This is a genomic window from Micromonospora acroterricola (genome assembly GCF_003172955.1).
GTDB lineage: Bacteria > Actinomycetota > Actinomycetes > Mycobacteriales > Micromonosporaceae > Micromonospora > Micromonospora acroterricola.
The window spans coordinates 1-46097 of record NZ_QGKR01000202.1 but is presented as its reverse complement, the minus strand read 5'-3'; the positions used below and the strand labels follow the sequence as shown (position 1 = coordinate 46097).

The 46097-nt window shown below is 72.1% G+C and carries 37 protein-coding genes and 1 pseudogene; 16 read left to right on the top strand and 22 right to left on the bottom strand.

From position 1 onward, the window contains the following. Together DKT68_RS16305 and tmk are read right to left on the bottom strand one after the other, a co-directional pair. Nucleotides 1–468, bottom strand: a pseudogene (locus DKT68_RS16305) (DNA polymerase III subunit delta'); the annotation flags it as partial. Beyond that, on the bottom strand, nucleotides 468–2558 hold the full coding sequence (gene tmk / locus DKT68_RS16300) for a dTMP kinase (protein ID WP_269089856.1): 2091 nt from the start codon (nucleotides 2556–2558) through the stop codon (nucleotides 468–470). The pseudogene DKT68_RS16305 and the gene tmk, both read right to left, overlap by 1 nt. Before the next feature lie 317 nt (nucleotides 2559–2875). Between tmk and DKT68_RS16295 the strand changes: the two genes are divergently transcribed. Further along, entirely contained in the window at nucleotides 2876–4084 is a 1209-nt protein-coding gene (locus tag DKT68_RS16295) for an amino acid deaminase/aldolase (protein ID WP_109818260.1), read from the top strand. Between the two features lie 33 nt (nucleotides 4085–4117). Here DKT68_RS16295 and DKT68_RS16290 read toward each other — a convergent pair whose 3' ends face one another. Then, nucleotides 4118–4723, bottom strand: a complete 606-nt coding sequence (locus DKT68_RS16290) for a TetR family transcriptional regulator (protein ID WP_109818259.1) — start codon at nucleotides 4721–4723, stop codon at nucleotides 4118–4120. A 226-nt stretch (nucleotides 4724–4949) separates the two neighbouring features. Here DKT68_RS16290 and DKT68_RS16285 point away from each other — a divergent pair, with 226 nt between their 5' ends. Continuing rightward, a complete protein-coding gene (locus DKT68_RS16285; RefSeq protein WP_109818258.1) occupies nucleotides 4950–6266 on the top strand; it encodes a D-arabinono-1,4-lactone oxidase in 1317 nt (438 codons plus the stop codon). Nucleotides 6267–6324: 58 nt separating this feature from the next. Here the strand turns inward: DKT68_RS16285 and DKT68_RS16280 are convergent, their stop codons facing one another. The 9 genes from DKT68_RS16280 to DKT68_RS16240 all read right to left on the bottom strand — a co-directional run bounded on the left by DKT68_RS16280 (nucleotide 6325) and on the right by DKT68_RS16240 (nucleotide 16673). Next, entirely contained in the window at nucleotides 6325–7425 is a 1101-nt protein-coding gene (locus DKT68_RS16280) for an SGNH/GDSL hydrolase family protein (RefSeq protein ID WP_109818257.1), read from the bottom strand. Next, entirely contained in the window at nucleotides 7422–7733 is a 312-nt protein-coding gene (locus DKT68_RS16275; protein ID WP_109818256.1) for a hypothetical protein, read from the bottom strand. The genes DKT68_RS16280 and DKT68_RS16275 overlap by 4 nt, the downstream gene beginning before the upstream one ends. Nucleotides 7734–7740: 7 nt before the next feature. After that, nucleotides 7741–8367 (bottom strand): TetR/AcrR family transcriptional regulator, encoded by a 627-nt coding sequence (locus DKT68_RS16270; protein ID WP_161556671.1) that lies wholly within the window; start codon nucleotides 8365–8367, stop codon nucleotides 7741–7743. Nucleotides 8368–8611: 244 nt separating this feature from the next. Next, nucleotides 8612–11446, bottom strand: coding sequence for a type I DNA topoisomerase (gene topA / locus DKT68_RS16265; protein WP_109818254.1), 2835 nt, complete (start codon nucleotides 11444–11446; stop codon nucleotides 8612–8614). A gap of 372 nt (nucleotides 11447–11818) precedes the next feature. Then, on the bottom strand, nucleotides 11819–12568 hold the full coding sequence (locus DKT68_RS16260; protein WP_201749065.1) for a hypothetical protein: 750 nt from the start codon (nucleotides 12566–12568) through the stop codon (nucleotides 11819–11821). After that, nucleotides 12559–13101 (bottom strand): hypothetical protein, encoded by a 543-nt coding sequence (locus tag DKT68_RS16255; protein ID WP_109818253.1) that lies wholly within the window; start codon nucleotides 13099–13101, stop codon nucleotides 12559–12561. Before DKT68_RS16255 ends, DKT68_RS16260 begins: the two co-directional genes overlap by 10 nt. 114 nt (nucleotides 13102–13215) lie before the next feature. Beyond that, nucleotides 13216–15564 carry a sodium-translocating pyrophosphatase gene (locus DKT68_RS16250; RefSeq protein WP_109818252.1) on the bottom strand — a complete coding sequence of 783 codons (2349 nt, stop codon included), beginning with the start codon at nucleotides 15562–15564 and terminating at the stop codon, nucleotides 13216–13218. Nucleotides 15565–15882: 318 nt separating this feature from the next. Then, a complete protein-coding gene (locus DKT68_RS16245; protein ID WP_109818251.1) occupies nucleotides 15883–16320 on the bottom strand; it encodes an ATP-binding protein in 438 nt (145 codons plus the stop codon). Then, nucleotides 16317–16673, bottom strand: coding sequence for an STAS domain-containing protein (locus DKT68_RS16240; protein ID WP_074316127.1), 357 nt, complete (start codon nucleotides 16671–16673; stop codon nucleotides 16317–16319). Before DKT68_RS16240 ends, DKT68_RS16245 begins: the two co-directional genes overlap by 4 nt. Nucleotides 16674–16860: 187 nt before the next feature. On the opposite strand from DKT68_RS16240, the gene DKT68_RS16235 reads away from it, so the two are divergent. The 3 genes from DKT68_RS16235 to DKT68_RS16225 all read left to right on the top strand — a co-directional run bounded on the left by DKT68_RS16235 (nucleotide 16861) and on the right by DKT68_RS16225 (nucleotide 20245). Further along, nucleotides 16861–19245, top strand: coding sequence for a DEAD/DEAH box helicase (locus DKT68_RS16235; RefSeq protein WP_109818265.1), 2385 nt, complete (start codon nucleotides 16861–16863; stop codon nucleotides 19243–19245). 96 nt (nucleotides 19246–19341) lie between these two features. After that, a complete protein-coding gene (locus DKT68_RS16230) occupies nucleotides 19342–19545 on the top strand; it encodes a hypothetical protein (RefSeq protein WP_109818250.1) in 204 nt (67 codons plus the stop codon). Nucleotides 19546–19666: 121 nt separating this feature from the next. After that, nucleotides 19667–20245, top strand: a complete 579-nt coding sequence (locus DKT68_RS16225) for an LURP-one-related/scramblase family protein (RefSeq protein WP_109818249.1) — start codon at nucleotides 19667–19669, stop codon at nucleotides 20243–20245. A 419-nt stretch (nucleotides 20246–20664) separates the two neighbouring features. Here DKT68_RS16225 and DKT68_RS16220 read toward each other — a convergent pair whose 3' ends face one another. From DKT68_RS16220 to ssd, 7 genes are all read right to left on the bottom strand, one after another. After that, nucleotides 20665–21147 carry an Rv3654c family TadE-like protein gene (locus DKT68_RS16220; protein ID WP_109818248.1) on the bottom strand — a complete coding sequence of 161 codons (483 nt, stop codon included), beginning with the start codon at nucleotides 21145–21147 and terminating at the stop codon, nucleotides 20665–20667. Further along, entirely contained in the window at nucleotides 21144–21497 is a 354-nt protein-coding gene (locus DKT68_RS16215; protein ID WP_109818264.1) for a TadE family type IV pilus minor pilin, read from the bottom strand. Before DKT68_RS16215 ends, DKT68_RS16220 begins: the two co-directional genes overlap by 4 nt. Nucleotides 21498–21586: 89 nt before the next feature. Continuing rightward, a complete protein-coding gene (locus DKT68_RS16210; RefSeq protein ID WP_109818247.1) occupies nucleotides 21587–21754 on the bottom strand; it encodes a DUF4244 domain-containing protein in 168 nt (55 codons plus the stop codon). 21 nt (nucleotides 21755–21775) lie between these two features. Further along, a complete protein-coding gene (locus DKT68_RS16205; RefSeq protein WP_109818246.1) occupies nucleotides 21776–22339 on the bottom strand; it encodes a type II secretion system F family protein in 564 nt (187 codons plus the stop codon). A gap of 116 nt (nucleotides 22340–22455) precedes the next feature. Further along, nucleotides 22456–23508, bottom strand: a complete 1053-nt coding sequence (locus DKT68_RS16200) for a hypothetical protein (RefSeq protein WP_407940750.1) — start codon at nucleotides 23506–23508, stop codon at nucleotides 22456–22458. Nucleotides 23509–23684: 176 nt separating this feature from the next. Next, complete coding sequence (locus tag DKT68_RS16195; RefSeq protein WP_109818245.1) at nucleotides 23685–24896, bottom strand: TadA family conjugal transfer-associated ATPase; 1212 nt, start codon at nucleotides 24894–24896, stop codon at nucleotides 23685–23687. After that, nucleotides 24893–25996 carry a septum site-determining protein Ssd gene (ssd, locus tag DKT68_RS16190; RefSeq protein ID WP_109818244.1) on the bottom strand — a complete coding sequence of 368 codons (1104 nt, stop codon included), beginning with the start codon at nucleotides 25994–25996 and terminating at the stop codon, nucleotides 24893–24895. The genes DKT68_RS16195 and ssd overlap by 4 nt, the downstream gene beginning before the upstream one ends. Before the next feature lie 926 nt (nucleotides 25997–26922). Between ssd and DKT68_RS16180 the strand changes: the two genes are divergently transcribed. From DKT68_RS16180 to DKT68_RS16165, 4 genes are all read left to right on the top strand, one after another. Beyond that, nucleotides 26923–27726, top strand: a complete 804-nt coding sequence (locus DKT68_RS16180; RefSeq protein ID WP_109818242.1) for an HAD family hydrolase — start codon at nucleotides 26923–26925, stop codon at nucleotides 27724–27726. A gap of 172 nt (nucleotides 27727–27898) precedes the next feature. Beyond that, nucleotides 27899–28795, top strand: a complete 897-nt coding sequence (locus tag DKT68_RS16175; protein WP_109818241.1) for a hypothetical protein — start codon at nucleotides 27899–27901, stop codon at nucleotides 28793–28795. Continuing rightward, on the top strand, nucleotides 28792–30156 hold the full coding sequence (locus DKT68_RS16170; protein ID WP_109818240.1) for a methyltransferase family protein: 1365 nt from the start codon (nucleotides 28792–28794) through the stop codon (nucleotides 30154–30156). The genes DKT68_RS16175 and DKT68_RS16170 overlap by 4 nt, the downstream gene beginning before the upstream one ends. Further along, a complete protein-coding gene (locus DKT68_RS16165) occupies nucleotides 30051–30683 on the top strand; it encodes a TetR/AcrR family transcriptional regulator (protein WP_109818239.1) in 633 nt (210 codons plus the stop codon). The genes DKT68_RS16170 and DKT68_RS16165 overlap by 106 nt, the downstream gene beginning before the upstream one ends. A 7-nt stretch (nucleotides 30684–30690) precedes the next feature. Here the strand turns inward: DKT68_RS16165 and DKT68_RS16160 are convergent, their stop codons facing one another. Next, a complete protein-coding gene (locus DKT68_RS16160) occupies nucleotides 30691–31437 on the bottom strand; it encodes a Fic family protein (RefSeq protein WP_109818238.1) in 747 nt (248 codons plus the stop codon). A 341-nt stretch (nucleotides 31438–31778) separates the two neighbouring features. Here DKT68_RS16160 and acs point away from each other — a divergent pair, with 341 nt between their 5' ends. The 7 genes from acs to DKT68_RS16125 all read left to right on the top strand — a co-directional run bounded on the left by acs (nucleotide 31779) and on the right by DKT68_RS16125 (nucleotide 43777). Beyond that, nucleotides 31779–33743: an acetate--CoA ligase gene (gene acs / locus DKT68_RS16155; protein ID WP_109818237.1), complete on the top strand. Its 1965-nt coding sequence runs from the start codon at nucleotides 31779–31781 to the stop codon at nucleotides 33741–33743. 269 nt (nucleotides 33744–34012) lie between these two features. After that, on the top strand, nucleotides 34013–36808 hold the full coding sequence (locus DKT68_RS16150; protein WP_109818236.1) for an immune inhibitor A domain-containing protein: 2796 nt from the start codon (nucleotides 34013–34015) through the stop codon (nucleotides 36806–36808). Nucleotides 36809–37163: 355 nt separating this feature from the next. After that, nucleotides 37164–39590, top strand: a complete 2427-nt coding sequence (locus DKT68_RS16145; RefSeq protein WP_109818235.1) for an immune inhibitor A domain-containing protein — start codon at nucleotides 37164–37166, stop codon at nucleotides 39588–39590. Nucleotides 39591–39693: 103 nt separating this feature from the next. Continuing rightward, nucleotides 39694–40212 (top strand): hypothetical protein, encoded by a 519-nt coding sequence (locus DKT68_RS32005; RefSeq protein ID WP_236646922.1) that lies wholly within the window; start codon nucleotides 39694–39696, stop codon nucleotides 40210–40212. 212 nt (nucleotides 40213–40424) lie between these two features. Beyond that, entirely contained in the window at nucleotides 40425–41255 is an 831-nt protein-coding gene (locus DKT68_RS16135) for a helix-turn-helix transcriptional regulator (RefSeq protein WP_146218382.1), read from the top strand. 114 nt (nucleotides 41256–41369) lie between these two features. Further along, a complete protein-coding gene (locus tag DKT68_RS16130; RefSeq protein WP_201749063.1) occupies nucleotides 41370–42707 on the top strand; it encodes a vanadium-dependent haloperoxidase in 1338 nt (445 codons plus the stop codon). A 137-nt stretch (nucleotides 42708–42844) separates the two neighbouring features. Then, nucleotides 42845–43777 (top strand): alpha/beta fold hydrolase, encoded by a 933-nt coding sequence (locus tag DKT68_RS16125; protein WP_109818233.1) that lies wholly within the window; start codon nucleotides 42845–42847, stop codon nucleotides 43775–43777. 4 nt (nucleotides 43778–43781) lie between these two features. Here DKT68_RS16125 and DKT68_RS16120 read toward each other — a convergent pair whose 3' ends face one another. Then, a complete protein-coding gene (locus DKT68_RS16120; RefSeq protein WP_109818232.1) occupies nucleotides 43782–44147 on the bottom strand; it encodes a hypothetical protein in 366 nt (121 codons plus the stop codon). Next, nucleotides 44144–46097, bottom strand: a 1954-nt coding sequence (locus DKT68_RS16115; RefSeq protein ID WP_201749062.1) for an SseB family protein, incomplete at its 5' end; no start/stop codon positions are given. The genes DKT68_RS16120 and DKT68_RS16115, both read right to left, overlap by 4 nt.

The following is a 46097-nucleotide window of genomic DNA, read 5'->3' as shown; positions in this document are numbered from 1 at the left end:
GAGCCGGTCGGCGTCCTCGATGACCACCACCTGCCAGCGCCCGCCGGAGGGGGTGCTGGCCGCGCGGAGCACCAGCGCACGCATCTCGCCGACGCCGATGGAGAGCCCCTCCGGCACCACCATCCGGACGTCCGCGTGGGTCCCACCCAGCGTGGTGTGGCAGCCGGGGCACTCGCCGCAGCCGGTGCCGTGGACGCACTGCAGGGCGGCGGCGAAGGCCCGCGCCGCGACCGAGCGGCCGGAGCCGGGCGGGCCGGTGAAGATCCAGGCGTGGGTCATCCCGGCACTGGAATCGGTTCCGGTCAGCGGGGCGTCGCCGTCGTCCCCGCCGGTCGGGCCGGCGGCGATCAGCGCGGGCTCCCGGTCTGTCGCGCCCACGCGCAGCACGGCCGCCGCCGCCGCGGCGGCCCGGCGCAGCTCGACGACCGCCTCGTCCTGGCCGACCAGGTCGGCGAAGACGTCCGACATCAGGTCTTGTGCTCCATCGTCACCAGCTCCGCGTCGGATAACTCGGGCTGCACCGAGGTGTCCGGGCCCTGCGCCGGGCGGGGGTGCACGATGCCGCCCGGGTGGCCGAGCATCTCCTCGATCCGCCGGGCCACCTGCGCGGTGATCTCCTCGGCGGGCCGGGACGCGTCGAGCACCAGGTAGCGCTTCGGGTCGGCGGCGGCCAGATCGAGGAAGGCGTACCGGACGCGCTCGTGGAACGCGATCGACTCGGCCTCCAGTCGGTCCGCGCCCTCGTTGCGCGAGGCCACCCGGGACAGGCCGGTGCGCGGCTCGACGTCCAGCAGCACCACCAGGTCGGGCTTGAGCCCGCCGGTGGCCCAGGAGGAGAGCCAGGAGACCTCGTCGACGGGGAGCGTCCGGCCGGCGCCCTGGTAGGCCAGGGACGAGTCGACGTACCGGTCGCTGATCACCACGCCACCCCGGACCAGCGCGGGCCGGACGACGGTGGCCACGTGATGTGCCCGGTCGGCGGCGTAGAGCAGCGCCTCGGCGCGCGGTGACGGCGCATCGTCGCCGGAGGTGTCCAGCACCAGCGACCGGATCCGCCGGCCGACGCCGGTGGCCCCTGGCTCGCGGGTGACCACGACGTCGCGACCCTGGCCGCGCAGCCGCTCGGCGAGCGCGGTGAGCTGGGTGGACTTCCCCGCACCCTCGCCGCCCTCGAAGACCACGAAGAGCCCGGCGGAGACGAACGGCTCGGAGGGCATCAGCGGACGACCTCGGATGGAGCCCCAGAGGTCGGCGAGGACCGGTACGCCCTTCTTGTCGTCCATCTGGCCGAACGCGCTGATCCCGGCGAAGATGCCGGCGGCACCGGCGGCCAGCAGCAGCAGTCGGGTGGAGGAGACGGAGATGCCGAGGTCGGCGATCTCCAGCTTGCGCGAGCCACCAACACCGACCAACACGCTGCTCAGCCCGATGGCCAGGATCAGCACCAGCCGGGTGCCGATCTGCACCACCGCGAAGACCCGGCCGCGCACCTCGTCGGCCACCTCCCCACCAAGCAGGGTGGTGCCGGCCAGGAAGGCCATCCCGGCGCCGGCGCCGACCAGCACCGCGCCGACGATCGCCATGGACAGGTGGATGGCGAAGGCGAGGGTCATCACGGCGGCGCTGGCCAGCACGATGCTCATGCCGAACCAGCGACGCCGGGACATCTCCTTGACGACCATCGGGCCGAGCCCGATGCCGAGCGCCAGACCGACGAAGATCGCGCCGAAGAGCAGCGAGAACGCGGCGTCACCGGCGCCCAGCGAGTTGGCGAAGAACTTGGCCGTGCCGACCACGATGCCGCCGCCAGCGAACGCGCCGAAGATGCCCAGCACCAGGCCACGGACGAGCGGGGTCTGGCCGATGTACTTCCAGCCCTCGGAGAACTGCCGGAACATGCTCTGCTCGGCACGCTCCGTCTCGCCGCGCTGCGCCTCGCTGATCTCCTTGATCCCGAACGCCACCACCAACGCGGTGGCGAGCCGGGAGAAGGAGTTGAACCAGAGTGCGAGCTGGGCCGGCTCGGCCCAGGAGGGTAGGTCGCCGCCCACAGCGCCTCTGACACCACGGTCGAGCACGGCAAGGCCGATGGCCGCGGCCACCGGGGTGAGGCCGTACGTGGTGATCAGGGTGAGCTGGTTGGCGGCCTCCAGCCGGGCCCGCGGGATCAGGTTGGGGACCGCGGCCTCCTTGGCCGGGATCCAGAGCAGGGTGAGCGACTCGATCAGGAAGGTGGCGATCAGCGCCCAGCCGACCACCAGGCCGCCTGGGGCGCCGCTGAGGGCGTAGAGCGGAATGGAGGCGAAGAGCACGAAGCGCAGCAGGTCGCAGATGACCATCGTCCAGCGTCGGTCGAACCGGTCGGCGAAGACACCGGCCACCGGGCCGAGCACCAGCGCGGGCAGCAGCCGGATCGCGGTGACCCCGCCGAACGCGGCGCCCTGGGCGGTGCTGCCCTGCACCTGCGAGGCGGCGAAGAGGGCGGTGGCCAGCAGGCCGAGCCAGTCACCGAAGGAGGCCGCGCCGAGCACGATCCAGAGCCTCCGGAACGGCCGGATGCGCAGGACCGAGCGGATCGCGGCATAACCGGACGGATCAGCCTGGCCGCCATTGGGCTGCGTGGCGGCGTTGCCCGACTGGTCGCCCGAGCGCGACACGCCGGGCGACTCGCCGCTGTTCTGGCTTTCGATGGCCGTACCTCCACGTGCCGGCCCATCGCTGGGCACCTCCGGTGGAACACTCTAGACCCGGTGGGGAGCCACCCCACCGGCGACATTCTCCTGCTCGCTGAGCCTAGGCCGCCGGAGCCGCCGACCGCAGCCCGGACGTACGCGAGGGTATTTCGCATTCATCGTCGGACAGTTAGCGTGCACACGTGGCCATCGAAAGCGACAAACTTCGCGAGCGCCTGGACCGGGCGACCGCCCACCTCGACCCGCCGTACGCGGTGGTCGACCTCACGGCCTTCGACGGCAACTCGGCCGCCCTGGCCGAGCGCGCCGCCGGCAAACCGGTCCGACTGGCCAGCAAGTCGGTCCGCAGCCGGGAGCTGATCAGCCGGGCGCTCGCCCGGCCCGGCTGGCGGGGCGTGATGGCGTTCACGCTGCCCGAGGCGATCTGGCTGGTCCGTGCCGGGGTGAGCGACGACGTGCTGGTCGCGTACCCCAGCGCGGACCGGGCCGCCCTCGCCGAGCTGGCCGCCGATCCGACGCTGGCCTCCGCGATCACCCTGATGATCGACGGCACCGGGCAGCTCGACCTCATCGACGCCGTACGGGCCCCCGGGCAGCGCGCCGAGCTGCGGCTCTGCCTGGACCTGGACGCCTCCTGGCGACCGCTGCGCGGCCGGGTGCACGTCGGCGTCCGGCGCTCGCCCGTGCACAGCGCCCGAGCGGCGGGAGCGCTCGCCGCCACCGTCGCCGGGCGCGCCGGCTTCCGGCTGGTCGGCCTCATGTCGTACGAGGCACAGATCGCCGGCCTGGGCGACGCGCCGCCGGGGCAGACGCTGCTGGCCGGCGCGATCCGGCTGGCCCAGCGCGGGTCGTACCGCGAGTTGCTGGCCCGCCGGGGCGCGGCGGTGGCCGCGGTCCGCGAGCACGCCGACCTGGAGTTCGTCAACGGCGGCGGCACCGGCAGCGTGGCCGCGACCAGCGCCGATCCCGCGGTCACCGAGGTCACCGCGGGATCCGGCCTGTACGGGCCGACGCTGTTCGACGCCTACCGGGCCTGGCGGCCCACCCCGGCGGCGTTCTTCGCCTGCGCGGTGGTCCGTCGGCCGACGCCGGAGCTGGCGACCGTGCTCGGCGGAGGCTGGATCGCCTCCGGTCCGGCCGCCGACAGCCGGCTGCCCCGACCGTGGCTGCCGGCCGGCCTGAAGCTGGTCGGCACCGAGGGCGCCGGCGAGGTGCAGACCCCGCTGTCCGGCGCGGCGGCGGCCACCCTGCGCATCGGCGACCGGGTGTGGTTCCGGCACGCCAAGGCCGGTGAGCTGTGCGAGCGGGTCAACGAGCTGCACCTCGTCGACGGGGACGGAATCGTGGCGACCGTGCCCACGTACCGGGGCGAGGGGCAGGCGTTCCTCTGAGGCCACCCCTGCCCGCCGCCCCGGCGAACCGGGTCAGGCGGGCTGTACGGCCGCGGCCTGCTGCTCCGCGGTCGACCGGTCGCTCTCGCTGCCGTCGACCTGGCGGTGCAGGTACTCCCGGATCAGCGCCTTGGCCTCGAGCAGCACCCGGTCGTCGCCGTCGGACTTCCGCCGGAACGCGAGCTTGATCAGCGCGTCGGCCGCCTCCACCGCGATCTCCAGCACGAAGCGGAGCTTCGGCACGTCGGTCAGCCCGAAGCGCTCGGTGAGCACCCGGGCCAACTGGTCGGCGATCACGCCGTTGTTGTCCCGCTGCTCATCGAGCAGGTGCAGGTCGACCACGTCGCCGAAGTGCAGGGTACGGAAGCCGGGAACGGTGCGGTGCATCGTGATGTACTCATCGATCCCCGCGTCGACGCCGTCCCACCAGTGGGTCATCTCGTCGGAGGCGAACCGCTCGTCGAGCCGCTGGAGGTAGGACTCCATCGTGCGCAGCGTCAGCGCCTGCACGATCGCCCGCTTGTCCGGGAAGAACTGGTAGACCGACCCGATCGCCACCTCGGCGCGCTCGGCGAGCAGGGTGGTGGTCAGCCCCTCGTACCCCACCTCGTCGACGAGTTCGGCGCAGGCGTCCAACATGCGCTGTACCCGCGCGACACTTCGACCCTGCACCGGTACGCGGCGCAGCGGACCGGTCGTGGCGGCTGGTGTGGACACTCGGCGCCACCCCCCTTCGACGGATGAACATATCTCCACGTCACGAGTCCGTGACTACCGGTACAACGAGCGGACTGCAATTGCGGTATTTACCAGGAACAACGTTCCTGATATGAAGTCAGTTCATATTCATCTCCGAGGAGCGCGCATGGTCGGCACCGCACCGCTCACCGCCCGCTGGTCCAACTGGGCCGGCAACCAGCGTGGCAGCGCCACCGCCATCCTGCGCCCCGGCTCGCCGACCGACGTCGCCGAGGCTGTCCGAACCGCCGCCGCGACCGGCAGCCGGATCCGGGTGGCCGGCAGCGGCCACTCCTTCACCGGCATCGCGCTCGCCGACGACCAACGGATGGAACTGTCCGAGCTGGACAGCACCGTCAGCGTCGACGTCACGCGCCGGCTCGTCACCGTACCGGCGGGGATGACCCTGCACACCCTCAACGGCCTGCTCGCCCGACACTGCCTCGCCCTGCCCAACCTGGGCGACATCGACGCCCAGACGGTCGCCGGGGCGATCTCCACGGGCACCCACGGCACCGGCGCGGGCTACGGCTGCCTGTCCACCTTCGTCGAGGCGATCACCCTGGTCACCGGCACCGGTGAGGTGCTGCGCTGCTCGGCGGACGAGCACCCCGACGTCTTCGCCGCCGCCCGGGTGTCGCTCGGCGCGCTCGGCGTGCTGGTCGAGGTGACCCTGCGCTGCGTGGACGCCTTCGTGCTGCACGCCCACGAACGTCCGGCCGCGCTGGCCGACGTGCTCGACGACCTGCCCTCGCTCATCGCCAGCCACGACCACGTCGACTTCTACTGGTTCCCCTACACCAGCCGGGTCCAGGTCAAGACCAACGACCGGGCACCCGCCAACGACCGCCCGCTGCCCCGGTGGCGCGGCTGGCTGGACGACGACTTCCTGGCCAACACCGTCTTCGCCGGCGCCTGCCGGCTCGGCCGGGCCGTGCCGGCGCTGGCCCCGGGGATCAGCGCGGTGTCCGCCCGTGCGCTCACCGAACGCCGGTACACCGGCCGTTCCGACCGGGTCTTCTGCACCCCGCGCCGGGTCCGCTTCGTGGAGATGGAGTACGGCCTGCCCCGCGAGGCGCTGCCCGAGGCGCTGGGCGCGCTCCAGCGCATCGTGGAAGGGCTGCCGTTCAAGGTGCTCTTCCCGGTGGAGGTGCGGTTCACCGCCGCCGACGACATCTGGCTGTCGCACGGCTACGGCCGGGACTCCGCGTACATCGCCGTGCACCAGTACGTCGGCATGCCGTACGAGCCGTACTTCCGGGCCTTCGAGGAGGTGGCCGCCGGGCTGGGCGGCCGCCCGCACTGGGGCAAGCTGCACTACCGCGACGCCGCGTCGCTGGCCACCGCCTACCCGCGCTTCGCCGACTTCCTGGCCCTCCGCGACCGCCTGGACCCGGACCGGGTCTTCACCAACCCCCACCTCACCCACATCCTCGGCGCCTGACGGCGGGTGCGCCTGGCAGCCGCACCTTCGACGCCGACGCTCGGCCCTGACACCGGCCCTAAAGCGCGAGGTCGTCCAGGTTGACGGCGTCGGCCATTGCCTCGGCGCCCTTGTCATTCAGGTGCATGCCGTCGCCGCTGTCCAGCGCGGGGTGGATGTGGTCGAGGGCGCGTGGGTTCGCGACCGCACGCGCCACGTCAAAGACGGAGTCGAAGGCGTCGGTCGTGCGGATCCAGTCGTTCACCTCGCGTCGGGTGGCGAGGCCTTCCGGCGTGCTGATTCCGGAGCCAGCGCCCCCGAAGGGACCGATGGTGGCGGCGAGGATCTTCAGACCGGCGCTGTGGGCGCGGTCAGCCAGAGCTCCGAAGCCTTCGATGAGGGCGTCGGCGGTGGTGGGAGGTTCGCCCAGCATGCCGGGAAGACCGAGGTCGTTGATGCCGAAGTGGACCAGGACGTGGGTCAGGGCCGGTATCGAGAGGACGTCACGGTCGAAGCGCGCCAGCGCGTGTTCGCCGACCCCGTCGCGCAGGAGGCGGTTTCCGGCGATGCCCTGGTTGACGACCCACCCTCTCCTGAGGCGCCGGTTGAGAAAGTCGACGGAGCGATGGTTCGCGCTGGTCGTGGTGCCGACTCCTTCGAACCAGGAGTCGCCGAAGGCCACAGCGATCGCGGTGTCCTGCGGGGCGAGCACGTCGACACCCGAGATGTAGAACCTGGCTTCGACCTGTTCGGTCCACGGAAGCGCAGGAGACGTGACGTGGTTCCCGCCAGCTATTAGAGCGACTTCCGCCGGTTTGTGCGAATGGGTGGCCAGACCGGTCTTCTCGGGGAGATAGAGGCTCACGACCAGATCCGCACCGGCGGCAACCGGAAGATCGACCGGGTCGGCGACGGCCTCTTCGCCCGCCGGGATGACACACCTCTCGACGCCGTCGAAGGTGAGGACAGCCTGCCGGTGACCGACAGCGACGGTCGCGGCTGCGATGGTCAACGGAGTGCGGCCGTAACGGTTCGTCAGGCGCACACGGAGCGCCTCCCCGCCGCCCGCCATGTGCAGCACCTGACGAATGGTCTGGTCGACGAAGCCACGGGGCTCGCTGAACTGGAGCTGCTCGTAGGGACTGATCACTGCGGTACGGAAACCGGCTGTCCAGATCATGGTCGTGCCGAGCCCTCCGCCGGTTCGGTCGTGGTGCCCTCCTCGACGCTGATCACCTCGTCGATCAGCGAGAAGAACGTCTGGATGCCGGGCCGATCGCCGCCCCGGCGCCGGGATTCGGCGAAGTCCTCGGACGATCCCCAGAAGACGATGTCCAGCCATTCGCCGTTCGTCAGCCGAATCAGTCGCGCGTTGAGGAAGCCGGCACGATCGGTCTGGAAGTCCCGCAGCATCGCTGGTCGCGCGGCCAGCAGAGCGTCGGCGCGCTCCGCGGGCGCCCGGAAGCGGGTGATCTCGACGGTGGTCATCGTTTCCTCAATCCGTTCGGGTACTGGGCTCTGAGTCCTGGACGCCCAGCATCAGCCTGAGCTGGGTCAGCAAAACGTCACGAAAGTCCGCGGGTGACGGCGTGGGATGGCGCTGGACGCGAGAGATGATCAGACCGGCCAGAGCCGAGAGCAGAAGATCCGTCATCGCCTCGGCGTCGTGGGCCAGCGTGAACGCACCCCGCTCAGCGCCCTCCCGTACGGCGGCCAGGAAGGGGGCCCGGTAGCGCGTCTGCACTTCGGCGCTGTAGGCGCGGAGTTCGTCGTCGCGCATCGCGGATCGCCAGAATTCGACCAGGACCTGCCGGGTGCTCTCCGAGTTGTGCAGACTGCGGTCCATCAACGCGACCAGTCGTCGCCACGGATCGGCTTCGGCGGCGGACACCGCTTGCAGGGCATCCACTTCCCGGTCGGTGAACACCTGCATGGCCTCGATGACCATGTCCTCGCGCGAACCGAAGTAGGTCTGCAGGGTGCTGATCGCGACGCCGCCGGCCGCCGACACGTCCGCGAACCGCGTGTTCTCGTATCCACGGGCAGCGAGCACGCCTGCCACGGCGTCGAGAACGGCATTCCGCTTCTCCCCGCCCGCACGTCTCTTCCGCATCGCCGGCATGGTCATACGGTACGGCGGTACCGGTGAATTCTGAAAGGCTTCACCTGTGACGCGAGGCACCCGAATGTGGTCCGTTTACCCAGCACGGCGATGCCAAGGCATTGGATCTTGGACAGTTTCCGTTCCGCGTGAACGGAAACTGTCCAAGATCTGCGGGACCGGACACGCCGCTGGCCGGCGCGCCCCGTTACGGGGGTGCCGGCCAGCGGGTTGAGTGGTGCTGAAGGTCAGCTGTGGAGCAGGATCACTCCGTGCTGGTGGCGGCCTTGCGGGGGGCCGCCTTCTTCGCCGGGGTCTTCTTGGCCGCGGTGGTCGTCTTGGCCGTGGTGGTCTTCTTCGCGGCGGTGGACTTGCTGGCGGCGGCCGTCTTCTTGGTCGCCGTGGCCTTCTTCGCCGGAGCCTTCTTCGCCGCCGCCTTCTTCTTCGGCGCCGGCCCCTTCGCCCGCTTCTCGGCCAGCATCTCGGAGGCTTCCTCGATGCTCAGCGCCTCCGGCGTCTGCCCACGCCGCAGCGACGCGTTGAACTCCCCGTCGGTGACGTACGGGCCGAACCGGCCGTCCTTGATCACCAGTGGCTTCTCGGTCAGCGGGTCGACGCCCATCTCCCGCAGCGGCGGCGCCGCGGCCCGCCGTCCGCGCGTCTTCGGGGCGGCCAGCAGCGCCAGCGCCTCGTCGAGGCCGACCGTGAACATCTGGTCCTCGGACTCGAGCGACCGGAACTCCTCGCCCCGCTTGACGTACGGGCCGTAGCGACCGTTGTTGGCGAACACCTCGACCCCGTCCGGCGCGACGCCGACCAGCCGGGGCAGGCTGAGCAGCTTGAGCGCCTCCTCCAGGGTCAGCGAGTCCGGTGTCTGCGAACGCAGCAGCGAGGACTTCCGCTCGCCGCTGGACACGTACGGGCCGAACCGGCCGGACTTGAGCACGATCGGCTCGCCGGTCGCCGGGTCGTCGCCGAGCTTGCGCTCGCCGCTGCCGCCGAGGAACAGCTCGTGCACCTTCTCCGGGGTCAGCTCGTCCGGGGCCAGGCCCTCGGGGATCGGCGCCCGGTCGCCCTGGGCGCCGCCCTCCTCGCCCTCGGCGGGCGCAGCCGGCTGCTCTCCGCCGGGCAGCTCCCGCTGGAGGTACGGCCCGTACCGGCCGACCCGGACCACGACCTCCCGGCCGTCGTCGTCGGTGAAGAGCGGGATGGAGTTGACGCTGCGGGCGTCGATGTCGCTGAGGTTCTCGGTGACCAGCTTCTTGAGCCCACCCGAGCGGGCGATGCCCTGGTCGCCGGCGCCGTTGGAGCTGCCGAAGTAGAAGGCGGTGAGGAAGTCGACCGCGGCGTGGTCACCGCCGGCGATCTCGTCCAGCTCGTTCTCCATCGTGGCGGTGAAGTCGTAGTCGATGAGGCGCGGGTAGTGCCGCTCCATCAGCCCGATCACCGCGAAGGCCAGGAAGGTCGGGATCATCGCCTGGCCGCGCTTGGTGACGTACCCCCGGTCCTGGATCGTCTGCATGATCGACGCGTACGTCGACGGGCGGCCGATGCCCAGCTCCTCCAGTGCCTTGACCAGCGACGCTTCCGTGTAGCGCGACGGCGGCTGGGTGTGGTGCCCCTGGGCGGCCAGCTCGTCGGCGGTCAGCGGCTGGTCCTTGACCAGGGTGGGCAGCCGGCGCTCGGCGTCCTCGGCCTCGGCGTTCTCGTCGTCGCTGGACTCGACGTACGCCCGCAGGAAGCCCGGGTCGGTGATGGTCTTGCCGGTGGCGCCGAAGTCGGCTTCCTCCTGGGAGGTGGAGACCGCGCGGATGCGCACCGAGACGCTGGAGCCGACCGCGTCGGTCATCTGCGAGGCGATGGTGCGGCGCCAGATCAGCTCGTAGAGCTTGAACTCCTCGGCGGACAGCTCCTTGGCCACCTCGCCCGGGGTGCGGAAGTTGTCCCCCGCCGGGCGGATCGCCTCGTGCGCCTCCTGCGCGTTCTTCACCTTGCCGGTGTAGCGACGCGGCTCCGGCGGCACGCTGCGCTCGCCGTACAACTCGACGATCTGCCGGCGGGCCGCCGAGATGGCGGTCTCCGACAGGTTGACCGAGTCGGTACGCATATAGGTGATGTAGCCGTTCTCGTACAGCCGCTGCGCGGTGCGCATCGTCTGCTGCGACGACAGGCGCAGCTTGCGGGCCGCCTCCTGCTGGAGCGTCGAGGTGATGAACGGCGCGTACGGGCGGCGGCGGTAGGGCTTCTCCTCGACCCGGGTGACCGTGAACGGCCGTCCCTCGAGCCGGGCCGCCAGCCCACGGGCGCCGCCCTCGTCCAGGTGCACGACGCCGGCTCCGGGCCTCACCCGGCCGGTGGTCGGCTCGAAGTCCTTGCCGGTGGCGATCCGGTCGCCGTTCAGCGCGATCAGGGTGGCGTTGAAGGCACGCGGCCCCTCGCCGGCGTTCGCCACGGCGAGAGTGGCCAGGATGTCCCAGTACTCGGCGGTGCGGAAGGCCATCCGCTGCCGCTCCCGCTCGACCACGATGCGGGTCGCCACGGACTGCACCCGGCCGGCCGACAGCTTCGGCATGACCTTCTTCCACAGCACCGGGGAGACCTCGTAGCCGTAGAGCCGGTCGAGGATGCGCCGGGCCTCCTGCGCGTCGACCAGGTCGCGGTCGATCTCGCGGGGGTTGGCCACCGCCGCCTGGATCGCCGGCTTGGTGATCTCGTGGAAGACCATCCGCTTGACCGGCACCTTGGGCTTGAGCGTCTCCACCAGGTGCCAGGCGATCGCCTCGCCCTCGCGGTCCTCATCCGTCGCCAGGAAGATCTCGTCGACCTCCTTGGCCAGCTTCACCAGCTTGCTGATCTGCTGCTTGCGGTCGGCGGAGACGACGTAGAGCGCGTGGAAGCCGTTGTCCACGTCCACCCCGAGCCGGGCCCACGCCTCGCCCTTGTACTTGGCCGGCACGTCGGCGGCGTTGCGCGGCAGGTCGCGGACGTGACCGAAGCTGGCCTCCACGACGTACCCCGGGCCGAGGTAGCCCGAGATCGTCTTGGCCTTCGCCGGTGACTCGACGATGACCAGACGGGTGGTTCCAGCGTTGCTCGGCACGTCTCTCCCCGACCTCACTCCTGCTCGTGGTCTGCCGGCGCCCGGACAGCGACCGCTCTCGACCCCGCCGTCGCACCGGCGGTCCGGATGTCCAACGTAACGCGCCGTCCGCGTTTCGGGTTTCGCGGGCGGCAATCCGCTCCGGCGCGGCGGTCTGCTCCCGCCCCGTCGCGCTCGGCACTGCCGGACGGCGCCACCGTACACCGTGGGTAGGGCTCGAAGCGGGTCACTGTGACGATGGCGGGCCCTCGGCCGAGGTCCGACCCGCCCGTTTTCTGCCCGGATCGGCCCCGGGGCTGTCCGGGACCGGACAGCCGGCGGCCGGCCCGACTCCACGTCCGGACTGGGCGGATTGACCGGTTCGTCTCCCGGTCAGGGTCGCGTCGGCCAGGCCTCGGCCGGTGCCGCTCGCGGCGGCCCGCCGACCAGCTCGGCGAGCCGGGCCAACCGGCGTCGACCGGTGATCCGGTACCCCGGGCCGCCCTCGTCCGGGCCGAGCAGCGTGCCGGCCAGCCCGGCGGCGGCGAGCGCCCGGCCGACCGGTTCCCACGACTCCTGGTCGCCCTCGCCGAGCCGCAGCAGGAAGCCGGCGGGCGGCTCCGGCGTCCCGGCGGCGGCGAGCCAGAGCCGCAACCGACGGCCGGTCAGGTGGAACGTGGCCGGCGGGCGTTTCGCCGTGCCGTGCAGCCAGGCGACCGCGAGCGGTTTCAGAACCCGGGTGTACGACGTACGCACGGCGTGTCGCGCGTCACCGGTCGGCTCCCAGCTCGCCGCCAGCCCGCGCAGTGCCAGCTCCGCGACCAGCACGTGCACCCGCCAGGCGGCGTCCACCTGCACCGAGAGGCGGGCGGTGCCGCCCATCCGCACCACCTCGCCCGGCCCGGCGAGCAGCCCGGCCAGGTCGGCGACCGTCGGTTCGGCCGCCTCCGCGCCGAAGAAGACCAGCTGCCGCCCCGCCTCGTCGGTTGGGGACGGCCCGGACGACGGGACACCCGACCCGGGGCGGGTCACCCCGCTCCGCCGCCGCGCGGGCTCGGGCGCCGACGCGTCGGGCTCGGGTGCCGGGAACAGCGCCGGCAGCGGCTGCGCCGCTCCGGTGTCGCCGAGCCCGCTCAGCGACACTCCGGCACCTCGTCGAAGGCCTGTTTCAGCTCCTCGGAGTTGAGCTGGCTGGTGTCCAGCGCGCTGGCGTCGTACTCCTTGTTGAGCGTCTCGACCGCGGCCCGCACGCCGTCGTAGAAGACGGTCGGCTCGCCGGTGCCCAACCCGTCGATGGTGTCCCGGGCCCGGCCGTACGCGTCCCGCATCTTCTCCAGCGAGCCGCGGAAACCGGCGGAGATCGCGGCGCCGTTGTCGGTCTCCGGGACGCCGGCCTGCTCCACCTTGTGGCGCGCGGTCTCGCTGGCCTGCTCCGCCCCGGCGAAGAGCCGCACCAGATTCTCCTTGGCCTGTGCCGGCGTGGTCTGCGCGGTCATCTGCTCATCGGTGCTGCTGGTCAACTTGCTGATCTCGGAACGCCACGGGGTGAGGGCTCCGCAGACCGTGGCGGCCCAGGCACGCGGGCTGGGACCGCCGCCGCAGCCGGAAAGGAGGACGACGAACGTGGCCAGAACCACCGTGAGCTTTCCGGCGGCAGACGCCTGGCACGTACGCATGCGTTGCAGCGTACGACCTCCGGCCAGGTGTGGCACCGGTCAGACGGTCCGGACCGGACCCGACGGTCCCCGGCCGGCGCGGTACGCCGACCGGGGACCCGGTGCCGAGGGAGGTCAGGCGCTGACCGTCTCCGGCCGTTGGTCCGTGCTGCCCGCACCGGTGTCGGAGTCGTCCATCGCGATGCCCTTGCGCTTGCTGAACACCACCGACGCCACGATGATCAGCGTGGCCACCACCGCGATGGCCACCCGGACGGGGGTGTTCCGGTCGTCGCCGATGCTGAACGCCACCACGGCCGGCGCGATCAGCAGCGAGACCAGGTTCATCACCTTGAGCAGCGGGTTGATGGCCGGGCCGGCGGTGTCCTTGAACGGGTCACCGACGGTGTCACCGATGACCGTCGCGGCGTGCGCCTCGGAGCCCTTGCCCCCGTACGCGCCGTCCTCCACCAGCTTCTTGGCGTTGTCCCAGGCGCCACCGGAGTTGGCCAGGAAGACCGCCATCAGCGTGCCGGCCCCGATCGCCCCGGCCAGGTACGCGGCGAGCGCGCCGGGCCCCAGACCGAAGCCGACCGCGATCGGCGCCAGGATGGCGAGCAGGCCGGGGGTCATCAGCTCGCGCTGCGCGTCCCGGGTGCAGATGTCGACGACCTTGCCGTACTCCGGGCGCTGGGTGCGGTCCATGATGCCGGGCAGCTCACGGAACTGACGGCGGACCTCCATCACCACGGCGCCGGCCGAGCGGGACACCGCGTTGATGGCCAGCCCGGAGAAGAGGAAGACGACCGCCGCGCCGATGATCAGGCCGACCAGGTTGCGCGGGTTGGCCACGTTCAGCGAGTTGAGGATCTCGTTCCCGACGTCGCCCACACCCGCGTCCGCGTACGCGGTGCGCAGCGAGTCGGTGTACGAGCCGAACAGCGCGGTCGCGGCGAGCACCGCGGTGGCGATCGCGATGCCCTTGGTGATCGCCTTGGTGGTGTTGCCGACCGCGTCCAGCTCGGTGAGCGTCCGGGCGCCGTGCTCGTCGATGTCACCGGACATCTCGGCGATGCCCTGCGCGTTGTCGGAGATCGGCCCGAAGGTGTCCATGGCGACGATCACGCCGACGGTGGTGAGCAGGCCGGTGCCGGCCAGCGCCACCGCGAACAGCGACAGCGTGATGGAGGTGCCGCCGAGCAGGAACGCCCCGAAGACGCCGGCGCCGATCAGCAGTGCCGAGTAGACCGCCGACTCCAGCCCGATGCTGATGCCGGCCAGGATGACGGTGGCCGCACCGGTCTGCGAGCTCTTGCCGATGTCCTGCACCGGGCGCCGGTTGGTCTCGGTGAAGTAGCCGGTCAGCGCCTGGATCGCGGCGGCCAGCACGATGCCGATCACCACCGCTCCGATGGCCACCAGCCGCGGGTTGCGGTCGACGTCGGTGAGACCGCCCTCGAACTCGGCGAAGGTCGCCGGCAGGTAGGCGTAGGCGGCGATCGCCACCAGCACCGCGGAGAGCACCGCCGAGACGTAGAAGGCCCGGTTGATCGCGGTCAGGGCGTTGCGGTCGGAGGCGCGCAGCCGGGTGATGAAGACGCCGAAGATCGCGACCAGCACACCGATGGTGGAGATGATCAGCGGGAAGACCAGGCCGTCCTCGCCGAACGCGGCGCGACCCAGGATCAGTGCGGCGACCAGCGTGACCGCGTACGACTCGAACAGGTCCGCGGCCATGCCGGCGCAGTCGCCGACGTTGTCGCCCACGTTGTCGGCGATGGTCGCGGCGTTGCGCGGGTCGTCCTCGGGAATGCCCTGCTCGACCTTGCCGACCAGGTCGGCGCCGACGTCGGCGGCCTTGGTGAAGATGCCGCCGCCGACCCGCATGAACATCGCGAGCAGCGCGGCGCCGAAGCCGAAGCCCTCCAGCACGGTCGGCGCGTCGCCCCGGTACACCAGGACGACCAGCGCGGCGCCGAAGAGGCCGAGGCCCACGGTGAGGAAGCCGACCACGCCGCCGGTGCGGAAGGCGATCTTCATGGCCGCCTCGCGGCCACCCTGTCGCTCCCGGGCGGCGGCGGCCACGCGCAGGTTGGCGCGGGTGGCCAGCCACATGCCGGCGCCACCGATGGACGCGCTGAACAGGGCGCCCACCACGAAGAAGAGCGAGCGGCCGAACTTCACCGCGTTCTCGCTGCCGTCGGTGTCGTGCACCGGCAGCAGGAAGAGCAGCACGACGGCGATGACGACGAAGATCGCCAGGGTACGGAACTGGCGGAGCAGGTAGGCCGAGGCGCCCTCCTGGACCGCCCCCGAGATCTCCTGCATGTTGGTGGTGCCCTTGCCGGCTGCCAGCACCGCCTTCGTCAGGGCGGCGGCGAAGACGAGCGCCACCAGCGCGATGACCGCGGCGATGACGACGTACGTGACATTGCTACCGGTAAGGGAAAGCCCGCCGCCGTCGGCGGCCAAGGTCTCGGACATCTGTGTCCTCCTGTTACCGAACACTCGCACCGGTGAGTGGAGACGCACCGACCGGCGCCTGAACGCGGACTCGCAAGCGCGCGCCAACCCACCCCAGCGGACCAGCGATGACCACCCATACCCGCTGGCTGCGGGATGGATCACTTGCTGACAACCCGGGTACTGTAGCCCTCCACCGTGTCGGAGGTCACACCGAGGTGGCACCGTGTCTCGATGATCTTCGTCGCTGTGTTATGAAACGAAATCTGATATAGGACGCCGTCCATGACAGTGAGGCCGCACCCCCAGGTGGGGATGCGGCCTGCGGAACAGAACGGGTCAGCGGCCGACCGGCCACACCATCCGCACCTCGGTGCCGATGCCCTCGTCGACGGGACGCACCTGAAGGTCCTCGACGAACCCGGCGAGCAGCGCGAAGCCGACGCCCGTGGTCAGCGCCTCGTCGGTGAGCGACTCGTTGGCCAGCTCGTCCGGCGGCAGCGCGGCCAGCCCGATGCCGGCCTCGATCGGTGCCCGGTCCACCACCCGCACCGCGTACGAGCCGGCGTCGGACATCTCCACCAGCACCGGGTCGGCCAGGCCGTACTGACGGTGCAGGGCGACCGCACGGGTACACGCCTCGCCGATGGCCAGGCGCACCTCGTCCAGCAGGTCCTCGCGGACCCCTGCGCGCCGGGCGACGGCGACGCCGACCAGGCGGGCGGTGCGCACGTGCACCGGCGCCGGGGAGAAGGAGAGCCGGACTGTCGCCATCACGCGCTGGCGCCGGTTGGTTCCGCGCCGACCGCCGCGTCGACCGTGGGGTGCAGCGGGAACACCTGGTCCAGTGCCGTGATCCGGAAGATCTTGAGCAGCGGCTCCTTGTCGCAGACCAGGGCGAACGAGCCGCCCGCCGTGCGCAGCCGCTTGAGGGCGCCCACCAGCACGCCCAGCCCGGTGGAGTCGAGGAAGTCCACCCGACCGAGGTCGACGACCACGTGACGAGCGCCACCGTCGATCAGTTCGAGGAGTCGTTCGCGGAGCCGGGGCGCGGTGTAGACGTCCACCTCACCGCCGACCTCGAGCACCGTGTGCTCGCCCACGGTGCGGGTCGCCAGTGACAGCTCCATCGGTCCTCCTCGCCAGAGCCGTAAACTCTCCTGGGCATCTAACCATCACCGCCGGGACACCCTGCGGTCGCCGGCGGAGGCTATCCCTTACCCCCCGGCCCGACTTTTCATCTCCGAACACCAGTGCGAGAGTGCAGGCGTGACTGACGACAGCTTCGGCTCGGCGCGCCTCTCGGCGCGCGACGACCTGGAGCCGTCGTCCGCAGCCACCGTATCCGCAGGCAGCGGTCCCGGGCCATCGCCGGTCGACCTGCTGGGCCGGCTGCGCGGCCGGGGCGCCGGTGACCCGGTCACCCACGTCGAGCGGGTGCCGGCCCGCACCGGGGTGCCCGCGCCGTGGCCGCCGTGGGCGCCCGCGGAGCTGCGCGCGGCGTTCGCCCGCCGCGGCGTGGTCGCGCCCTGGCAGCACCAGGCCGAGGCCGCCAACCTGGCGTACGACGGCGGCCACGTCGTCGTCGCCACCGGCACCGCGTCCGGCAAGTCGCTGGCGTACCAGCTCCCGTCGCTGGCCACGCTGCTCGCCGACCCCCGGGCCACCGTGCTCTACCTGGCGCCGACCAAGGCGCTCGCCGCCGACCAGCTGCGGGCGGTCGCCGGGCTGGAGCTGGAGGGGGTACGCCCCGCCTGCTACGACGGCGACACGCCGCGCGCCGAACGGGAGTGGATCCGCCGGCACTCCCGGTTCGTGCTGACCAACCCCGACATGCTGCACCACGGCATCCTGCCCGGGCACGCCCAGTGGTCCGGCTTCCTGCGCCGGCTCGCGTACGTGGTGATCGACGAGTGCCACACCTACCGTGGGGTGTTCGGCTCGCACGTGGCGCACGTGCTGCGCCGGCTGCGCCGGCAGTGCGCGCGCTTCGGTGCCACCCCGGTGTTCGTGCTCGCCTCGGCGACCTCCGGCGACCCGGCGACCGCGGCCGGGCGGCTGACCGGCCTGCCGGTGACGGCGGTCACCGAGGACTCCTCACCGCGCGGCGGGGTGACCTTCGCGCTCTGGGAGCCGCCGCTGCTGCCACCCGACTCGTCGGCGTCCTCGGCCGTGGCGCCCGCCCAGCCGGCGGGCGGGCACGACGACATGCCGGACCTCGTCCAGGTCCGCCGGTCGGCGCTGCGGGAGACCGCGGACCTGCTCGCCGACACGGTCGCCGAGGGGGTACGCACGCTCGCGTTCGTCCGGTCCCGCAAGGGCGCCGAGGTGGTGGCCGCCAGCGCACGCCGGGCGTTGGACGACGCGGTGCCGGGGCTCGGCAAGCGGGTGGCCGCCTACCGGGGCGGCTACCTGCGCGAGGAGCGCCGTGAGTTGGAGCGGGCGTTGCTGCACGGCGACCTGCTCGGCCTGGCCTCCACCAACGCGCTGGAGCTGGGCGTGGACCTGATCGGGCTGGACGCGGTGCTGATCTGCGGATACCCGGGCACCCGCGCCTCCCTCTGGCAGCAGGCGGGTCGTGCCGGGCGCTCCGGGCAGGAGGCCCTCGCCGTGCTGGTGGCCCGGGACGACCCGCTGGACACCTATCTGGTGCACCACCCGGAGGCGATCTTCGGGGCACCGGTGGAGGCGACCGTCCTCGACCCGGCCAACCCGTACGTGCTGGCCCCGCAACTCGCCTGCGCCGCGGCCGAGGCCCCGCTCACCCCGGCCGACCTGGCGCTCTTCGGCGACGGCGCCAAGGAGGCGATCGACGAGCTGGTCGCCGCCGGGGCGCTGCGGCAGCGGCCCACCGGCTGGTACTGGCGGCACCGGGAGCGGCCCGAGGTCGATCTGCGCGGTGAGGGCGGCGCCCCGGTCTGCGTGGTGGAGTCGGCCACCGGCCGGCTGCTCGGCACGGTCGACGGCGGCTCCTCACACTTCCTGCTCCACCCCGGCGCGGTCTACCTGCACCAGGGCGTGTCGTACGTGGTGGACGAGCTCGATCTCGCCGACGGCTGCGCGCTGGTGCACGTGGAGGAGCCGGACTGGTCCACCCACGCCCGGGACGTCACCGACCTGTCCGTGGTGTCGGTGCGCTCGTACGTGGACGCCGGGCCGGTCGGCATGTTCCTCGGCGAGGTGGACGTGACCAGCCAGGTGGTGTCGTACCAGCGCCGCCGCATCGCCACCGGCGAGGTGATCGACACCCGTCCGCTGGACCTGCCCACCCGCGAGCTGCGCACGGTGGCGGTCTGGTTCACCCTGTCGCCGCGGTCGCTGACTCTTGCGGGGGTCCAGCCGGCCGACGTGCCGGGCGCGCTGCACGCCGCCGAACACGCCGCGATCGGTCTGCTGCCGCTGATGGCCACCTGCGACCGGTGGGACATCGGCGGGCTCTCCACCGCGCTGCACCCGGACACGGAGGCGCCGACCGTCTTCGTCTACGACGGGCACCCGGGCGGCGCCGGCTTCGCCGAGCGGGCGTACGGCACGGCGTCGGCGTGGCTGCGAGCCACCCGGGACGCGATCGCGGAGTGCGGCTGCGAGACGGGCTGCCCGTCCTGCGTGCAGTCACCGAAGTGCGGCAATGGCAACAACCCGCTCTCCAAGCCGGACGCGATCCGGGTGCTCGACGTGGTGCTGGCGAACCTGCCCGCCTGAGCCGCCTTGCATGATTCCGCGCCGCGCGGGGCACAATGATGGGAGCGCTTCCATCGATGTCTGCCTTTCGTTCACCCCCGTGCCCAAGGAGGAGCCGTGGCCGACACCATCGCCGAGACCGTCGACCTGCTCTACACCATCGACCAGGAAAGACTCACCCTCGATCAGCAGATCGCGCTCGGATCGGCGCTGGCCGCCCTGGCCCAGGCCGAACGGCTGGAGCAGATCAACGAACGGCTGCGGGACATCCACCAGGTCCTCAACGGCTGGGCGCTGCGCGTCACCGTCGACGGCCGCTGACCTCCGCCGCGATCGACCGCACCGGGTGGACCGAGCACAGGTGGGAGCGCCCGGGGCGCGGGCCGACGGTGGTTGCCGGGCTGTGCGAGACTCCGGCGCACCAACCCCCTGAGGAGATTCCATGCAGCTCGACAACTTGCAGACCCTGCGGCAGTTCCACATCCGGCAGCGGTTGCGAATGATGGTCAACCAGTACGAGGTGCGGGCGGTCGCGGCGGACGGCACGGAGGGTGAGCTGCTGGCCTTCGCACAGCAGAAGCGGCTCGCCTTCAAGGAGCAGGTGACGATCTACACCGACGACTCCAAGCAGCAGCCCCTGCTCGGCTTCAAGGCCCGCCAGCGCATCGACCTGGGCGCCACGTACGACGTGACCGACGCGGCCGGCAACCCGATCGGCCTGTTCCGCAAGGACTTCGCCCAGTCGCTGCTCCGCTCCACCTGGCACGTCGAGCAGGCCGGCCTGCCGCAGGTCACGGGCCAGGAGCGCAGCATGCCGGTGGCGCTGCTACGCCGGTTCGTCGACTCGCTGTCCTGGCTGCCGTACCACTTCGACTTCACCGCCGGCGGTCAGCCGGTCTTCTCGGTGGTGAAGAAGTGGGGCCTGCGCGACAAGTACGTCGTCGAGGTGCACAACCCGCAGATCGACCGGCGCCTGGTCATCGCGATGGCCGTCGCCCTCGACGCGCTCCAGGCCCGCTGACGCACCCGGCCGCCCCGGCCACCCACGCCGTCGGCCGCTGGCCGGGACACGGGCCCGTCGGCCCACGTCCCGGCCAGCAGGCTCCCGGCAGCCTGGATCCGGCCGCACGCCGGATTTCCTCCGGACCGGCTCCCGCTGGTGGCTGGATCCACTGCGGGCCCGCCCCGCTGCCGACTCGGTCAGTGCGGCTGCTCCGCCGAGGACCCAGTCGGCGGACCCTTTGGAGCTGATGTCGCAAACGCATCGGGACTGATGTCGTCAGCGATTCAGCTCCACAGCTCCCGTCGGACCGCACCCGGCCCGACCCTCGCCCGGTGCGGAACCTGACCTACGCGTCCAATACCACCAGGTCATGACGATGACCGATCGGCAGCGCGGCTCCCGATGTCCCCGCCTAGGTGTTGCGGGCCGAGCGGCGTTCAGCCGCGCACCGGGCCGGCGCGGGCCGTCGACGACGTGACCCGGGTCAGGCCGGGCAGAGGAGTGATCACCACCTCCACGGTCACCAGCACGTCCAGCCCGTCGAGACGGCAGTCGACCAGACGGCCACCGTTGCGACCGGCGATGTCGGCAGCGGACGCGCAGGCCACCCCGTCGCCGTCGAACGCCCTGGCCGCCCCGGCCAGCGCACCCAGGTCGGCCGCCACCGCCGCCCGTTGAGCCGCCATTCCGGCTGCGGCGACGGCGGCACCGAACGTCCCCGCCAACACAAAGACCAACCCCAGCGCGAGCAGCAGGACAGTCGCTCCACCACGCTCAGGATCCGGTGGCTCAGCACCGAGTCGCTTGGCGCCACATCGCTCGGTGCCGAGTCGCTCGGCGCCACATCGCTCGGTGCCGAGTCGCTCGGCGCCCGGTCGTTCAGCGTGGGGCCGTGCGGCAGCGGGCCGCTCTCCGTTCACCGGTTCTCCTCCGTGGCCCCCGGTTCCATGGCCGCGACGGCGGTGGCGACCACGGTGAGCCGCGGGAGCCGACCGCCCAGCGCGCGCACGGGTGCCCGTACCGTCGCCTGCGCCCGGTCGCCCTCGATCGTCACCGACATCTCCGCCCCCGGTGGCGGGGTGGGCCGACCGTCGGCGTTGCCGTCCGAGCCCCGGGCGGCGGCCAGCGCCGCCTCCCGGGCCGCATGCAGGCAACTCGCCCGCGTGCTGACGGCGTTGACCGCGGTCAGGCCGGCGAGCAGGAGCAGGAGAAGCGCCGGCAGGCCGGCCGCCAGTTCGGCGGTGAAGGAACCCCGGTCCCCACCGGTCACCCAGGCGACGAGGCGGGATCTCCGTCCGCCGCCGGCTGCCCACCCTGCGGCGCCGAACCGCCGACCACGGCCGGCCTGCCGGCGCCCGATCACTTGAGCGCCCGGTCGATGACGGCGGTCAGCGCCGACTGGACGTTGCCGGAGGTCAACACCTTCAGCAGGATCCCCGCGAAGGCAACGGCGGCGAGAGTGCCGACGGCGTACTCGGCGGTGTTCATCCCGTCGTCGCCGTGCAGGCGGGCGATGAGTTTGCGCATTTCTGGTCCCTTCTCGATGGGTCAGAGCACGTCGCCGAGGACGGCGACGATCACCGGCACCAGGCCGGCGAGAATGAACGCCGGCAGGAAGCAGAGCCCCAGCGGCAGGACGATGAGCACGCCAGCCCGGCGGGCCGACGCTTCGGCGGCGGTGGCCCGGTCGGCGCGCAGGTCGTCGGCGAGCCGGGTCAGCGCCCCAGCGAGGGCGGCGCCGCTGTTGGCCGAGCGGAACGCGGCGGCGGTCAACCGTTCCGCGCCCGGCACCCCGTCCAGCGCGGACCACGCCTCGGTCGGGTCACCGCCGAGCAGGAGGGTGCGGCCGACCCGGGCGAGCCGGTCAGCGAGCGGGCCGTCCAACGCGTCGGCCACAGCCAGCACCGAGCGGTCCACCGGCGCGCCGGCCCGCATGGCCGCGGCCAGCAGGTCGGCGGCGAGCGGCAGGTCCGCGGCCTCCCGAAGCCGGCGCCTGCGCACGGCCGGCGACTCGATCCGCCTCAGCAGCAGGTCCAGCAGGAACGCGGTCGGCACCGCGCCAAGCAGCCCGAACCAGCCTCCGACGACCACGGCCACGGCGAGCCCGCCCATACCGGCGGCAAGCCGGATCGCGTCGGGCCGTCGCCGGCCGCCCGCTGCGCTCGCTCGCGCGCTGATCGACGAGCCGGTCCGCGCCCTCCCTCGGGAGTCCGCCACCGTCCCGGACATCAGGCGGTCCGCCCCGGCGTCGCGCCCAGCCGCTCAGCCCACAACAGGCCGATGACCTGCAGGACGACCGCGAGAACCGCGCAGACCCCGCCGACCGTGCTGTGCAGGAGCACCGCCACGGGATCCACGCCGATCCCGTAACCGAGCCCGATACCGCCGATCGGCAGGGCCGCCAACAGCCAGGCCGTGGCCCGAGCGCCGGCCGCCTGCGCCTCGGCGGCGGCCAGGCCCCGGTCGGTCGCCCGGGCGTCCGCCTCGATGCGTTCGACGAGCTCCGCCAGCGGCGCGCCGGTCCGGTCCGCGAGCCGCACCGCGGCCGAGGTCAGCTGGCCCAGCCGGTCAGAACCGTCCCGCCCACCGGCGGTGACGATCTCGACGGCCGGCGGGACGGGCAGCCCCGCCCGGAGGTCCGCCGCGAGACCGCAGAGCTGGTCCAACGCGCGCCGCCGGATCCGCTCGGCGTGCCGGTTCGCCTGCCGGCGCAGCAGAGCGCGCACGGTCAATGTGCCGTAACCGGCCACCGCGGTCGCGGCCACCGGGCCGGCGAGCGCGGCACCGACGCCGCCACCCAGCAGGCCGACCAGCACCAGCAAGCGTGCCGGCGTTCGCCGAGCGCGCGCCGAGATGCCTCGCTCCCCACCAGGCGCGTCCGCGGTCGTCATCGGGCCGACAGCTTGGTTTCCACCGCTGTCCACATCCTCGCGACCGTCGACCGTCGCCACGGTGGACGCCGCAGCGTCCCGAGCCAGCACGTCCGCTTCGATCACTGTTGCGGAGGCGGACGGGACAGCGTGACGTTCGACGTCCGCGGCTACCGCCACTGGCCGGGTGGTACCGGCCGGACCGCGGGGGTCGCGCCGAGCAGGCGGACGTGCCGCACCCGCGGGTCGCGTGGAGCCCACCGAGCCGCCCCCCGATCTGGGCCAGGGCGGACCGGCGCTGACGTCCCTGGTGGACCACCTGACGCGCGTCCGCCCGCCATAGCCCGGGGGCGCGGGCGGCTGGTGGCCCGAGGAGGACGGACTGCCGGCCCCGTCGACCGGGCCGTCCAGCTCACGACCGAGGTCCCTGACCCAGTCCACCAGCGCGTCGTCCGGATCGGCACCGGCATCCCGACTGCCCGCTGGCATCAGCACCCGACGGCGGCGAGCCCGGATGGTCTGCACCGGCCAGGCCACCAGGGTCGCGGCCGCCAGCAGCAGCGCTGCAACCAGCAGCGTCCCGCCGCTCATGCCGGACCCGCCGATCCGGGCCACGGCTCGCTGAGAATCGGCGGTGCCGCCACGCCACGGTCCCGCAACAGCGCCCCGAGCGTACGGGCGGCCAGCCCGAGCCCTCGGCCACGGATCCAGGCGGGCACCACGGAGAGCACCCGGTCGGGTCCCTCCGGCAGCAGCAGGCAGATCGACTCCAGGACACGCCCCCGGTCGCCGCGTCGTACCTGGAACAGCACCTGCAACGCGGCGACCACCTGGGCGTGCAGCGCGGCGCGGGGCAGCCCGCCCAGCATGCCGAGCGCCTCGAGCCGGGCGGGTACGTCGGAGGGGGTGTTGGCGTGCAGCGTGCCCGCGCCCCCGTCGTGGCCGGTGTTCAGCGCGGCGAGCAGGTCGACCACCTCACCGCCCCGGCACTCCCCGACCACCAGCCGGTCCGGGCGCATTCGCAGCGCCTGCCGGACCAGGTCGCCGAGGCTGACCACACCCGTACCCTCCACATTGGCGGTACGCACCTGGAGTCCCACCACGTGCGGGTGCCCCGGGCGCAGCTCGGCCGCGTCCTCCACCAGCACGATCCGCTCGGTGGCCGGCACCAACCCGAGCAGCGTGTTGAGCAAGGTTGTCTTGCCGGACCCGGTCCCGCCGGTGACCAGGTACGCCAGCCGGGCCGCCACGACGGCGGCGAGCAGTGGCGCCACCGGTCGCGGCACGGTCCCCTGGTGCACCAGCTCGTCGAGGGTGAACGGGCGGTGCCGGAAGGTCCGCAGGGACAGGTAGGGGCCCTCGGTCGCCACCGGTGGCAGAACCGCATGCAGTCGGGTGCCGTCGGGGAGCCGGGCGTCCGCGTACGGGGAGCCGTCGTCGAGCCGCCGCCCGGCGCTGGCGATCAGTCGCTGCGCCAACCGGCGGACGTCCTCGACCGCGCCCACCGGCACCGCGACCTGGTGCAGTCCCGCTCCTCGGTCGACCCAGACCCGGGTGCCGTTGACCAGGACGTCGGTCACCTCCGGGTCGGCCAGCAGCGGCGCCAACGGCCCCGCGCCGACGAGGTCGTCGTGCACGCGGTCGGCGATCCGCAGCACGGCGGTGTCACCGAGCACGGCGGCGGTGGGCTCGGCCCGTACCGCGGAGACGATCGCCGCCGGGGTGACGGGGGTGGTGGCGGCGGCGATCCGCTGTCGCACCCGGGCGGCGAGAGTGCCGTCCTCCGGTCGGCCGGTCATGCCGCACCCGTCGCCGGCAGACCGGTGAGGTCGGTGACGATCCGCTGGCAGAGGGCGGCCAGCGGGCCCTTGCCGGCGGCGGCCGGAGCCTCACCGCGTTCCAGGCCGCGGCAGAGCCCCGGCTCGGGACGCAGCGTGCCGGCGAGGGGCAGCCCCAGTGCCCGTGCCACCTCCGTCGCGCGCAAATGGCCCGGGGCGGGCCCGCGCACCACCACCGAGAGCGCGGCGCAGTGCGGGGCCGCGGCAGCGACCACCCGCGCGGCGGCCGCGGTGGCCCGCAGCTCGGCCGGAACGACGACGAACGCCTGATCGGCCGCCTGCAACGCGATGACGGCGGCGTCGTCCAACTGCCGAGGCAGGTCGACGACCACGAAGTCCCGGCCGCGGCGGGCGGCGTCGACGGTCGCCGCCATGGCCGCCGCGGGCAGCGCCAGCAGATCGCCGCGATCCCAGGAGAGCACCACCAGGTCGCCCCGGCTGGGCAGGGCCTGGACCAGTGCCGGGGCGTCCACCCGCCCGTCGGCACCGGTGAGCGACGGCCAGCGCAGCCCTTCCAGCTGCTCCCAGCCCAGCACGAGGTCGAGGCCACCGCCGAGCGGGTCGGCGTCGACGAGCAGGGTACGCAGCCGTGCCCGAGCAGCGGTGACGGCGAGCCCGCCGGCCAGCACACTCGCCCCGGCGCCGCCGCGACCACCGAGCAGCGCGACGATCCGGGCGCCGGCACCGCCCGGACGGTCCTGGCCCTGCTCGGCGAACTGGTCCACCAGCCACGGCTCCGCCGCGGGCAGCGTGGCGACGTGCTCGGCGCCGACCAGCTCGGCGATCTGCCAGCCGGGGTCGAGCTGGTCGGTCCGGCCGACCAGCACCAGCCGCGGTCGGTGCGGCAGCCGGGCCCGCAGACACGGCTGCGCCTGGTCGGCGCCGAGCAGCACCAACGGGGCGGGAAGCCAACGCGTACGCGCGGCGGCCGGGTCGGTGGCGAGCTCCACCTCGGTCCCGCCGGCGGCGGCGAGCCGGAGCAGGTCGTCGAGCAGATCGTCGTCGCCTGTGACGACCAGCGGTCGCCTGCGGATTGGCGGAACGGAGGTACGGGGTGGCATCGCGGCCTCCAGCGGTCGAGCTCGGATATGCCGCCGACCCTGCTCGGGATCCGCCCCGAAAACCGCCCCGACCACGCTGCCTGTGGACAACCACGCGGGCTGTGGACAACGCCCGGCGAGGCAGTTGATCTGCTACGCGCGCGGCCTGTCCGACCGGTGCTCCGCCGCCTCGATGAAACGCCAAGCGGGGCCGCTCCCGAGGGAGCGGCCCCGCTGCCCTCGGGTCAGCCGAGTCGGTTGGTCCAGGCGGTAGCGATGATCACCTTGTACGAGCTGATCCGGACGGGCGCGAGCGTCAGCCGCTCGTGGGCGAGCAGTCCACCCGTCTTCGGGTCGAAGATCAGCAGAGACTGCGCGTCGTGCGGGCGGTCGTCGAAGGTGACCGCGACGCCCTTCCGGCCTCGTCGCGTCTCTCCGGTGGACCCACCCGAACCCCCACTGCCTCGGCGACTCTCACCCTGACTTGTGTCGCGAGCGGTCCGAGGATTACGCAGGACGGTCGGTCGAAGTCGCTGTGGCGGCCCTTCTACCGGCTGCCAGGAGCAACCTGGAGGAGAACGAGGACGACCTGTGACCAACGATGGAGCGTTTCCAGCAGAAAGGGACGACCCCCGTCGGGGGGAGACGGGGGTCGTCGAAAGGTTCGGCTCCGGGGGGGTCGAGCCGAACCACTCAGCGGTCACGGGGGGTGCAACCGCCGAGGGTCTGTCTGTTGTCGGAGATATGAAAGCTCGTCGTGCGAACAAGTCTGCCTGAGCGGGACCGTCACGTCGAGTGGTGTCGACTCCACTCACTGCGAAAATCTCCTCGCAGAGTGTGAGCGCGGTCACGCCGAGCGGAGGTGGTGGTGCCGGCCCGCAGGTCCGAGGGGTGGCCTGACCCCGGGCACCCGCCGACGATAGACCATCCGGCTAGACTTTCGCGCCGTGGGCCGAAGTGCCGCTTTCTTCGATCTGGACAAGACCGTCATCGCCAAGTCGAGCGCCCTGGCGTTCGGTCGGCCGTTCTACCGGGACGGGCTGATCACCCGGCGTGACGTGGTCAAGTCGGCGTACGCGCAGCTGATGTTCCGGCTGGGCGGCACCGACGAGCAGACCATGGCTCGAACACGGGACTACCTGGCCGCGCTCTGCAAGGGCTGGCAGGTGGAGCAGGTCCGCCAGATCGTCGCGGAGACGCTCCACGAGCTGATCAACCCCTACGTGTACGCCGAAGCCGCCGCGCTGATCGTGGAGCACCAGGCGGCCGGCCGGGACGTGGTGCTGGTCTCCGCCTCCGGGGAGGAGATGGTCCGCCCGATCGGCGAGCTGCTCGGGGTGACCGACGTGATCGCGACCCGCATGACGGTGCAGGACGGCCGGTACAGCGGCGAGGTCGAGTTCTACGCGGCCGGCCCGAGCAAGGTCGAGGCGGTCAGCGAGCTGGCCACCGCCCGGGGCTACGACCTGGCCGACTCGTACGCCTACTCCGACTCGTACAGCGACCGGCCCCTGCTGGAGTGCGTCGGCCATCCGAGCGTGGTCAACCCGGACCGGCAGCTGCGCAAGCTGGCCTCGGAGAACGCCTGGCCGGTGCTGGAGTTCCGGCACCCGATCCCGCTGGGCCGTCGGCTGCGGGAGCGGCCCGCCGTCCCGGTGGCCGCGGCGGCGCTGGGTGTCGGGGTGGGCGTGGCCATCGGCATCGCCTGGTACGGCCGGCACCGCCGTACCCGCGCGGCGGCCACCGCCTGACCTAGCCCGGCCGCGCACCACATTCACGGCACACACCCACTCAAGCACTCGCTCGCCGAACGGTGGACGCCGCCCCGTCATCGCGGCTTTCGTGCCTTCGACAGCACTATTGAGCGAACGCTCAAAAGCCCGTAGTCTCCGCTTGAGCGACCGCTCAAAACGGGGAGGTGGCATGGCTCTCGAGGATGACGCACGCCCACAGCGGACGGCGGCCAACTGGATCCTGGCCGGATTGATCCTGCTCAGCGGAGCACTGGTGTTCGTCGCCGCGGTCCTCGGGGGCCGTACCGACAGCGCCCTGTTCTTCGTGGCGCTTCCGGTGCTGCTGGCGGCGGCCCTCGCGCTCACACCGAGCCGGACGGCGCACGGCAGGGTCTTCGTCATCACCACGATGGCCCTGCTGCTGGCGTCAGTGGTGTTGCACGAGGGCGCGGTCTGCGTCATCCTCGCCGCCCCGCTCGTGTACGCCGTCGCCCACGGCACCACCGCGCTGATCCGCGCGCTACAGGACGCCAACCGGGTGTACGCGCTGGCGACCGTGCCGCTGCTGCTCCTGCCCGGCCTGGAGGGCAGCGGCGTCGCGCCCCGGATCGACCCCGAGCAGACGGTGGAGGTGGCCCGGGTCGTCGCGCTCCCGGTCGACCTGGTGGCCGGACGCCTCGCCGCCGGTCCACGGCCCACCCCGGTCCGGTCGGTGCCGCTACGGCTGCTGGGCGTTCCCACCCCGGGACAGGTCAGTGGCGACGGGCTCGCCCCCGGCGACCGGTGGATGTTCGGCTACCACGGCAGCGCGCACGGCCCGGGCGGCCACCTGCTCGCGCAGGTGGAGAGCGTCGAGCCGGAGCGCGTCCGCTTCGACTTCGTCGAGGACACCTCGATCACCGCGCGCTGGTTCACGTGGGAGCACGCGGAACTGAGCTGGCGGGCGATCGACCCGGGACACACCGAGGTCCGGATCGTCGTGGACTACCGACGCGGTCTCGATCCGTCCTGGTACTTCGGTCCCCTGCAGCAGGTGCTGCTCGGGGCCGGGGTGGGACACCTGCTCGACATGCTGGCGCTGCCGTGATCGCGTCCCGCTGGCTGAGCCTGGCGCTGCCGTTGCTCGCCGTGCTGGTCGTGGGCGGGCGAGAGCGGGCACGGACCGTGCGAGCAGCGGCGCTGCTGACCTTTGTGGCGGCAGGGGTCGGCATCGCCGCCCTGCACGAGGTGGCTCGACTGACCGGCTGGTATGCCTTCGCGCCAGTCATCGGGGCGTACCGGGGGATGCCCGTCGACCTGTGGATCGGATGGGCGGCCCTGTGGGGCCCGCTGCCGGTGCTGCTGCGCCGGGTGCTGCCGCTGCCGGTGGCGATGGGCCTGCTGCTCTGGGTGGACGCCGTGGCGATGCCGGCGCTGCACCCGCTGGTTCGCCTCGGTCCACACTGGCTGGTCGGCGAAGCGGTCGGGCTGCTGACAGTGGCACTGCCCGCGCAACTGCTCGGCCGGTTCTGCGCGGACCGCCGGCACCTCCGCGCGCGGACACTCCTCCAGGTGGCCGTCTTTGCCGCCCTGGTGCTCTGGTTCGTGCCCACCCTGGCCTTCGAGGTCGGCGACGGATCCTGGGCCACTCTGACCGGCCTCGGCAGCACGGGCGCGCTGGTGGTGGCGCAGCTCGCCCTGCTGGCGGCGGCCCCGGCGCTGGCCGCGGTCGCCGAGTTCGCAGTTCGGGGCGGCGGCACCCCGTACCCGTGGGACCCGCCTCGCCGGCTGGTCACCACGGGCCCGTTCGCCTATGTGGCCAACCCGATGCAGCTCGGCACAGTGTCGTTGCTGCTGCTCGCCGCCGCCGCCACCCGCAGTGGCGCCCTGATCCTGGCGGCGGTGTCGGCGGTCGCCTTCGGGGCGGCGGTGGCCGGGCCGCACGAGGAACACGACCTGCGCGCACGCCACGGCGACTCCTGGAGGTCGTACCGGCGACAGGTACGCGACTGGTGGCCGCGTTGGCGGCCGTACTCCGCCGGCCCGGCCGCGGTTCTCTGGCTGGACGACGACTGCGGGCCCTGCGCGGCGACCTGGCGGCTGCTGGCCCGGCGGCACCCGGTCGGGCTGCGAATCCGGCCGGCCCGGGAGCACGAACGGGTGCTGTGGCGGGCGGAGTACGTGGGCGGCGACGGTCACACGGAACGGGGGGTGGCCGCCGTCGCCCGCGCACTCGACCACGTCCACCTCGGTTGGGCGATGCTCGGCTGGACGCTGCGGCTGCCCGGGGTCACCCGGCTCGCCCAACTGGTCACCGATGCGATGATCGCAGCGCCGCACCCGGCCGGCTCGCGAGGAGAAGCATGTCCGACACCAAGCAGCGTCTCCTTGACGGCGCCATCGCCGCCATCCGCGAGCACGGCATCGCCGGCGTCTCCGCCCGCACCATCGCCGCCTCCGCCGGGGTGAACCAGGCGCTGGTCTTCTACCACTACGGCAGCGTCGACGAGCTGCTGACGGCGGCCTGCCGGACCAGCACGGCCGAGCGGGTAGCGCGCTGGTCGGCGCCGCTGGCCTCGGTCGGGTCGCTGCGCGAGCTGCTCTCCGTCGGACGGGCGCTGCACGAGGAGGAACGCCAGCTCGGCAACGTCTCCTTCCTGGCCCAGATGCTGGCCGGCGCGCAGGCCGACGAGCGGCTGGCGCCCCCCACGGCGGCCGCCCTTCAGCTCTGGGTGGACGAGATCGACGGGGTGTTGCGGCGGCTGCTTGCGGGTTCGCCGTTCATCGAGGTCGCCGACGTTCCCGGGCTGGCCCGGGCGGTCTCGGCCGCGTTCATCGGGCTGGAGCTCTACGACGGGGTGGACCGGGACGGCGCCGACCGGGCGATGGCCGCCCTCGACCAGCTCGCGTTGCTGTTGGAGATCGTCGACGACCTGGGGCCGATCGCCCGTCGGGCCCTCCAGGCCAAGGTGAACCGGGCGGTACGGCGAGACTGAGCTGCCTTCAGGCGGCGGCGAGGATCTCGTCGCCGATGAGGGTGAGCTGGTCGGCGCCGACCTCGACGGCCGACATGTAGTGGCGCAGCCAGGAGCGCAGTCCGTCCGGGGTGCCGGTGGCGAAGGCTCCGGCCGAGCCGACGTACTCCGGTTCCCTCTCGCGGTGGCCGACGTCGACGGCGAGCAGGCCGCGCGGGTCGAGGCCGCTGGCGAGCAGCACCAGGCGCGCGGCGCCCCGGGCCACCACGCCGGACGGCCCGGCGAACGGGCGCAGGTTGAGCAGTTCCCCGTGGACGACGGCGGCGAGCACCAGCGGGGACACCTTCGTGCCTCCGGCGACCAGCCCGGCGAGCCCGTCGAGTCGGGCGGCGACGACGGGGTCGGCCACCGGGCGACCCAGCTCGGCCTCCGCGACCATGTCCCTGGCGGCGAGCACGTGCAGCTTCGCGAGGGCCTGTCGGGGCGCCTTCGGCCAGAGTTCGCTGAGGCCGGGCAGTGCCCCGGCGACCCGCAGCGCCCCCTGGAGCACGGGGTCGGTGACGGTGCCGGCGCGGACCGCGTCGCGCTCGTGGTCGGCCCCCTCCAGGGCGGCGCTCGCCACGGCGGACCGGAGGCTGACCTCGGCCGCGACCTGGCCGCCGTGCCGGCGGAGCGCGCGGTGCCCGAGTGCCTGGTCGAACCGCTCGCGGGCCCCCTCGACGGCGGGGGCGATGTCGGCGAGCGCGAGCAGCGGGGCGAGCGGGTCGGTGGTCACCCCGCCACGCTAGCGACCCGGCCATGCCTGTCGGGTCGCACCCGGCCGTAACGCGACCCCGGCCACCGACCGCGCCCCGGGGCGCGGCGAGCCGGTCCACGGGGCATGGTCAACACGAGGTCGCTGATACCGGGCGTCCCACCCGCCCGGATACCGCGACGTCCCGGAACTCGTGGTGATCGAGCTGCGCGGGAGAGACCGCGGCCGGGCTGGGACGGCCGTCGGGCGCGCGACGGGGGCCGCTGGGCGCGACGGACCGGGCAGCTCTCGCCGGCCGGGAACCCCACGACTACCCTCGTGCCCAGCGAGACGCAGGTCACCCGAGGACGAGGAGTCACGGCATGAGCGAGGCATTGGCCAATCTGCTGAACGAGACGCGCCAGTTCCCCCCGCCGGCCGAACTCGCCGCGCACGCCAACGTCACCGTCGACGCGTACGCCGAGGCGAGCGCCGACCGGCTCGCCTTCTGGGCGAAGCAGGCGGACCGCCTGGCCTGGTCGAAGAAGTGGGACGAGGTGCTCGACTGGTCGAACCCGCCGTTCGCGAAGTGGTTCGTCGGTGGGCAGCTCAACGTGGCGTACAACTGCCTGGACCGGCACGTCGAGGCGGGCCGGGGCGACAAGGTGGCCATCCACTGGGAGGGCGAGCCGGGCGACACCCGGACCATCACGTACGCCGACCTGCACGAGCTGACCTGCCGGGCGGCGAACGCGCTGACCGAGCTGGGCGTGACCGCCGGTGACCGGGTGGCCATCTACCTGCCGATGATCCCGGAGGCGGCGGTCGCGATGCTGGCCTGCGCCCGGATCGGCGCCGCGCACAGCGTGGTCTTCGGTGGCTTCTCCGCCGACTCGCTGAGCAACCGCATCCAGGACGCCAGCGCCAAGGTGGTGATCACCGCGGACGGTGGCTACCGGCGGGGCAAGCCGTCGGCGCTGAAGCCGACGGTGGACGAGGCGGTGGCGAGCTGCCCGTCCGTGGAGCACGTGCTGGTGGTCCGCCGCACCGGCGAGGACGTGGCCTGGTCGGCGAAGGACCTCTGGTGGCACGAGACGGTGGAGACCGCCTCGGCCGAGCACACCGCGCAGCCGTTCGACGCCGAGCACCCGCTGTTCATCCTGTACACGAGCGGCACGACGGCACGGCCGAAGGGCATCCTGCACACCACCGGCGGCTACCTCACGCAGACGTCGTACACGACGCACGCGGTCTTCGACCTGAAGCCGGAGACGGACGTCTACTGGTGCACCGCCGACATCGGCTGGGTGACCGGCCACTCCTACATCGTGTACGGGCCGCTCTCGAACGGCGCCACCCAGGTGATGTACGAGGGCACCCCGGACACCCCGAACAAGGGCCGGTTCTGGGAGATCGTCGACAGGTACGGCGTGAGCATCCTCTACACCGCCCCCACCCTCATCCGGACGATGATGAAGTGGGGCGACGACATCCCGGCCGGCTTCGACCTGTCCTCACTGCGGCTGCTGGGCAGCGTCGGCGAGCCGATCAACCCGGAGGCCTGGATGTGGTACAGGGAGCACATCGGCCGAGGTGAGCTGCCGGTCGTGGACACCTGGTGGCAGACCGAGACGGGCGCCATCATGATCTCCCCGCTGCCCGGGGTGACCGCGGCCAAGCCGGGCTCGGCGATGACGCCGCTGCCGGGCATCGTGGCCGACGTGGTGGACGACCAGGGCCAGTCGGTGCCGAACGGCGGCGGCGGCTATCTGGTGCTGCGCGAGCCGTGGCCGTCGATGCTGCGCACGATCTGGGGTGACGACAACCGGTTCCTGGAGACCTACTGGAGCCGGTTCGAGGGCATGTACTTCGCCGGCGACGGGGCGAAGAAGGACGACGACGGGCACATCTGGCTGCTCGGCCGGGTCGACGACGTGATGCTGGTGTCCGGGCACAACATCTCCACCACGGAGGTGGAGTCGGCTCTGGTGTCGCACCCGTCGGTGGCCGAGGCGGCGGTGGTGGGCGCGACCGACCCGACCACCGGTCAGGCGATCGTGGCCTTCGCCATTCCGCGCGGCACCACCGACATCGCCGGCGAGGCGGGCAAGCAGCTCATCGCCGACCTGCGCAACCACGTGTCGAAGACGCTCGGCCCGATCGCCAAGCCGCGGCAGATCATGCTGGTGGCTGAACTGCCGAAGACCCGCTCGGGCAAGATCATGCGCCGGCTGCTGCGCGACGTGGCGGAGAACCGGTCGCTCGGCGACGTGACCACCCTGCAGGACTCGTCCGTGATGGAGTTGATCTCCTCGGGGATGAGCGGCGCGAAGTCCGACGAGGACTGACGGCAGACGTACACATCGGAGGGTGGCGGTCCGCGCGGACCGCCACCCTCCGGCGTTTCTTACGGGTACGGCCCACACTGCCCCACCGCTGTCACATCGGTCGGTCGGATGAGCCGGGAGAAGCTGAACGGACACACGCGGCGGGGTGCCCCTGTCCTTTCGGCCGGTTGTGATTTAGGTTCACGCAGGTTGGAACAGTTCGACGGACATCACATCGATGGTCGGGCGCGCCCAACCTCCTCCTCCCCATGCCCGAGAAATGGAGCGGCATGAACCACAAACCGCAGTCCGGGTCGCGACGACGAATACTCGTCGCGCTGCCCGTCATCGCCCTCGCGGCCACGTCACTGACCGTGACCGGCAGCGCGGCAGCCCAGTCGTCGTTCACCACCCCACCGGCGGTGATCGGGGCCGACGAGCACTACATCAACTACGCGGAGCCCGAGGTCCAGCCGGACACCTCCGGCCGCGAGGTCAAGGGCAAGGCTGGCGTCTACACCCCGGCCGTCGACAGCGCGCGCGCCTTCGACCAGAAGCACGCGCGGGGCAACCCGGTGACCGCCCGGCAGCTCGCCAAGGTCGAAGCCCAGTCGATCAAGACTGGCAAGAGCCCCCGGAAGATCAAGCAGGCGCCGACGACCCAGACGGCGAAGCTGCTGACGCTGCTGGTGGAGTTCAACGACCAGGCGAACGACGACTTCACCGGCGTGATGGTCCCGAAGACGGTGTTCGAGGACCGCACCTGCGTTCCCGGCACCGTGCAGAACGGCCCGAAGCACAACAACATCGTCAACCCGGCGACCCTGCCGCACGAGGACAACAACTCGATGTGGGTTCCGGACTTCTCGCCGGCCCACTACGACAAGATGCTCTACAGCAAGAAGGGCATCACCGAGCGGGTCCGCAAGGACCTGCGGGGCCCGGACGGCAAGAAGGGCATCGACCTCTCCGGTCGCACCATGCACAACATGTACCTGGAGATGTCCAAGAACGCGTACACGGTCGCCGGGCAGGCCAGCCCGTGGGTCTCCGTGCCGCACTCGGAGGGCTGGTACGCCGCCAACCGCTGCTTCCAGGACGAGAACGGCAACTGGGTTCCCGGCCGTGAGCAGTCGATGAACGGTCACCCGGACAACCCGGCCGGCGCGGGCCGGCTGGCGACCGACGCGATCGACTCGCTCGCCGCGACGGACCCGAACTTCCCCTGGGCCGACTACGACATCGAGGACCAGGCCGACCGGGACGGGGACGGCAACGTCTTCGAGCCGGACGGCGTGATCGACCACCTCGTGCTGGTGCACGCCGGGCAGGGCAAGTCCCGTGGCGGCGGCGCCGAGGGTGTGTACGCCGTCTGGGCGCACTCCTCGACGGTCGCCGGCGGCTACAGCATCCCGGGCACCAACCTCCAGGTGTCGAACTACATCGTGCAGCCGGAGGACGCCGGCGTCGGCGTCTTCGCCCACGAGTTCGGTCACGACCTGGGCCTGCCGGACCTCTACGACACCTCCGGCAACGCCGACTCCGACGTGGACTTCTGGGACCTGATGGCCTCGGGCTCGCACTCGGGTGAGATCTTCCAGGCGCTGCCGACGCACATGGGCATCTGGGACAAGTGGGTGCTCGGCTGGGCCGACCCGCTGACCATCCGCCCCGGGTCGAACCCGCGCGAGGTGAAGCTCGGGCAGACCTCGCGTACGCCGATCGACTCCGAGGACGGCATCAAGATCGACCTGCCGGACAAGGTCACCACGCTGGCCACGCCGCACAGCGGCACGAAGATGTGGCACAGCAGCAACGACCAGGAGTGGGCCGACGTCAAGCTGAGCCGCTCGGTCGACGTGCCGGCGGCCGCGGACGCGAAGTTCTGGATGTGGAACAACTACGTCATCGAGGAGGACTGGGACTACGGCTTCGTCGAGATCTCGACGAACGGCGGGACGTCCTGGACCGAGGCGAAGGTGTACGACGAGGCCGGCAACGTGGTCACCACGCCCGACGGCTACCCGGACCCGAACGGCCGCATGAACGACTTCGGGGGCAAGAAGTACGGCCTGACCGGCAGCACCGACGGCTGGCGGCACGACTACGTCGACCTGTCGACGTACGCCGGGACGACGGTCCAGGTGCGGCTGCGGCTCGCCACCGACGAGGCGTTCGAGGAGCGCAACTGGTTCGCCGACGACTTCTCGGTCACCGGCGGCGGCGCCACCACCTGGAGCGATGACGTCGAGGGTGGCGACAACGGCTGGACGGCCACCGGCGGCACCTTCGTCGACACCACGGGCGCGGGCTGGAAGGTCAGCAGCGGCACCGAGCTGCACGCCCACTACTACCTGGCTGAGTGGCGCAACTTCGACGGCTTCGACAAGGGCCTGAAGTACGCGTACGACACGATCTACTCCCACGACGCGTGGAAGGTCGACCGGATCTCGTACAACGCTCCCGGCATGCTGGTGTGGTATCGGGACACCGCGCTCGGCGACGTCAACCACGTCACCGGGCAGATGACCGCGCTGCCCAGCTACGGCGCGAAGGGCGGGTTGCTCATTGTCGACTCGCACTTCGACCCGTACCGTCGCACGGGTGAGGCGGCCGTGAAGGACCCGTCGGTGACGGACAACCTGCCCAGCCGTCCGCAGTCGGCGAACGCGGCGTTCTCGCTGAAGCCGACGTACCCCTTCACGGAGTGCCTGGAGGCGGCGGACGAGCCGTACAGCGAGTACTGCACCAAGTTCCGGTCCCAGCCGGCGGTGAAGAGCTTCACCGACGCCAAGACCTGGTACCCGGGTATCGAGATGCGCGACGGCGCGGCGTACGCCCGGGACAACGACGCCTCGGTGGTGCTCCCGTCGCGGAACAACGCGCCGTACACCACCCGGGTCACCCACCCGGACGGCAGCCCGGCGCCGGAGTTCTACGGCGTCACGCTGGGCGGCGGTGCGATCGTGCTGGGCACCGGCAACCCCGGTGACCAGGGCGTCAACTACGGTGTCTCGCTGACGATCAAGCGGACCGCTCGGGACAACTCGTCCGCGGCCGTGTACGTCACGCCGGCGAGGAACTGACCTCGCGAAGTGGTCGTGCGAATAGGTAACTGACGACAGTGGTGCCGGTGGGGCCGGTGGCGGAGACGCCACCGGCCCCACTGTCGTACACCCGATCGCACCGATCGAAATATGTCACTGCAAAACGCTGTTGGCCGATCCAGCCTGGCCACCGCCGCAGATGAAGCCCCGGGGTGTGACGGTGAAAAGCGTTCCCAACAAAATCTTGCAACAAATCGACGCGCACATCTTCCCACCCGTCCCAGCAGTGTCTATGTTCACCATTGGTCCCACTAGTGGGATCGATCTGTCACCGGCCTGTACCCCCGTTGGGCCGGTTCCCTCACACCGGAGGTACCACGTGCGCAAAGTCGCAGTGGGTCTGCTCGGGCTCTCACTGACGGCGACAGGCCTGGCTTTCGGCCCGTCCGCCTCGGCGGCGCCTCAGCCCAAACTGCCGGCAGCAGCTCCGTCCGCCGCCGAACCGCAGTCCCTGCAGGACGAACTCCCCGACAAGCTCGAGGACAAGCGTCGCGAACTGCGTCAGCAGGGTCTCAGCGACGTGCTGAGCGGGCGGAGCAAGCCCATCCAGCGCAACGGCAGCACGGTCGTCAAGGTCGGCGAGACGAACGGGACGGGCACCAGCGCCCGCACCTTCGCCGGCGCTCAGAAGTCCAAGGACCAGTACGTCGAGCTTCAGCGTGAGCGCACCGACAAGATCTTCGTGATCCTCGCCGAGTTCGGCGACCAGCGGCACCCGTCCTACCCGGACAAGGACATGAACCCGGACATCGCCGGGCCGACGACCTTCGAGGGGCCGCTGCACAACCAGATTCCGCAGCCCAACCGGGCCGTGGACAACTCCACCATCTGGCAGCCGGACTTCAGCCCGGAGCACTTCCGCCAGCTGTACTTCGGCACCAACCCGGGCGACGAGTCGCTCAAGCAGTACTACGAGGCCCAGTCCTCCGGCCGCTACACGGTCAACGGCATGGTCACCGACTGGGTGAAGGTGCCGTACAACGAGGCCCGCTACGGTCGCTCCGACGACCCGAAGGCCGACAACGACAAGACCGGCGACCCCGCCGTCTGCGGCGACAACGTCTGCTCGAACACCTGGGACCTGATCCGCGACGCCGCCACCCAGTGGGTCGCCGACCAGAAGGCCAAGGGCCGGACGGACGCGCAGATCGCCGAGGAGATGCGGTCCTACGACCAGTGGGACCGGTTCGACTTCGACGGTGACGGCGACTTCAACGAGTCGGACGGCTACATCGACCACTTCCAGATCGTCCACTCCGGCGGCGACCAGGCCGACGGTGACCCGCACCAGGGTGAGGACGCCATCTGGAGCCACCGCTGGTCGGCCTTCAACAGCTCGCCCGTGGGCCCGCCGAACCTCCCGATCGGTGGCACCCAGATCGGCAACACCGGCGTCTGGATCCGCGACTACACGATCCAGCCGGAAAACGGCGGCCGCAGCGTCTTCTACCACGAGTACGGCCACGACCTGGGCCTGCCGGACGACTACGGACCGGCCGACAACAACAACGAGCACTGGACCCTGATGGCCCAGAGCCGGCTCGGCGCCAAGAACGACGCCGGCATCGGCGACCGTGGTGGCGACCTGGGTGCGTGGAACAAGCTCCAGCTCGGCTGGCTCGACTACGAGGTGATCGTGGCGGGGCAGAAGCGCACGCTGGACCTCGGGCCGCAGGAGTACAACTCGGCCAAGGCGCAGGCCGCCGTGGTGGTGCTGCCCCAGCGGGAGTACACCTTCAACTACGGCGCACCGTTCGCTGGTTCCAAGCAGTACTTCTCCGGTAACGACGACGACCTCAACCAGACCATGACGAGGACGTTCGACCTCACCGGCAAGTCTTCTGCCGCGATGTCCCTCAAGGGCAAGTTCGCCATCGAGGAGGGGTACGACTACCTCTACTTCGAGGGTTCCACCGACGGTGGGCAGACCTGGACCGACCTGGACGGCACCGTCAACGGTGAGTCGATCGGCGTCGACGGCGCGGGCCGGCCGGCCCTCGACGGCAGCAGCAACGGCGCATGGGCGGACATCAACATCCCGCTCACCTCGCTCGCGGGCAAGGTCGCTCAGGTCCGCCTGCACTACGTCACCGACGGTGGCGTCTCCGAGGGCGGCTTCTTCGGCGACGCGATCACCGTGACGGCCGACGGCCAGACGGTGCTCAGCGACGGTGCCGAGACGGACGCCGGTTGGGCGCTGGACGGCTGGGAGGTCGTCGGCGCGACGTACACCCGCATGTTCGACAACTACTACATCGCGGGCAACCGCTCGTACGTCTCGTACGACAAGTACCTGAAGACCGGCCCGTACTTCTTCGGCTACGCGAACACCCGTCCCGACTACGTGGACCACTACGCGTACCAGGAGGGCCTGCTCATCTCGTACTGGAACACCCGCTGGAACGACAACAACACCGCTCCCGCGTCGGCCACCAACCCGGGTGGTCACCCGGGTGAGGGCCGCAACCTGTACATCGACGCGCACCCGCGCCCGATCTACAACCTGACCGGCGCGCCGTGGCGGGCACGGGTCCAGGTGTACGACGCACCGTTCAGCCTCAAGAAGGCCGACTCGTTCACGCTGCACCTCAACAGCCAGCCGCAGTACATCCGTGGCCAGGCCGCGGAGCCGCTGTTCGACGACACCAAGAAGTACTTCTTCGAGGAGCTGCCGAACCACGGCGTCAAGCTCCCCGCAGCCGGTGTCAAGATCAAGGTTCTGGAGCAGGACGGCACCTCGATGAAGGTCCGCTTCAACTGATCCCGCACCACCCAGCGACGCCCGGGCAGGTCACCTGCCCGGGCGTCGCCCTTTGCGGGGCCGGCGCCGGGAACCAGGTGACCTGCCGGAACGTCCCACCACCGTGCCCCTTCCGTCACGAGCCACCCTGCCGGCGGCCGGCCTCGCCGCTCTCCTCCTGCTGCCCCTGACCGCCTGCGCCGGAGCGGGACAGGGCAACCCGAGCGCCGCGACCTCGGCCAGCGACGCCCCGACCAGCGCCGCCACGTCGGCCAGCGGCGCCCCGAGCGCCCCTGGCGAGGTCACGCCGGCGGTCCCGGCGTCGCCGGTGCCGCCGCCCGGGCGCACCGTCCCGCCGCCCCTGTCGCGCACCGACCCGCCGTCCATCGGCACCCCGCCGAAGCCGCCGAAGCCGACGGAGCCGACCGACCGGCTGCCCACCGACATGATCGCCGGCCACGTCACCCGTGGCGGTTCCGGCCCCTGCTACGGCCTCGTCTCGGAGGACGGCGTCGAGTACGCCCTGTACGGCGCCGGCGCTGGCGACCTCGCCGAGGGAAGCTTCGTCACTCTGCGGATCAGCGCTCGATCGGTCCGGATCGACTGCGGTCCGGGCACTCCCGCGAGCATCGTCACGCGCTGACTCGACCACTCGAACCCTGACCGTCGGTATCGGGCCGGACACGCCATGCACATTCGGGCCCGGTGAGTCAACGGCGGTACGGCCTCTTGACGAGGGAGTGGCAGCCCAGCCACGATCGTCGATGTCGAAGGCGGACCGACGCCCTGCGCCGACCGCACCGCAGACTGGCCCGCCGGCCGCCGCCTCGGCAACGTCCACGGGGGTGGTCAGGCTTGTCAGGTGGAATCTGGTCGGAGACCGACGGCAGCGGCACGGACCCGCTCTGGGGGGTGTACTCGTCTCCTCTCGACACCGCCGCGGTGTCGGCCATGGAGCTGCGACTACTGCTCGCCGCGGGTCAGCGGGAACTGGTCCGTGCGCAACATCGACTGATCGACCAGTACGCCCAGTTGGAGCGACTGGAGGAGCATCAGAGCCCGGCCGCCCACGGGCCGGACGACGTCGTCCGGGACTGGACGGAGTTCACCCGGCTCGCCGGCCGGTTGACCGCGGAGGCGCCGGACGACTGCCGGATGCTGCACGGGATGCCGCCGGATCCGGCAAGCGCGGGCCCGGAGCCGACCACGGGCCGACGGCACCGGACGATCCTCGACCGGCGGCTCCTCGAACTGCCCGGTGGTCTCGGCCGAGCCGACGACACCGCCCGGCCCGGTGGCGAGATCCGGGTGGTCGCCGCCGCCCCCACCTCGATGGTGGTCTGCGAGAGGATGGCCGTGATCGCGCCCACCAGCGCCGCGCGGTCGACGGGCTGGGTGCTGCGCGCACCGACGCTGGTCCAGTTGGCCACCCACTACTTCGACAGCCTCTGGCGGCAGGCACAGCCCCTGGCAGCCGGCTCGACGGCGGCCGGGGAGGCGCCGTCGAACGTGCAGCTCCAGATCCTCCGGCTGGCGGCGCACGGCGCCAAGGACGAGGCCATCGCGCGCAGCCTGGGGCGCAGCCCACGGTGGGTGCGGCGGCATTTCGAGTTGCTGGCCGAGCGACTCGGCGCCTCGAACCGGATGACCCTCGGCATCGCCGCCGCCCGCCGCGGCTGGATCTGACCTTGCAACTTGCGGAACGCTACCGCTTCGCCCTTCTCCGTGATCGGGCCCGCCCAGATGATCGACGCAGGCCGATAGAAACCCTACGGCCCACGTACGGGGAGAGGGACCACATTGAACAAGAGAGTGAAGCTGGGGCGCGCCTTCGCGGTGCTCGCTGCGGTTGTCGTCGGCGGCGGGGTCGTCACGCCCACGCCCGCCAGCGCCATTCCCCCCGACTTCGACCACGTCATCTACTGGAACGACGTGCTGCTGGACGCCTTCCGTACCAGCAACGGCCCGCCCACCACGTTGTCCCGAGCCGGCGCGATGATGCACCTGGCGATGTACGACACCTCGGTCTCCATGGGCACCGGAACGCCCTACCTCGCGAGGGTGTCCCCGATTCCCAACTACAGCTACGACCGGGACATGAACCTCGACGTCGCCGCCTACGACGTCCTCCGGGCGGTCTTCCCCACCCAGAGCGACTACTTCACCACCAGGTTCAACGCCGCCCGGCAGGCTGATCCGCCCCTCGGCGAACCAGGGCCGGAGGGCTGGAGCAGGAGCATCGGCGAGACGGCCGCCCGGAACATCATCAACGCCCGGGCGAACGACGGCTCCGCCAACAACGCCGGCTACACCGCCAGCAACACCGCCGGACAGTGGCGACCGACCGGGTCCGGCGCCGCCGTCGGCCCCAACTGGGGCAACGTGAAGCCCTTCGCGCTCACCTCCGGATCCCAGTTCCGCCCGTCGCTGCCCGGCGGCTTCAGCACCGTGTCGGCGATGCTCAGCAGCAGCGCGTACGCGGCCCAGGTCAACGACGTGAAGCGGCTGGGATCGGCCACCGCGCCGAAGACCGACCGCAACGACGACCAGACCCAGCTCGCCTTCTTCTGGGCGAACGACGTCAGCGGCACCTACAAACCCCCGGGGCAGCTCTTCGAGCACACCCAGATCGTGGCGAGCCAGCGGGCCACCGACACCCCGCGACTCTTCGCACTCGTCGCGATGGCCATGGCCGACGCCAGCATCGCCGCCTGGGACGCCAAGTTCAACACCAGCATCGACCTGTGGCGACCCGAGACGGCCATCGCAGAGCCCCAGGACGACGGCAACTCCGCCACCATGCCCAACTCCGCCTGGCGGCCGCTCTCCGTCGACCGCAACGGCGTCCGGTTCTCCCCGCCGTTCCCCGCGTACGTCTCCGGACACGCCACCTTCGCCGGCGCGTGGGCGGGCGTCATGAAGCGGTACTACGGCACGGACGCGATCAGTTTCGCGGCGACCACCGAGGACCCGAACGCGGCGGGCGTCACCCGTTCGTTCAGCAGTTTCAGCGCGGCAGCGACCGAGAACGCGCGCAGCCGGGTCTACCTCGGCGTGCACTACCAGTGGGACGCCGACGCCGGGTTGACCACCGGTGACGCGGTGGCGAACCGGGTGTTCAGCACCTACCTGCGCTAGGCCCGATCCACGGCTCCGGGTCGGCGGTCCACACCGCCGGCCCGGACCCCCGTGTCGGTAGGGGACAACCCGGGCTTCCCCCTGTTCAAGACGACCACCAGGGCCGGCGGGGACGACCGGGTCCTAGGCTGTCTGCCATGACCGACCAGCGCGGCGGGGCCGTCGACGAGTCCTGCGTCCTCACCGAGGGGCCGTGGACGCACCGCTTCGTCGGGGCCAACGGCACCCGGTTCCACGTGGTCGAGGCCGGCACCGGGCCGATGGTGCTCTTCCTGCACGGCTTTCCCGAGCACTGGTGGGCCTGGCACCAGATGCTGCCGGCGGTCGCCGACGCCGGCTTCCGCGCGGTCGCCGTCGACCTGCGCGGCTACGGCGCCAGCGACAAACCACCCCGGGGGTACGACGGCTACACCCTCGCCGCCGACATCGCCGGACTGATCCGCGCGCTCGGCGAGCGGTCGGCGACCCTGGTCGGCAGCGGCGTCGGCGGCATGGTCGCCTGGACGGTGGCCTCGTTCCACCCGTCGCTGGTCCGCCGGCTGGTGGTGCTGGGAGCGCCGCACCCACTGCGGTTGCGCGCCGCCATCTTCGCCGACCCACGCGGGCAGTTCGCCGCCTCCACCCCGGCGCTGAAGTTCCAGCTCCCCCGCTACGAGCACGTGCTGACCCGGGACGGGGCGACGGCCGTGTCGGAGATCCTGCGCCGCTGGGGCGGGCCGCGCTGGGTCGGCGGGCCGGAGTTCGAGGAGTACGCCGAGCGGTGCCGAGAGGCGATGCGCATCCCGCAGGCGGCGTTCTGCGCGCTGGAGGGGTACCGGTGGGCGTTCCGCTCGGTGCTGCGGCTGCACGGCTACCGGTTCGTCCGCCTGATGCAGAAGCCGCTGGTCACGCCGACCCTCCAGCTGCACGGCGCGCTGGACGTCGCCGCCCTGCCGCGTACCGCCCTGGGCTCCGGCCGCTACGTCGTGGCCCCGTACGAGTGGCGGCTGCTCGACGGAGTGGGGCACTTCCCGCACCTGGAGGCGCCGGAACTGGTGCTCGGCGAGATCCTCCGCTGGGCGAAGTCCTGACCGGTCAGACCCGCTGCTCCCGCAGGTCGGTGACCTCGGCGGCCGGCGCCCAACCCTGGTAGACGCCGAAGTCGAAGACCTCCAGCCGCATCGCCTGGGCCACCGGCCAGCGGCCGCCCGTGTACTCCACACGCAGCCACGCGTCGTGCTCGCCCAGCACGATGAACGGCTGCCCCTGCCAGGTGCAGGTGGTCCGCACGTACGCCAGGTCCTCGACCTCGCTCGCCGGCAGCACCCGCACGTACCGGCCGGCGCGGACCTCCTCGAAGCCCTCACCCGGCTCCGGCTGGTACAGCCGGATGTCATCGCCGTCCGGGCTGGCCTGGTATTCCCGGCCCTGCCAACGGGCCACGTAACCGTCCCGCATCACGCCTCACCGACCCGTCGCCACAGCAGCGCGTCCGTGTCGAGCACCGCGATCACCCGCTCGGTGCCGTCCGCGCCGATCCGCCAGAGCTGCGCGCCGTACGGCAGCCGCGCGCTGTCCACCTTGAACTCCGCCACCACGTCGCTGCTCTCCCCCGGGGCGAAGCCGTTGCCCCGGAACGGCGGACGCTCGATGACCCAGCCCTCCATCGCCCGCATCGCCGGCTCGTTCTGACCCCCGTACGGGATCCGGTAGAGGCTCGGCCGGTGCGCCGGCCAGCGCAGCACGTAGATCTCCTCGGCGTCGCGGGTGAACGGCGAGCCCGGGTAGCTGAGGCCGAGCGCGTCGTGCAACTGGGCCGGCGTGGTCAGGTGTGCCAGCTCACCGGCCCGGTGCACGAACCCGGAGACGCGGTCGTACCCCCGGTCCAGGTAGTAGGCGAGCTGGCTGGGCGCGATCGCCTTCTGCATCACGGTCGGTCGGGCCGGGTCGACCGCCGCCGGGGCGTACCGGGGACGGGCGGCGGGCTCCGCCGCGACCGGCGGCTCCTCCGGGTCGACCTCCAGGTCGTCGCCGAGCCCCACCTCGGCCGCCCAGTTGGCCAGCGCGACGATCTGCTCGCCGGGCAGCTTCGCGCCGACCGGTGTGCCCGGGTTGACGGCGAACGACCAGTCCTCGTCCGGCCAGCGCCGGATGAGTTGGGCGAACTTCACCCTGACCGTGTCGACGTCGCCCTCGGCGTGGTCGGCGAGGCGCTCGGGCGAGGTGTAGACCACCACGTACGTCTCGCCGTCCAGCTGCTCCGTACGCCAGACGAAGCCCGGGTCACCCGGCCGGCTGCCCCGCAACGAGTCCGGGGCGGCCGGCAGCAGCACACGGGCCAGCAGCAGGGTGGACAGGAAGGTGTCGGTGCTGCCGGCGCCGGCCGCGCCGAGCAGGTCCTCCTCGACGGTGTTGGCGGGCACGAAGTCGACCGGTGGCGGGCCGTCGGCCGGCCCGTGCTGCCCGTCGCCTTCCGGGACCGCGCGCTGGCCGTCCGCATCGGGCCGAGCCGCCGCCGCGCCGCCCGCCGTCCACGGTTGCGGCCGTTGCCCGCCGAGGCCCGAGCCGCCCGGTACGTCTCCGCCGACACTGCCCGCCCGGTCCGTGCCGTTCACGCCGACCGGCTCCCCGCCGACGGCACCGCCCACCCGGTCCGTGCCGTTCACGCCGACCGGCGATCCACCGAGGTCGGCGCGGTCGGCACCCTCCGGACGGTCATCGACCAGGTCGTCGGCGTGCAGGCTGCCCGGGCCGGCGCCCGTCGGACCGCCGGAGCCGGGACCGAACGGACCCGGATCCGACGACGCCGGGCCGAACGACGGGCTGAACGGACCCGGGTCAGACGGGCCGAACGAGCTCGGGCCGGTTGACGACGGACCGAACGGGCCCGGATCGGACGGCGGCGGACCGTACGGGCGTGGGCCGAACGGACGCGGGCCCGGAGACGGGTCACCGAACGACGGCGGGGCGGCGGGCTCCGGGATCGGACGCCCGGCCGTGCTGCTCGCCTCGGCCGGGTCGGTGAGGTCGCGGGACTCGATGATGGTGCCCTCGATGACGATGGGCGTGAAGCCTCGGCGCGGCGCCGGCGGCCCGGAGACCGGTTCCGCGATGGACGCGGGCAGTTCCTCCGCCGGCTCGAACCGGCCCGGCTCGCCCGGCCGGCCGCGCGGGATCGCCTGGGTCTCCTCCGCCGACGGATCGGGCGCCCCGGCCCGGGTCAGCGGTGGCTCACCGGTGGCCCGTCCGGGAGACCGGAAGGCAGTGGTGGCCGCCTCGGCCAGCGGGTCCGGCCGGCGGGGTGGCAGGGGCTGCGTGGGCTCGTCGTCCGGCGCCGGCGCTCGTACCACCCGGGGCGTGCCCAGGTCGGCGGCCGGCGGCCGCCGACCTGGGCACGCCCCGGGTGGTACG

What these genes read in the sequence shown, in the direction of transcription:
- DKT68_RS16280 (WP_109818257.1), bottom strand. Translation starts at nt 7,425, where the DNA reads ATGATCTGGACAGCCGGTTTCCGTACCGCAGTGATCAGTCCCTACGAG.
- DKT68_RS16250 (WP_109818252.1), bottom strand. Translation starts at nt 15,564, where the DNA reads ATGTCCGAGACCTTGGCCGCCGACGGCGGCGGGCTTTCCCTTACCGGT.
- DKT68_RS16290 (WP_109818259.1), bottom strand. Translation starts at nt 4,723, where the DNA reads ATGTTGGACGCCTGCGCCGAACTCGTCGACGAGGTGGGGTACGAGGGG.
- DKT68_RS16210 (WP_109818247.1), bottom strand. Translation starts at nt 21,754, where the DNA reads ATGCGCAAACTCATCGCCCGCCTGCACGGCGACGACGGGATGAACACC.
- DKT68_RS16270 (WP_161556671.1), bottom strand. Translation starts at nt 8,367, where the DNA reads ATGCCGGCGATGCGGAAGAGACGTGCGGGCGGGGAGAAGCGGAATGCC.
- acs (WP_109818237.1), top strand. Translation starts at nt 31,779, where the DNA reads ATGAGCGAGGCATTGGCCAATCTGCTGAACGAGACGCGCCAGTTCCCC.
- DKT68_RS16125 (WP_109818233.1), top strand. Translation starts at nt 42,845, where the DNA reads ATGACCGACCAGCGCGGCGGGGCCGTCGACGAGTCCTGCGTCCTCACC.
- DKT68_RS16225 (WP_109818249.1), top strand. Translation starts at nt 19,667, where the DNA reads ATGCAGCTCGACAACTTGCAGACCCTGCGGCAGTTCCACATCCGGCAG.
- DKT68_RS16195 (WP_109818245.1), bottom strand. Translation starts at nt 24,896, where the DNA reads ATGACCGGCCGACCGGAGGACGGCACTCTCGCCGCCCGGGTGCGACAG.
- DKT68_RS16255 (WP_109818253.1), bottom strand. Translation starts at nt 13,101, where the DNA reads ATGCGTACGTGCCAGGCGTCTGCCGCCGGAAAGCTCACGGTGGTTCTG.
- DKT68_RS16285 (WP_109818258.1), top strand. Translation starts at nt 4,950, where the DNA reads ATGGTCGGCACCGCACCGCTCACCGCCCGCTGGTCCAACTGGGCCGGC.
- DKT68_RS16240 (WP_074316127.1), bottom strand. Translation starts at nt 16,673, where the DNA reads ATGGAGCTGTCACTGGCGACCCGCACCGTGGGCGAGCACACGGTGCTC.
- DKT68_RS16205 (WP_109818246.1), bottom strand. Translation starts at nt 22,339, where the DNA reads ATGGGCGGGCTCGCCGTGGCCGTGGTCGTCGGAGGCTGGTTCGGGCTG.
- DKT68_RS16165 (WP_109818239.1), top strand. Translation starts at nt 30,051, where the DNA reads ATGTCCGACACCAAGCAGCGTCTCCTTGACGGCGCCATCGCCGCCATC.
- DKT68_RS16150 (WP_109818236.1), top strand. Translation starts at nt 34,013, where the DNA reads ATGAACCACAAACCGCAGTCCGGGTCGCGACGACGAATACTCGTCGCG.
- ssd (WP_109818244.1), bottom strand. Translation starts at nt 25,996, where the DNA reads ATGCCACCCCGTACCTCCGTTCCGCCAATCCGCAGGCGACCGCTGGTC.
- DKT68_RS16275 (WP_109818256.1), bottom strand. Translation starts at nt 7,733, where the DNA reads ATGACCACCGTCGAGATCACCCGCTTCCGGGCGCCCGCGGAGCGCGCC.
- DKT68_RS16175 (WP_109818241.1), top strand. Translation starts at nt 27,899, where the DNA reads ATGGCTCTCGAGGATGACGCACGCCCACAGCGGACGGCGGCCAACTGG.